Annotated in this window: 52 protein-coding genes, 1 tRNA gene, 1 rRNA gene and 3 pseudogenes (2 of these 57 only partly in view); 36 read left to right on the forward strand and 21 right to left on the reverse strand. The window is 38.2% G+C overall.

Annotation, left to right across the window (positions count from 1 at the left end):
• Positions 1-45: the end of a hypothetical protein gene (locus HG567_RS07845; RefSeq protein ID WP_237392982.1), read on the forward strand. It extends 135 nt beyond the left edge of the window; 45 of the gene's 180 nt are visible here — the last part of the coding sequence; its start codon lies off the left edge, out of view; it ends in the stop codon at positions 43-45.
• A gap of 81 nt (positions 46-126) precedes the next feature.
• Here HG567_RS07845 and HG567_RS06815 read toward each other — a convergent pair whose 3' ends face one another.
• From HG567_RS06815 to sppA, 3 genes are read right to left on the reverse strand one after another with little or no spacing between them, the layout of a single operon-like run.
• A complete protein-coding gene (locus tag HG567_RS06815; protein WP_202163781.1) occupies positions 127-1,227 on the reverse strand; it encodes a restriction endonuclease subunit S in 1,101 nt (366 codons plus the stop codon).
• Positions 1,228-1,268: 41 nt separating this feature from the next.
• Positions 1,269-2,150, reverse strand: coding sequence for a formyltetrahydrofolate deformylase (gene purU / locus HG567_RS06820; protein ID WP_165534952.1), 882 nt, complete (start codon positions 2,148-2,150; stop codon positions 1,269-1,271).
• 2 nt (positions 2,151-2,152) lie between these two features.
• Positions 2,153-3,031 carry a signal peptide peptidase SppA gene (gene sppA, locus HG567_RS06825; RefSeq protein WP_202139603.1) on the reverse strand — a complete coding sequence of 293 codons (879 nt, stop codon included), beginning with the start codon at positions 3,029-3,031 and terminating at the stop codon, positions 2,153-2,155.
• A 70-nt stretch (positions 3,032-3,101) separates the two neighbouring features.
• Here sppA and HG567_RS06830 point away from each other — a divergent pair, with 70 nt between their 5' ends.
• From HG567_RS06830 to HG567_RS06845, 5 genes and pseudogenes are all read left to right on the forward strand, one after another.
• Positions 3,102-3,371: a hypothetical protein gene (locus HG567_RS06830; RefSeq protein ID WP_202139604.1), complete on the forward strand. Its 270-nt coding sequence runs from the start codon at positions 3,102-3,104 to the stop codon at positions 3,369-3,371.
• Between the two features lie 237 nt (positions 3,372-3,608).
• Positions 3,609-4,334, forward strand: a complete 726-nt coding sequence (locus HG567_RS06835) for a toll/interleukin-1 receptor domain-containing protein (protein ID WP_202139605.1) — start codon at positions 3,609-3,611, stop codon at positions 4,332-4,334.
• Positions 4,335-4,342: 8 nt separating this feature from the next.
• Positions 4,343-4,468, forward strand: coding sequence for a hypothetical protein (locus HG567_RS07900; RefSeq protein ID WP_269089642.1), 126 nt, complete (start codon positions 4,343-4,345; stop codon positions 4,466-4,468).
• Positions 4,465-5,529 carry a hypothetical protein gene (locus tag HG567_RS06840; protein WP_237392957.1) on the forward strand — a complete coding sequence of 355 codons (1,065 nt, stop codon included), beginning with the start codon at positions 4,465-4,467 and terminating at the stop codon, positions 5,527-5,529. Before HG567_RS07900 ends, HG567_RS06840 begins: the two co-directional genes overlap by 4 nt.
• Before the next feature lie 11 nt (positions 5,530-5,540).
• Positions 5,541-6,010, forward strand: a pseudogene (locus HG567_RS06845) (hypothetical protein).
• Positions 6,011-6,564: 554 nt separating this feature from the next.
• On the opposite strand, the gene HG567_RS06850 reads toward HG567_RS06845, so the two are convergent.
• Positions 6,565-8,068, reverse strand: a 16S ribosomal RNA gene (locus HG567_RS06850).
• Positions 8,069-8,573: 505 nt separating this feature from the next.
• Positions 8,574-9,353 carry a hypothetical protein gene (locus HG567_RS06860; RefSeq protein ID WP_202139606.1) on the reverse strand — a complete coding sequence of 260 codons (780 nt, stop codon included), beginning with the start codon at positions 9,351-9,353 and terminating at the stop codon, positions 8,574-8,576.
• A 124-nt stretch (positions 9,354-9,477) separates the two neighbouring features.
• Between HG567_RS06860 and HG567_RS06865 the strand changes: the two genes are divergently transcribed.
• The 13 genes from HG567_RS06865 (at position 9,478) to HG567_RS06925 (ending at position 19,573) form a co-directional block, all read left to right on the forward strand.
• A complete protein-coding gene (locus tag HG567_RS06865) occupies positions 9,478-9,966 on the forward strand; it encodes a peptidylprolyl isomerase (protein WP_001993996.1) in 489 nt (162 codons plus the stop codon).
• 17 nt (positions 9,967-9,983) lie between these two features.
• Positions 9,984-10,214 (forward strand): carbon storage regulator, encoded by a 231-nt coding sequence (locus HG567_RS06870; RefSeq protein WP_202139607.1) that lies wholly within the window; start codon positions 9,984-9,986, stop codon positions 10,212-10,214.
• Positions 10,211-11,017 (forward strand): 4-(cytidine 5'-diphospho)-2-C-methyl-D-erythritol kinase, encoded by an 807-nt coding sequence (locus HG567_RS06875; protein WP_202139608.1) that lies wholly within the window; start codon positions 10,211-10,213, stop codon positions 11,015-11,017. The genes HG567_RS06870 and HG567_RS06875 overlap by 4 nt, the downstream gene beginning before the upstream one ends.
• Positions 11,014-11,472, forward strand: a complete 459-nt coding sequence (gene smpB, locus HG567_RS06880; RefSeq protein ID WP_000766497.1) for an SsrA-binding protein — start codon at positions 11,014-11,016, stop codon at positions 11,470-11,472. The genes HG567_RS06875 and smpB overlap by 4 nt, the downstream gene beginning before the upstream one ends.
• Before the next feature lie 5 nt (positions 11,473-11,477).
• Positions 11,478-11,930 (forward strand): TonB-system energizer ExbB, encoded by a 453-nt coding sequence (gene exbB, locus HG567_RS06885; RefSeq protein WP_000661842.1) that lies wholly within the window; start codon positions 11,478-11,480, stop codon positions 11,928-11,930.
• A gap of 10 nt (positions 11,931-11,940) precedes the next feature.
• Positions 11,941-12,342 (forward strand): ExbD/TolR family protein, encoded by a 402-nt coding sequence (locus HG567_RS06890; protein ID WP_000755082.1) that lies wholly within the window; start codon positions 11,941-11,943, stop codon positions 12,340-12,342.
• A gap of 71 nt (positions 12,343-12,413) precedes the next feature.
• Positions 12,414-12,548 carry a 50S ribosomal protein L34 gene (gene rpmH / locus HG567_RS06895; protein ID WP_001847286.1) on the forward strand — a complete coding sequence of 45 codons (135 nt, stop codon included), beginning with the start codon at positions 12,414-12,416 and terminating at the stop codon, positions 12,546-12,548.
• Complete coding sequence (gene rnpA / locus HG567_RS06900) at positions 12,508-12,993, forward strand: ribonuclease P protein component (RefSeq protein ID WP_202139609.1); 486 nt, start codon at positions 12,508-12,510, stop codon at positions 12,991-12,993. Before rpmH ends, rnpA begins: the two co-directional genes overlap by 41 nt.
• Complete coding sequence (yidD, locus tag HG567_RS06905) at positions 12,980-13,333, forward strand: membrane protein insertion efficiency factor YidD (RefSeq protein ID WP_108288491.1); 354 nt, start codon at positions 12,980-12,982, stop codon at positions 13,331-13,333. Before rnpA ends, yidD begins: the two co-directional genes overlap by 14 nt.
• Positions 13,334-13,338: 5 nt before the next feature.
• Complete coding sequence (gene yidC / locus HG567_RS06910; protein WP_202139610.1) at positions 13,339-14,985, forward strand: membrane protein insertase YidC; 1,647 nt, start codon at positions 13,339-13,341, stop codon at positions 14,983-14,985.
• The gene (locus HG567_RS06915; RefSeq protein ID WP_128051409.1) at positions 14,985-15,782 is read left to right on the forward strand and encodes a Jag N-terminal domain-containing protein; all 798 of its coding nucleotides are present in this window, start codon (positions 14,985-14,987) and stop codon (positions 15,780-15,782) included. Before yidC ends, HG567_RS06915 begins: the two co-directional genes overlap by 1 nt.
• Positions 15,775-17,127, forward strand: coding sequence for a tRNA uridine-5-carboxymethylaminomethyl(34) synthesis GTPase MnmE (gene mnmE / locus HG567_RS06920; protein WP_202163782.1), 1,353 nt, complete (start codon positions 15,775-15,777; stop codon positions 17,125-17,127). The genes HG567_RS06915 and mnmE overlap by 8 nt, the downstream gene beginning before the upstream one ends.
• A 205-nt stretch (positions 17,128-17,332) precedes the next feature.
• Positions 17,333-19,573, forward strand: coding sequence for an outer membrane beta-barrel protein (locus HG567_RS06925; protein ID WP_202163783.1), 2,241 nt, complete (start codon positions 17,333-17,335; stop codon positions 19,571-19,573).
• Positions 19,574-19,609: 36 nt separating this feature from the next.
• Here the strand turns inward: HG567_RS06925 and HG567_RS06930 are convergent, their stop codons facing one another.
• On the reverse strand, positions 19,610-19,891 hold the full coding sequence (locus tag HG567_RS06930) for a jhp0828 family protein (RefSeq protein WP_000917062.1): 282 nt from the start codon (positions 19,889-19,891) through the stop codon (positions 19,610-19,612).
• 144 nt (positions 19,892-20,035) lie between these two features.
• Between HG567_RS06930 and HG567_RS06935 the strand changes: the two are divergent.
• Both HG567_RS06935 and HG567_RS07905 read left to right on the forward strand, forming a co-directional pair.
• Positions 20,036-20,299: pseudogene (locus HG567_RS06935) on the forward strand (plasmid mobilization protein); the annotation flags it as partial.
• Positions 20,300-20,415: 116 nt separating this feature from the next.
• Entirely contained in the window at positions 20,416-20,694 is a 279-nt protein-coding gene (locus HG567_RS07905) for a CagY family CD-EC repeat-containing protein (RefSeq protein ID WP_128078538.1), read from the forward strand.
• Positions 20,695-20,945: 251 nt separating this feature from the next.
• On the opposite strand, the gene thyX is transcribed toward HG567_RS07905, so the two are convergent.
• The 4 genes from thyX to HG567_RS06960 are packed head-to-tail and all read right to left on the reverse strand — an operon-like array spanning position 20,946 to position 24,213.
• Positions 20,946-21,572 carry an FAD-dependent thymidylate synthase gene (thyX, locus tag HG567_RS06945; RefSeq protein WP_202139613.1) on the reverse strand — a complete coding sequence of 209 codons (627 nt, stop codon included), beginning with the start codon at positions 21,570-21,572 and terminating at the stop codon, positions 20,946-20,948.
• Positions 21,573-21,592: 20 nt separating this feature from the next.
• Positions 21,593-23,386 (reverse strand): glutamine--fructose-6-phosphate transaminase (isomerizing), encoded by a 1,794-nt coding sequence (glmS, locus tag HG567_RS06950; protein WP_202139614.1) that lies wholly within the window; start codon positions 23,384-23,386, stop codon positions 21,593-21,595.
• Positions 23,387-23,626: a DUF2443 domain-containing protein gene (locus HG567_RS06955; protein WP_000461837.1), complete on the reverse strand. Its 240-nt coding sequence runs from the start codon at positions 23,624-23,626 to the stop codon at positions 23,387-23,389.
• 44 nt (positions 23,627-23,670) lie between these two features.
• Entirely contained in the window at positions 23,671-24,213 is a 543-nt protein-coding gene (locus HG567_RS06960) for a phosphorylase family protein (RefSeq protein ID WP_202163784.1), read from the reverse strand.
• 152 nt (positions 24,214-24,365) lie between these two features.
• Here HG567_RS06960 and dnaA point away from each other — a divergent pair, with 152 nt between their 5' ends.
• Positions 24,366-25,739, forward strand: coding sequence for a chromosomal replication initiator protein DnaA (gene dnaA, locus HG567_RS06965; protein ID WP_202163785.1), 1,374 nt, complete (start codon positions 24,366-24,368; stop codon positions 25,737-25,739).
• A 220-nt stretch (positions 25,740-25,959) separates the two neighbouring features.
• Complete coding sequence (locus tag HG567_RS06970; protein WP_202139617.1) at positions 25,960-27,399, forward strand: competence protein; 1,440 nt, start codon at positions 25,960-25,962, stop codon at positions 27,397-27,399.
• Positions 27,400-27,401: 2 nt separating this feature from the next.
• Here HG567_RS06970 and HG567_RS06975 read toward each other — a convergent pair.
• Positions 27,402-27,477 (reverse strand) — tRNA-Phe (locus HG567_RS06975).
• Between the two features lie 101 nt (positions 27,478-27,578).
• Here HG567_RS06975 and HG567_RS06980 point away from each other — a divergent pair.
• Positions 27,579-28,331 (forward strand): exodeoxyribonuclease III, encoded by a 753-nt coding sequence (locus HG567_RS06980; RefSeq protein ID WP_100961575.1) that lies wholly within the window; start codon positions 27,579-27,581, stop codon positions 28,329-28,331.
• On the opposite strand, the gene HG567_RS06985 is transcribed toward HG567_RS06980, so the two are convergent.
• Complete coding sequence (locus HG567_RS06985) at positions 28,328-28,963, reverse strand: outer membrane protein (RefSeq protein WP_052936600.1); 636 nt, start codon at positions 28,961-28,963, stop codon at positions 28,328-28,330. The two genes, HG567_RS06980 and HG567_RS06985, sit on opposite strands and share 4 nt — an antisense overlap.
• A 3-nt stretch (positions 28,964-28,966) precedes the next feature.
• The gene (locus tag HG567_RS06990) at positions 28,967-29,314 is read right to left on the reverse strand and encodes a hypothetical protein (protein WP_000837038.1); all 348 of its coding nucleotides are present in this window, start codon (positions 29,312-29,314) and stop codon (positions 28,967-28,969) included.
• A gap of 76 nt (positions 29,315-29,390) precedes the next feature.
• Between HG567_RS06990 and recG the strand changes: the two genes are divergently transcribed.
• The 7 genes and pseudogenes from recG (at position 29,391) to HG567_RS07025 (ending at position 42,354) form a co-directional block, all read left to right on the forward strand.
• Positions 29,391-31,262 carry an ATP-dependent DNA helicase RecG gene (gene recG, locus HG567_RS06995; protein WP_202139618.1) on the forward strand — a complete coding sequence of 624 codons (1,872 nt, stop codon included), beginning with the start codon at positions 29,391-29,393 and terminating at the stop codon, positions 31,260-31,262.
• A gap of 57 nt (positions 31,263-31,319) precedes the next feature.
• Positions 31,320-33,368, forward strand: coding sequence for a site-specific DNA-methyltransferase (locus HG567_RS07000; protein ID WP_202163786.1), 2,049 nt, complete (start codon positions 31,320-31,322; stop codon positions 33,366-33,368).
• Positions 33,369-33,370: 2 nt separating this feature from the next.
• Positions 33,371-36,283: a type III restriction-modification system endonuclease gene (locus HG567_RS07005; protein WP_202163787.1), complete on the forward strand. Its 2,913-nt coding sequence runs from the start codon at positions 33,371-33,373 to the stop codon at positions 36,281-36,283.
• A gap of 105 nt (positions 36,284-36,388) precedes the next feature.
• The gene (locus HG567_RS07010) at positions 36,389-40,147 is read left to right on the forward strand and encodes a type IIG restriction enzyme/methyltransferase (protein WP_202163788.1); all 3,759 of its coding nucleotides are present in this window, start codon (positions 36,389-36,391) and stop codon (positions 40,145-40,147) included.
• The gene (locus HG567_RS07015; RefSeq protein ID WP_202139623.1) at positions 40,148-40,678 is read left to right on the forward strand and encodes a hypothetical protein; all 531 of its coding nucleotides are present in this window, start codon (positions 40,148-40,150) and stop codon (positions 40,676-40,678) included.
• A gap of 491 nt (positions 40,679-41,169) precedes the next feature.
• Complete coding sequence (locus HG567_RS07020; RefSeq protein ID WP_202139624.1) at positions 41,170-41,607, forward strand: Panacea domain-containing protein; 438 nt, start codon at positions 41,170-41,172, stop codon at positions 41,605-41,607.
• Positions 41,597-42,354, forward strand: a pseudogene (locus HG567_RS07025) (hypothetical protein). The gene HG567_RS07020 and the pseudogene HG567_RS07025 overlap by 11 nt, the downstream one beginning before the upstream one ends.
• Positions 42,355-42,583: 229 nt before the next feature.
• Here HG567_RS07025 and nusA read toward each other — a convergent pair.
• The 6 genes from nusA to plsY form a co-directional block, all read right to left on the reverse strand.
• Positions 42,584-43,771, reverse strand: coding sequence for a transcription termination factor NusA (gene nusA / locus HG567_RS07030; protein ID WP_202163789.1), 1,188 nt, complete (start codon positions 43,769-43,771; stop codon positions 42,584-42,586).
• Positions 43,772-43,852: 81 nt separating this feature from the next.
• On the reverse strand, positions 43,853-45,013 hold the full coding sequence (locus tag HG567_RS07035; protein WP_202139626.1) for an aminotransferase class V-fold PLP-dependent enzyme: 1,161 nt from the start codon (positions 45,011-45,013) through the stop codon (positions 43,853-43,855).
• A gap of 225 nt (positions 45,014-45,238) precedes the next feature.
• The gene (locus HG567_RS07040; RefSeq protein WP_202163790.1) at positions 45,239-47,878 is read right to left on the reverse strand and encodes a TonB-dependent receptor; all 2,640 of its coding nucleotides are present in this window, start codon (positions 47,876-47,878) and stop codon (positions 45,239-45,241) included.
• 153 nt (positions 47,879-48,031) lie between these two features.
• Positions 48,032-48,358, reverse strand: a complete 327-nt coding sequence (locus tag HG567_RS07045; RefSeq protein WP_202163791.1) for a Plug domain-containing protein — start codon at positions 48,356-48,358, stop codon at positions 48,032-48,034.
• Positions 48,342-48,695, reverse strand: coding sequence for a FolB domain-containing protein (locus tag HG567_RS07050; protein WP_202139629.1), 354 nt, complete (start codon positions 48,693-48,695; stop codon positions 48,342-48,344). Before HG567_RS07050 ends, HG567_RS07045 begins: the two co-directional genes overlap by 17 nt.
• Entirely contained in the window at positions 48,692-49,354 is a 663-nt protein-coding gene (gene plsY, locus HG567_RS07055; protein WP_001875945.1) for a glycerol-3-phosphate 1-O-acyltransferase PlsY, read from the reverse strand. Before plsY ends, HG567_RS07050 begins: the two co-directional genes overlap by 4 nt.
• A gap of 105 nt (positions 49,355-49,459) precedes the next feature.
• Between plsY and ccoG the strand changes: the two genes are divergently transcribed.
• Positions 49,460-50,836: a cytochrome c oxidase accessory protein CcoG gene (gene ccoG, locus HG567_RS07060; RefSeq protein ID WP_202163792.1), complete on the forward strand. Its 1,377-nt coding sequence runs from the start codon at positions 49,460-49,462 to the stop codon at positions 50,834-50,836.
• A gap of 9 nt (positions 50,837-50,845) precedes the next feature.
• Here the strand turns inward: ccoG and HG567_RS07065 are convergent, their stop codons facing one another.
• Entirely contained in the window at positions 50,846-52,045 is a 1,200-nt protein-coding gene (locus HG567_RS07065) for a saccharopine dehydrogenase family protein (protein WP_202139632.1), read from the reverse strand.
• A gap of 85 nt (positions 52,046-52,130) precedes the next feature.
• On the opposite strand from HG567_RS07065, the gene gltS reads away from it, so the two are divergent.
• From gltS to HG567_RS07085, 4 genes are read left to right on the forward strand one after another with little or no spacing between them, the layout of a single operon-like run.
• Complete coding sequence (gltS, locus tag HG567_RS07070; RefSeq protein WP_202163793.1) at positions 52,131-53,357, forward strand: sodium/glutamate symporter; 1,227 nt, start codon at positions 52,131-52,133, stop codon at positions 53,355-53,357.
• The gene (locus HG567_RS07075) at positions 53,354-54,388 is read left to right on the forward strand and encodes a bifunctional diaminohydroxyphosphoribosylaminopyrimidine deaminase/5-amino-6-(5-phosphoribosylamino)uracil reductase (RefSeq protein WP_202139634.1); all 1,035 of its coding nucleotides are present in this window, start codon (positions 53,354-53,356) and stop codon (positions 54,386-54,388) included. The genes gltS and HG567_RS07075 overlap by 4 nt, the downstream gene beginning before the upstream one ends.
• Entirely contained in the window at positions 54,370-55,086 is a 717-nt protein-coding gene (locus HG567_RS07080; RefSeq protein ID WP_202163794.1) for a tRNA1(Val) (adenine(37)-N6)-methyltransferase, read from the forward strand. The genes HG567_RS07075 and HG567_RS07080 overlap by 19 nt, the downstream gene beginning before the upstream one ends.
• Positions 55,087-55,111: 25 nt before the next feature.
• The gene (locus tag HG567_RS07085) at positions 55,112-57,478 is read left to right on the forward strand and encodes a heavy metal translocating P-type ATPase (protein ID WP_202163795.1); all 2,367 of its coding nucleotides are present in this window, start codon (positions 55,112-55,114) and stop codon (positions 57,476-57,478) included.
• Here the strand turns inward: HG567_RS07085 and HG567_RS07090 are convergent.
• A protein-coding gene (locus HG567_RS07090; protein ID WP_000338876.1) for a CopD family copper resistance protein crosses the window boundary here: on the reverse strand, positions 57,475-57,671 show its final stretch. 241 nt of this gene lie beyond the right edge of the window; 197 of the gene's 438 nt are visible here — the last part of the coding sequence; the start codon falls outside the window, past its right edge; the stop codon is at positions 57,475-57,477. The two genes, HG567_RS07085 and HG567_RS07090, sit on opposite strands and share 4 nt — an antisense overlap.

A 57,671-nucleotide genomic window follows, 5' to 3' on the forward strand; every position in this document is an offset into this window, starting at 1 on the left:
ATCTCTTTTAAGGGGCTTAAAGTGATCGTTTCTGTGAAACGCTGATTTTTCTAAGAGCGTTCCCCTGAGTTTAAAAGCTTAGGGGTTTCCTTTATAAGCGGGTTTGTCCTTGACTTTTGGGGCGTTTTATTTTTTTAAAACCCTGATTTTAGCGCTCATTAAATCGTGGTTTAAAGCTTTTTTGATGTTTTCAAATTGGCGTTTTTTGTTTTTAAGGCTAATGATTTCATGATCCAAAGCGCTTAAAATGTTAGCGATAGCGATTTGTTCGTTTAGAGGGGGTAAAAGGATTTCAAAGTTTGAAAATTCATCTATCCAATAGCGTTTATGGTCTGTAACTTGATGTTTTAATAGTGTAAGTTTTTCATAGATATATTTTAAATCCGCTTGATTATTATCCCTTAAGCTAAGAATTTTAATAGCTGATGATTTTACCTTAAAAGGAAAATTTACCATTTTGCTATCAGTTGTGAAATCATCAAAAATAATTACAGGTATATTCGTATAAATTCCATGTTTATCATTTGTATAACCTAAAATAAAAGTTTTGCCTGCTGTTAAAATAGGTGTAAAGCCTTTTTGTAAGTATTGCGTTGTGGCAACTAAATATTTTGTAGGTTGTTCGTAAGATAATATATCCCCAAGCCTTACTCTTTGCCAAGCTTGATTGAAGCCTTTCAAGCGTTTTCTTTGGCTCAATAGTTCAAAGCTTAAAGCTTTTTTAACGCTTTCTTTTTTAAGAATGAGAGCGTCTAAAGAATAAAGATAACGATCCACATCGCTTAAAATATTAGCGATAGCGATTTGTTCGTTTAGAGGGGGTAAAAGGATTTCAAAGTTTGAAAATTCATCTATCCAATAGCGTTTATGGTCTGTAACTTGATGTTTTAATAGTGTAAGTTTTTCATAGATATATTTTAAATCCGCTTGATTATTATCCCTTAAGCTAAGAATTTTAATAGCTGATGATTTTACCTTAAAAGGAAAATTTACCATTTTGCTATCAGTTGTGAAATCATCAAAAATAATTACAGGTATATTCGTATAAATTCCATGTTTATCATTTGTATAACCTAAAATAAAAGTTTTGCCTGCTGTTAAAATAGGTGTAAAGCCTTTTTGTAAGTATTGCGTTGTGGCAACTAAATATTTTGTAGGTTGTTCGTAAGATAATATATCCCCAAGCCTTACTCTTTGCCAATTTGAGGGCGTTGTTAATGCGTCCATGCGTTCTTTTGAATAATCCTAAGTGGCACTAATAAAAGCATTCAAAACACCACCGTTTTGTTTTCATGCACAAACACCCGATCTTCTAAAACGAGTTTTAACGCCCTAGCTAAAACCAGTTTTTCTATATCCTTACCCGCTAGGCGCATTTTTTCCACGCTGTAATTGTGGTTAATGGGCAGAGTGTCTTGTATGATAATCGGCCCAGCATCAAGGCTTTCATTCACAAAATGCGCCGTGGCCCCGATGACTTTCACGCCCCTTTCAAACGCTTGCTGGTAAGGGTTAGCCCCAATGAATGCAGGCAAGAAACTATGATGGATATTGAGAATCTGATTTTCATAGCGCTTCGTAAAATCATGGCTTAAAATGCGCATGTATTTGGCTAAAACGAGCAGATCCGCGCTGACTTTGTGTTTTAATTCTAGGTCTTTAATGATCGCTAAAACTTCTTTTTCATGCAAGTTTTGATCAACACAAGGCGCGTAAAAATAAGGGATGTCAAATTTTTCCACTAAAGGGCGTAAAATCTCGTAATTAGAAATAACGCCTAAAATTTGAGCGTTCAATTCCCCCCCATACACCCTTAAAAGCAAATCCCCTAAGCAATGGCTCTCTTTAGTAGCGAGTAAAATAATGTTTTTTTTATGCGTTAAAATGACTTCAATCAATAGTTCGTTAAAGTTTTCTAAGGCTTTAAAAAGGGCGGTTTTTAAGGATCGTTCTTCTTGCTCTTTAATTTCAACATTCAAGAGCTTGATTTCTTTTTGGATTTTTAGCCGCATGAAAAAGCGCTGTTTTAAGGGATCAACAAATTCATCGTTTTTGACGATGTTATAGCCCTTGTTGGCGATCGTGGCGCTAATGGCGCTCACCAGACCTTTAGAGTCTTTGGCTTGAATTTTTAAAACAAATTCTAACATCTTCATCTCATCAATAATTGATAGCCAAACGCTTGCGTGATGATGCTTGTAACCGATTGCGTGGCTTTTTCAATGAAGCGCTCCATAGGGCTTTTTTCTAGCCAATAAGCTTTTTTAACCTTACTCAATTCCATTAAGCGGTTTTGGGCTTGTTGAATCGTGCTGATTTTATCAATGAGTTTTAATTTTAGAGCCTTTTGAGCGCTAAAGACCTTCCCTTCAGCAAAATCCTTATAATCCTTAGCGTCTAATTTCCTGGCTTTAGCGACATCATCCACAAACATTTGGTATTGCTCATTGACTAAATTTTGCAAAAAATCTTTTTCATTGGGTTTCCATGCTCTGGTGAAAGTGCCTATCTCTTTATATTCGCCCGCATGCACGCCTTGAGTGGCTACGCCGACTTTATTGAGCAAATTTTCCACATTCGCACCCGAAAAAATCACCCCAATGGATCCTATCAAACTCGCTTTAGAGGCATAAACTTCGCTCGCTTGCATGCCCGCATAATAGCTCCCGCTCGCCATAACCCCCCTAGCATACGCTAAAACGGGCATTTTTTGCTTCAAATCAGCGATTTTTTCGCTCAATTCCACGCTCGCTGACACCGCCCCACCAGGAGAGTCAATCAAAAGCAAAACGCCCTTAATGCTAGGGGTTTTTAAGATTTTATCCACTTCTTTGTCAAAATCCTCGGTGCTAAAAATCGCCCCATTTAAATAGAGTTTAGCGAGATTGGGCGGGGCGCTTGGGGTGCTTTCTTTAGCGCTAAAAAAGACTAATACAATGAGTAACAGCACAAACGACTTGAAATACTTCGTGATAAAATCTAAAGGCATAATGATTAAAGCCTTAAAGATTTTTTGAATGAAACTCCACATGCAGCTTTTCCTAAACTTAATATTTGACCATAAGAGTGTATTATACTTCAAATGTTTTAAGGATTAAATCATGGCGTGTAAATTTTGCCCTAAGATCAGAAAAACAGATTGGATTTTTATTTTAATCGCTGCTTTAGGCTTTTATTCAGTTAATAAACTGGGGTATGCACCCCAATTCACCCCCACTTCAAAATCTTCACGCCCTCTTTCACGCCCTCTTCCACACCCTATTGAAAAGCCTGACAATATGACCGAAGAAGAAAGGAAAAAGCGTTTTATAGAGCTGCAAAAAGCATGCTTACTCCATAAAGACAAAAAGGCATGCGAAGAAGTTTTTTAGATTGCATTTGTTGTTTTTGCGCTTTTAGGGTCATGCTACTTGTAAGTTTTTCGCTTTTTTGTTTGCAAAAAGACTTTTTTTAGCGGTGGTTTTTAGCTACTCCAACAACCCCCAACACCCCAAAATTCAAGCACTCTTAAGCTAAGTCTAAGTCTACTATAATCAAAGGATTTTAAAGGGAACTTAAATTGTATTTATATTTGAAAATTTGATAAAAATATTAAAGGAAAATATATCATGAAAGCCTTTGTGGTTGATTTAGATGAAAGAGAAAATCGTGAAATTTTATGGAAGTTTTACCTTGATAAAGGGGGGAAAAATAAGCTTGAATACGCTTATTACGACAATCAAGCTGTTTCTAACATACATGAAGTAGCCAATAAGATTAAAACTCTCATTCAAAAGAGTCTAAAAAATAATGGATACACTTTGCTAAATCGCAATGAAATTAAAGAAGCCTTTTTTAGCCCGTTCAAACCGCAGCTAAAAAACGCTCAAGTATTCCTCTCGCATTCGCATGCGGATAAAAATAAGGCTTTAGAAGTTAAAGACTATTTGGAAAGCCAAACAAAACACAAAGTGTTTATAGATTTGCTTTTTTGGGATTATAAAGACAATGTTTTAAACGAGTTAGCAAAATACGATGATATAAGCAAGATTGAAGACGCTTTCACGCTCATTCTCAGAGAATCTTTACAAGATATGATTGAAAAATGCCCTTATTTCGTGTTTTTACAAAGCGGCAACAGTGCTTCCGATCAAGGGCTATCACGCAATCAAGATCTATTAAAAATCACTTATTCCGCATGGATTTATGAAGAATTAAAAATCGCTCATTCTATTAGTGAGAGTCGCCCAATTCCAATGATGGAAAGCATGCAAGTCTTTCATGATATATCGCCATTTTTAGAAAGTTTTGAGACTATAAGGCTTAGCGAACTATCACGCATAATCAATTCATAGGAACAAGCATGTTTTTTAAAACTTATCAAAAATTATTGGGCGCGAGCTGTTTGGCGTTGTATTTAGCGGGCTGTGGGAGTGATAGTAGCGAACCATTGGTTGAGGTTGAAAAAATAGCTTCAATTCTACCGTGAAAATCATTTCTAAAACCGATAACATAGAAATCCAAGACTTGAAGCTCAATCGTGGGAATTGCGAGCATGATCAAAATTTCTTGGTAAAGTTAATACAAGATACAGCCAATGCATACCTGTTTGCATCAGAAAAAGAAAAAGCGATTAAAAACCACCAAGCAAAAATCGCAAGACTTCAAAAAGATTTAGAAGAACTCACGCAGTATGTGCAACAATTCAACAATCTTGATAAATTGTTAGAAAATATTTATAACGCTATCGTTCAAATGGATTACTTTAAACAAGCTAAAGAATATAATAATCCAGCATATGGTGATGCAAAAGCTTTTGATAAAGCTCCTAGAAAATTCAAGCTTCTTTACCAAACAGTTGGTTCTAGTGTAATGAGTAATGACTCTGTTTTATCTAAATCCTTAATAGGAGGATTAGTACATTTATCAGAAGAAAATGATAACCCAATACATGTTGTTAAGAGGATGCTTGATGACTTTCTGAGTAATAAACTGATCTATAAACTGATCTACGAACAGAATACATGGGGAATACTACATGACAATATAATAGGTGCTATTGAAGACACTAAAAACCCCAAAGACTACCCCTATATCAACCTTAAAGAACTCAAAAAATTAATAGATAGTATTGTTGATGATAATGGCAATTTAGCCGATGGCTTTTTGATTTTGAATGAATATCCTAATAGGGTATCAAAAAAAGGTCTTCAAAGCCTTGCTAAACTAAAATCCATGTGGCCTAGCGTAGGGAAATTTTATTTCGCTTATTTGAAAGAAGCTATCCCAAGGCATGCCAAAGAAATTACTGACAAGCAGATTAGTTCTGAAGAAAAATCTATCAAAGCCATTCAAGCCAAGCTGACTAAAACAACCCAAGACATTAGTAAAATGGAAAAAATCATTAAAGATTTAGAAAGCAAGAAAAACACCTTATCAGTGTATTTAAAATTTGGAGAAACTTTCACAGCGCATTATAAATGTCAAAACCTTATAGAAGTTGAAGTCAAAACCGACAAAGGCGCTTGGACTTTTAACTTTAAGAGATAAATCAGGCAAATATGGACAATCATAACCCCACAGACAGAGAAAAAGAAGGAGCAAAAATCCTTATAGAAGAGCTTAAAATCTTGCAGGGCGTTATCAATAGAATGGTGCAAAATTCTTTGGAGTGCAAGAAATGGACACTCGCGCTCGCTGTGGGTGTCTTATCCCTTAAAATAGAAGCGATTTCTAATTCTTATGGGTTATGCATTTTAGGGGTGCTACTTCTATGTTTTTGGTTTTTAGACGCTTATTATCTCACGCAAGAAAGGTTGTTTAGGGAGAGCAATACCAATGGCTCATAGAAAACAGACTTAAAACCGATGAGAGGCTATTTGAAGTCTTTCCTACTCATCAAACTTGCCAATTAACGCAACTCTTATCCGCCATGTTTTCAATTAGCCCTTCTTCAATTAGCCTTCTCCCCTATTGGGTGTTAGCTCTTTGTTTGGTGGGCTATGGTTTGTTTTTAATTCTGTTTCAATGAAGCACTGGCTATAAAACAACTTGACTCCAATCAAACGACAACTTTTAAAGCGTTTTAAGATTTAGGGTATCGCAAAATAACCCCCACCCCCTTATGAATTTCACTATAAAATAAAACTTAAAACTATAAAAATAAGACTTTAAACACCAATACTTGATAAGAACAGAATTTTCAAATCCAAACGCATTCATAATCAGCTCAGACCTACCAAAAACACCAAAAACAAAACTCAAACACAAGAAAAACAAAGCAAAACAACAAAAACCATAAGCAGTAAAAAAACAAACGATTAAGAAATAAAAATTAAAACGCAATAAGTAAGAAATAACAAACAACAAGTAAACTAAACACATTAAACATTAAATATAAAGACACCAACAACTAAAAATATAAGCATTAAGAAATAACAAACAATAAGCAAACAAGAATTAAACAAAATCAAGAAGTAAAAAAGAAAGAAAAGCTCAATCTTTCAAAACTAAGCAACAAGAAGTTCTTTTGTCAGGTAATACTCTTTGGCTTTTAACAAGCGAATGTTAAAAGCTTTTCTCTAGAAAGGAGGTGATCCAACCGCAGGTTCACCTACGGTTACCTTGTTACGACTTCACCCCAGTCGCTGTGTGTGCCGTGGGCAGTAGCCAATTTAGCATCCTGACTTAAGGCAAACACAACTCCCATGGTGTGACGGGCGGTGAGTACAAGACCCGGGAACGTATTCACCGCAACATGGCTGATTTGCGATTACTAGCGATTCCAGCTTCATGCAGGCGAGTTGCAGCCTACAATCCGAACTGAGAGGCGTTTTGAAGATTGGCTCCACTTCGCAGTATTGCTTCTCTTTGTGCACCCCATTGTAGCACGTGTGTAGCCCTAGGCGTAAGGGCCATGATGACTTGACGTCGTCCCCACCTTCCTCCTCCTTACGGAGGCAGTATCCTTAGAGTTCTCAGCATGACCTGTTAGCAACTAAGAAAGGGGGTTGCGCTCGTTGCGGGACTTAACCCAACATCTCACGACACGAGCTGACGACAGCCGTGCAGCACCTGTTTTCAAGGTCTAGCAAGCCAGACACTCCACTATTTCTAGCAGATTCTCTCAATGTCAAGCCTAGGTAAGGTTCTTCGTGTATCTTCGAATTAAACCACATGCTCCACCGCTTGTGCGGGTCCCCGTCTATTCCTTTGAGTTTTAATCTTGCGACCGTACTCCCCAGGCGGGATGCTTAATGCGTTAGCTGCATTACTGGAGAGACTAAGCCCTCCAACAACTAGCATCCATCGTTTAGGGCGTGGACTACCAGGGTATCTAATCCTGTTTGCTCCCCACGCTTTCGCGCAATCAGCGTCAGTAATGTTCCAGCAGGTCGCCTTCGCAATGAGTATTCCTCTTGATCTCTACGGATTTTACCCCTACACCAAGAATTCCACCTACCTCTCCCACACTCTAGAATAGTAGTTTCAAATGCAGTTCTATGGTTAAGCCATAGGATTTCACACCTGACTGACTATCCCGCCTACGCGCTCTTTACGCCCAGTGATTCCGAGTAACGCTTGCACCCTCCGTATTACCGCGGCTGCTGGCACGGAGTTAGCCGGTGCTTATTCGTTAGATACCGTCATTATCTTCTCTAACAAAAGGAGTTTACAATCCTAAAACCTTCATCCTCCACGCGGCGTTGCTGCTTCAGGGTTTCCCCCATTGAGCAATATTCCCTACTGCTGCCTCCCGTAGGAGTCTGGACCGTGTCTCAGTTCCAGTGTGTCCGTTCACCCTCTCAGGCCGGATACCCGTCATAGCCTTGGTAAGCCATTACCTTACCAACAAGCTGATAGGACATAGGCTGATCTCTTAGCGATAAATCTTTCCCCCGTAGGGAGTATCTGGTATTAATCATCGTTTCCAATGGCTATCCCAAACTAAGAGGCACATGACCTATGCGTTACTCACCCGTGCGCCACTAATCAGCACTCTAGCAAGCTAGAAGCTTCATCGTTCGACTTGCATGTATTAGGCACGCCGCCAGCGTTCACTCTGAGCCAGGATCAAACTCTCCATAAAAGTGTTTGTCCTAAAGCTCTTTTGTTTTTTGATAGGCTATCATTATTTCTAATAATAGCTTTAGCGTATCACAAGAACTCGTTTTATACTTTATTGAATAAAACGGGTTGTGTTCTTAAGTATTACAACAACAAAACAGAAAGAAACTTTTCAAAAAGGTTTAGCCAAACGCTAACCTTAAAATACTCTCATGCCATTCAGTCATCAATCATAATGATATAAATGATATAATCATCATAATCAATGAAATTGATTGGCACTGGTTGGATAAGAATTTCTTATAAAAGAATGAAAGTTATTGAAACCCTCACTCTTTTTATAATAAGTCATCCTTAAATCATTTAGAATATCCCTTTAAAAAAAACTTCTATCAATTTGCTTAGTTTTCAAAGATCGTTTGCTTTTAATCAGCTATCCTTGTAAGTTATCAAGCGGCTTTTTAAAAGCCCTTGCTGAAACAAGGAAATGAAAGTATAGTCATAGAAAGCTTAAGGTTTGCTTAAATCTAGGGAATGTTTGGGAAAATATTTTGATTTTTTAGAGCGTTTAAAAATTTTACGATCTTTTCTTTAGGGATAATCACTAAACTTTCGTGGTTTTCTAAAGTGCTACTAGCCATTCCCATAAACTCCCCCACTTCGCTAAAATAAGGCCTCCCTCCCCACAACACGCTCCCCTTTTTAAAAGAACTATCAAGCGAAAGAAACTTTTTAGATTTCAAAAGTTCAGCCACAGAAATGTCCGTTATCTGTATGGAAAAAGAATTCCCCTCATTTAACGCTGGGTAGTAGAGATCAGAATTGGGTGTTTTTTGATCGGTATAAGGATTTGAATGGAAAGTTTGAGCGTATTTGGCATAAATCCTTGCATGATAATAACTCTCTTCTCTTTTATGGCAATAATCGTCTCTAAAATCGGCAGTTTTTAAAAGCGAAAGCCCTTGATTCCTATCCATCGCTTCAAGGTGCAAGCTGGCTATACAAATCAGCTCTTTAGCGCTACTGTCTTGCATTTTGGCTAAAATCGTTTTAGGGTATAAGCCGTTAGAATAAAGCGTTTCAGAAGAAGCGATATAACGCCCGTTTTTGAGCAAAGTCGCATAGCCTTCTTTATAAGTCCCATCGCTAAAATACACTTTCAATAACGCAACAGAATAAACCCATGCAGGGAGCGTTGGATCAAGGGGCGGTTCGTCTCTAACGATCTGAATGTTATTAGCGTTCATCATGCATGAAAATAAAACGATGCAACAACCAACCGCTAATCTTTTATGCCAAAACGCCATTATCCAACTTACCGCTTAAATTTCAAAAGTATCCTACAACACTATCGGCTAAAATACCATTTGTTTTAATTTGTTGCTATAATTAGATCATTTGAATGACAAAAGCTTATCGCAAAGGTTTATGATGGATCCAATTAAAACTTATGAAATTAAAGAAGAAGAGCTTGCAAAAACCGCTTACGCCACAATCAAAACCAATAAAGGCAATATCGCTCTAGAGCTTTTTTACAAAGACGCGCCCCAAGCGGTGAGTAACTTTGTAGCTCTAGCTAAAGAGGGTTTTTATGATGGGCTTAATTTCCATCGTGTGATCGCCGGCTTTGTGGCTCAAGGAGGTTGCCCTTATGGCACAGGCACAGGCGGGCCAGGACACCGCATTAAATGCGAAGTGGCCCATAACCCCAACAAGCACAAAAGAGGCTCTATTTCTATGGCGCATGCTGGGAGAGACACAGGGGGGAGTCAATTTTTCTTGTGTTTTGTGGATTTGCCCCATTTAGATGGCGAACACACCGTGTTTGGCAAGATCACTAGTGCAGAAGGTCTTAGCGTTTTGGATAAAATCAAGCAAGGCGATATAATAGAAAGCGTTGTGTTTAGCTCTTCTCTATAAGGAACAAGAAACTAGACATGCTCATACTCAGCCGCAAAGTTAATGAAGGGATTGTCATTGATGATAATATCCACATTAAAGTCATTTCCATAGATAGAGGGAGTGTGCGTTTAGGGTTTGAAGCGCCTGGAAGCACCCTTATTTTGCGCGCTGAACTCAAAGAGGCTATTGTGAGCGAAAACCAAAAAGCTTCTGCGTGCGTAGATGAAAGCTTGTTAGAAAACATCAAAAAGGTCATTAAGCCTTGACGTATGTTTTTGAGGTTTATCCTAAAATCAATATTTTTTTAAAAATCCTTCACAAAGAAGGGGCTTACCACAAGCTCATTTCTCGCATGTGTTTGGTCAAAGACAAGCTCAAAGACATTATCAGCGTCAAAAGCGCGCTTTCCTTTTCGCTAAAAGGGGATTTTGACTGCCCTTTAGAAGAAAACTCGCTCTTTAAAGCCCTCCAAGTTTTAAAAAATTTTTTAAAATCAAAAAATTTCTCTCATTCTGTCATCAAATCCCTAGACACCCTAGCGATTGAAGTGGAAAAAAACATCCCCACTCAAGCCGGGTTAGGCGGTGGGAGTGCTGATGCTGGGGGGCTATTGTATCATTTAAATCGGATTTTTGACTGGCATTTGAGTTTAAAAGAGCTTTATAGCATGGGATCTTTAGTGGGTGCGGACACCAATTTTTTCATCTCACAATACAAAAGCGCTAACGCTACTTCTTATGGCGAAGTCATTGAAAATTTTGAAGAAGAGCCTTTAGAAAATCGCCTAGAAATCTATGCGCCAAATCATGTTTTTTGCAGCACCAAAGCCGTTTATCAAGCCTATAAGCCTGAAACTTGTTTTTCTCAAGCTAAAGAATGGCTTAAAAAGCCGAGTTTGGAATGCCTAAAGACTTGCGACAGAAACGAATTAAACGATCTTTTAAAACCGGCTTTACTCACTAACCAAGCCTTAAGAGGTATAGAAAGCGAACTGGGCAAGGAGTGGTTTTTTAGCGGGAGCGGGAGCGCGTTTTTTAGGCTAAAGCCTGCGTTAAAAGGGGGCGAATGAAACTCATTGCCAGCAATAAAAAAGCCTATTTTGACTATGAAATTTTGGAAACTTTGGAAGCGGGATTAGTGCTTTTAGGCTCTGAAGTGAAGGCTTTGAGGCAAACTAGGGTGAATTTAAAAGATAATTTTGTTAAAATAATCAAAGGAGAAGCTTTTTTATTTGGTGTTCATATATCATATTTAGATACAATCCATGCGTATTACAAGCCCAATGAAAGGCGAGAGCGTAAGTTGCTTTTACACAAAAAGCAATTATTGAAATGGCAGATTGAAGCGTCTAAAGAACGCTTGAGTATCGTAGGATTGAAATTGTATTTTAACCAAAGGAATAAAGCTAAAATCCAAATTGCTTTAGTGAAAGGAAAAAAATTGCACGATAAAAGACAAAGTCTTAAAGAAAAAGCGCTCAATAAAGAAATTCTTGCTGATTTAAAACACCACTTTAAAGGATAATAATAATGAAAGAAATGGTAGATTATGGGATTATAGGGTTTTTGATCTTCCTCTCTGTTATCGTTATAGCGATCGCAATAGAAAGGTTGTGGTTTTTTGCCACTCTTCGTGTAGATGACTACACAGACAGGCGCAAATTAGAACTAGCCTTGCACAAACGACTGACTTTAGTAGCCACGATTGGCTCAAACGCTCCTTATATCGGTCTTTTAGGGACGGTTATGGGGATCATGCTCACCTTTATGGATTTAGGCTCAGCTTCTGGCATTGACACTAAGGCGATCATGACTAATTTAGCCCTTGCTTTAAAAGCGACTGGCATGGGGTTATTGGTAGCGATCCCTGCGATTGTGATTTATAACTTGTTAGTGAGAAAAAGCGAGATTTTAGTTACCAAATGGGATATTTTCCACCACCCGGTTGATACGCAATCCCATGAGGTTTATAGCAAAGCCTAAGGATTGAGCGGTGAAAAAAGTAGAATCCATGAATGTGGTGCCTTTCATTGACATCATGCTTGTGTTGCTAGTGATCGTGCTTACAACGGCGTCTTTTGTGCAAACTTCAAAGCTCCCTATTAGCATTCCTCAAGTGGATAAGGATAGCACTGACTCTAAAGATGTGTTGGACAAAAAACAAGTTACGATCGCTATTTCTAATAAGGGTTCTTTTTATTTTGACGATAAAGAAATCAGCTTTGAAAATTTAAAGCATAAGGTTTCCACTTTGGCTAAAGACACCCCTATTGTCTTGCAAGGCGATAAGAAAAGCAATTTGGATAACTTTATCAAAGTCGTGGATTTATTGCAAACAAACAATCTGAAACAGCTTTACATTCTTGTTGAAGATAAAAAGAATCAAAAAAATTAGTTTTAGTCAATTTTTAGCATTCTTTAGCTAAAATCTACACTTATGTTTAATTTTTATCAAGGGAGTTTTAAATGAAACGCACTTACCAACCACATAACACACCAAGAAAGCGAACCCATGGCTTTCTTGTGAGGATGAAAACCAAAAACGGGCGCAAGGTGATTAATGCCAGACGAGCTAAGGGCAGAAAAAAGCTTTCCGTCTAAACCCTATGACTCTTTAAAAAACAAGAGCGAGTTTGATAGGGTTTATCAAAAGGGGTTTAAAAAACATAACCCTTTTTTTTCGCTCTTTGTTTTGGATTTGTCAAAAGAGTCGCCAAAAGAAAAAGAGGGCTTTAAAGATCCGCTCTCTTGTAGGCTTAAAGACAAAAAAACGCTTTATTTATTAGGTTTAAGTGTGTCCAAAAAAGTTGGCAACGCCGTGAAACGAAACCTTATCAAACGCCGTTTGCGTTCGCTTACATTAAAGCATGCCGCTCTTTGTCAAGGGCTTGCTTTGGTGTTTGTGCCTAGAAGCGATTGTTACCATTTGGATTTTTGGGCTTTAGAAAAACATTTTTTAGAAATGCTAACTTCCATTAAAAACTATATGAACAAAACCTTAAAAGACTTGAAAAAAGGAATAATTCATACCTATGCGAAACAATAAAACGCCTTTTTTGAGCGCGATTTTTACGGCATCAATTAGGGGTTACCAACGCTTTTTTTCGGCTTTCACCCCTTCAAGCTGTCGGTTTTACCCCACTTGCTCCAACTACGCTCTGTGGTTGCTCTGTTTTGAAAGCCCTTTGAGCGCTATGGGTAAGATCGCTATAAGGATACTCTCATGCAACCCTTTTTGCTCTGGGGGCATTGCTTACCCTACTACTCGCTTGAAACGCCCTAGTTTGCTCCAATCTCATAAAGATTCTAATCGCAATTTTAAAACCATCACTTTTTGGCTCATTCCCACCAAAAGCCACGCAACTTACTACATCATTAAGGTTTAATCACAATGGATAAAAACAACAATAATAATCTGCGCTTGATTTTAGCGATCGCTCTGTCTTTCTTGTTTATCGCTCTTTATAGCTATTTTTTCCAAAAACCAAACAAAACAACAACCCAAACCACAAAGCAAGAAACAACCAACAACCATACAGCAACAAGTCCTAACGCACCCAACGCCCAACATTTTAGCGTTACTCAAACCATCCCACAAGAGAGTTTGTTAAGCACGATTTCTTTTGAGCATGCCAAAATTGAAATTGATTCTTTAGGGCGCATCAAACAGGTTTATCTCAAGGATAAAAAATACCTAACCCCCAAACAAAAGGGCTTTTTAGAGCATGTGGGCCATCTTTTTAGCTCCAAAGAAAATGTGCAACCCCCCCTAAAAGAACTCCCCCTTTTAGCGGCCGATAAACTCAAGCCTTTAGAAGTGCGTTTTTTAGACCCCACGCTCAATAACAAAGCGTTCAACACCCCTTATAGCGCTTCAAAAACCACCCTTGGGCCTAACGAACAGCTTGTTTTAACCCAAGATTTAGGCGATCTTAGCATCATTAAAACTTTGACTTTCTATGATGATTTGCATTATGATTTAAAAATCGCCTTCAAATCGCCCAATAACCTTATCCCTAGCTATGTGATCACCAATGGTTACAGGCCGGTGGCTGATTTGGACAGCTACACCTTTTCAGGCGTGCTTTTAGAAAATAACGACAAAAAAATTGAAAAAATTGAGGATAAAGACGCTAAAGAAATCAAACGCTTTTCTAACACCCTCTTTTTATCCAGCGTGGATAGGTATTTCACCACCTTGCTTTTCACTAAAGATCCTCAAGGTTTTGAAGCCTTAATCGATTCAGAAATAGGGACTAAAAACCCCTTAGGCTTCATTTCCCTTAAAAATGAAGCGAATTTGCATGGCTATATTGGCCCTAAGGATTACCGCTCTTTGAAAGCGATTTCGCCGATACTTACGGATGTGATAGAGTATGGCTTAATCACATTTTTTGCAAAAGGCGTGTTTGTTTTACTGGATTATTTGTATCAATTTGTGGGCAATTGGGGTTGGGCTATCATTTTTTTAACGATTATCGTGCGCCTAATCCTTTATCCTTTAAGCTATAAGGGCATGGTGAGCATGCAAAAGCTCAAAGAATTAGCCCCTAAAATGAAAGAACTCCAAGAAAAATACAAGGGCGAACCCCAAAAATTGCAAGCCCACATGATGCAGCTTTACAAAAAACATGGGGCCAACCCGCTAGGGGGTTGTTTGCCCTTAATTTTACAAATCCCGGTGTTTTTTGCCATTTATAGAGTGCTTTATAACGCTGTGGAATTGAAAAGCTCAGAGTGGATTCTATGGATCCATGATTTATCCATCATGGATCCGTATTTTATTTTACCGCTTCTTATGGGAGCGTCTATGTATTGGCACCAAAGCGTTACGCCAAACACCATGACCGATCCCATGCAAGCAAAGATCTTTAAACTCTTACCCCTATTATTCACGATCTTTTTAATCACTTTCCCTGCAGGCTTAGTCTTGTATTGGACCACGAACAACATCCTTTCGGTGTTGCAACAACTCATCATCAATAAAGTCTTAGAGAACAAAAAACGCATGCATGCACAAAACAAAAAGGAACATTGATGCAAAATCCTATTGAAATCAAAGCCAAAACCTTAGAAGAAGCCCTTATCCAGGCTTCTATCGCCTTGAATTGCCCCATTATTAATTTGCAATATGAAGTCATTCAAACGCCCTCTAAAGGTTTTTTAAACATCGGTAAAAAAGAAGCCATTATTTTAGCGAGCGTTAAAGAAAGCGTTAAAGAGGTTAAAGAAGAGAGCGTTAAAGAAACCAACACGAAAGAAAACCATCAAAACAATATAGAAGAAAAAAAACAAAACTTAGAAACAGAAACACCGCAAGAAGAAAGAATCACCCCTAAACCCCCTAAAAAAAACCCTAAAGAAGAATCTCATAATGGGGACAAACTCCATGAAATTAAGCAAGAATTGAAAGACTTATTCTCCCACTTACCCTATAAAATCAATAAAGTGGAAGTCAGCCTTTATGAACCGGGGGTGTTATTGATTAATATTGATGGCGAAGATTCCGCCCTTTTGATTGGCGAAAAAGGCTATCGTTACAAAGCCCTTTCTTACTTGCTCTTTAACTGGATCCACCCTACTTATGGCTATAGCATCCGCTTAGAAATTTCTACCTTTTTGCAAAACCAAGAAAAGGTTATGGAAGCGCAACTCCAAAGCGTGATCATGACCGTGCATGAAGTGGGTAAAGGGCAGATGAAAGCCCCTGATGGCGTTTTAACCTATATCGCTTTAAAGAAGTTGCGAAAAGCGTTCCCCAACAAATATGTCTCCATTAAAACCAACTTAAACGATGAAAAATACATCGTCATCAACGACTTTAACAATGAATGACACCATCGCCGCTATCGCCACCCCTTTAGGCAAGGGAGCGATTAGCATCATTAAAATCAGCGGCCATAACGCTCTAAATGTCCTCAAACAACTCACCCAAAAACAAGACTTCACCCCCAGATACGCTTATGTGCGCGATATTTTTTCTGATGGTGTTTTATTAGACAAAGCGTTAGTCATTTATTTCAAAGCCCCTTATAGTTTCACCGGTGAAGATGTGTGCGAAATCCAATGCCATGGAAGCCCCCTTTTAGCGCAACATATCTTACAAGCTTGTTTGAATTTAGGGGCTAGGCTTGCTAAAGCGGGGGAATTTAGCAAAAAAGCCTTTTTAAACCATAAAATGGATTTGAGCGAGATTGAAGCGAGCGTTCAGCTCATCCTTTGTGAAGATGAAAGCGTTTTAAACGCTCTGGCCAGGCAGCTTAAGGGCGAGTTGAAAATTTTTATTGAAGAGGCCAGGAATAATCTTTTAAAGCTTTTGGCGAGCTCAGAAGTTTTGATTGATTATAGCGAAGAAGACATCCCTAGCGATTTTTTAAAGGAAGTGTCTTTTAATTTAGAAAAACAAATCGCCTCTTTTAAAGACTTATTGGATTTTTCTAACATGCAAAAACAAAAAAACAAAGGGCATGCCTTAAGCATTGTTGGCAAACCCAATGCCGGCAAAAGTTCCCTATTAAACGCCATGCTTTTAGAAGAAAGGGCTTTAGTGAGCGATATTAAAGGCACGACAAGAGACACTATAGAAGAAGTCATTGAACTAAAAGGGCATAAGGTGCGCTTGATTGACACGGCTGGCATTAGAGAGAGCGCGGATGAAATAGAGCGTTTAGGGATTGAAAAAAGCCTTAAAAGTTTAGAAAATTGCGACATTATTTTGGGCGTGTTTGATCTTTCTAAACCCCTAGAAAAAGAAGATTTTAGCCTTATAGACACCCTTAATCGCGTCAAAAAGCCTTGCATTGTTGTTTTGAATAAAAACGATTTAGCCCCTAAGTTGGAGCTTGAAATTTTAAAATCTTATCTTAAAATCCCTTATTCTTTACTAGAAACCAACACCCTAAATTCCAAGGCTTGTTTGAAAGATTTGAGCCAAAAAATCAGCGCCTTTTTCCCCAAACTAGACACTCAAAACAAGCTCTTACTCACTTCCCTAGCCCAAAAAACCGCCCTAGAAAACGCCATTTTTGAATTGCAAAACGCTAAAAACCATTTAGAAACTTTGGAGCTTTTTTCTTATCATCTTTTAAGTGCGATAGAAAGCTTGAACTTGCTCACCCGCCCTTATGAAACCAGCCAAATGCTAGACAGCATGTTTAGCGAATTTTGCTTAGGCAAATGAAACCGCTTAAAGAATGGGTTAAAACCCCTTTTTAGCGCCACTTTTTAAGACTTTTTTACACATTAGCGCCGTTTAATACCCATATTATTCACAAAAACAATACTGCCATTTTTCAAAAAGGTGTAAAATAAGCTAGTTTAAAATATATACATACTATAAGCTATTTTTGAGTAAAAATGTCAAAAAAGACCATTAAGGAGATTTCATGTTAAAGCTCGCTAGCAAAACGATTTGTTTGTCCCTAATCGGCTCATTCACCGCTTTAGAAGCCTACCAAAAGCACCAAAAAGACGGCTTTTTTATAGAAGCCGGGTTTGAAACCGGGCTGTTGCAAGGCACACAAACCCAAGAACAAACCATAGCCACCACTCAAGAAAAACCCAAACCAAAACCCAAACCAAAACCCATTACCCCTCAAAGCACCTATGGGAAATACTACATCTCCCAAAGCACCATTTTAAAGAATGCGACTGAGTTGTTTGCAGAGGACAATATCACCAACTTAACCTTTTATTCTTTAAACCCTGTGTATGTAACCGCTTATAACCAAGAAAGCGCTGAAGAAGCTGGCTATGGTGATAGCAGTTTGATTATGATACAAAACTTCCTGCCTTATAATTTAAACAATATTGAGCTGAGCTATACAGACAATCAAGGCAATGTAGTCAGTTTGGGCGTGATAGAGACTATCCCTAAACAATCTCAAATCATTCTGCCCGCAAGCTTGTTTAACGATCCGCAACTTAACGCCGATGGCTTCCAGCAACTCCAAACCACCACCACAAAATTTTCTGATGCCAGCACGCAGAATCTGTTTGATAAGCTCAGTAAGGTTACAACCAATCTTCAAATGACTTATATCAATTACAACCAATTTTCTAGCGGTAACGGCACTGGTTCTAAACCCCCATGCCCTCCATACGAAAATCAAGAAAACTGCACGGCTAAAGTGCCGTCTTTCACCTCTCAAGACGCTAAGAATTTGACCAATTTAATGCTGAACATGATGGCGGTGTTTGATTCTAAATCTTGGGAAGATGCTATTAAAAACGCCCCCTTCCAGTTTAGCGACAACAACCTGTCAAAGCCATGTTATTCTGATTATTCTACATGCGTGAATCCTTACAACGATGGGCTTGTTGATCCTAAATTGATCGCTAAAAATAAAGGAGATGAATACAATATAGAAAACGGGCAAACAGGCTCAGTGATATTAACGCCGCAAGACGTTATCTATAGCTATAGAGTTACGAATAATCTTTATGTGAATCTCTTGCCCCCAAGAGGAGGGGATTTAGGGCTAGGGTCTCAATATGGCGGCCCGAATGGCCCAGGCGATGATGGCACCAATTTTGGCGCTTTAGGGATATTGTCTCCTTTCTTGGATCCTGAAATGCTCTTTGGCAAAGAATTGAATAAAGTCGCCATCATGCAATTAAGAGACATCATCCATGAATACGGGCATACCTTAGGTTATACGCATAACGGGAACATGACTTATCAAAGGGTGCGCATGTGTGTAGAAAACAATGGGCCAGAAGAGCGCTGTCAGGGCGGGAAGATAGAGCAAGTGAATGGACAAGAAGTGCAAGTGTTTGACAACGGGCATGAAGTGCGAGACACCGATGGCTCTTTCTATGATGTGTGTTCTCGTTTTGGCGGCCAAGGCCAGCCCGCTTTCCCTAGCAGTTACCCCAATTCCATTTATACTGATTGCTCTCAAGTCCCCGCCGGGCTTATAGGCGTTACCAGTGCGGTTTGGCAGCAACTCATCGATCAAAACGCCCTACCGGTGGATTACACTAATTTGAGCAGCCAAACTAACTATTTAAACGCTAGTTTGAACACGCAAGATTTTGCGACCACTATGCTTAGCGCGATCAGTCAAAGCCTTTCATCTTCTAAATCTAGCACCACTACCTATCGCACTTCAAAAACCTCACGGCCCTTTGGAGCCCCCCTATTAGGCGTTAATCTTAAAATGGGCTATCAAAAATACTTTAATGATTACTTAGGGTTGTCTTCTTATGGCATTATCAAATACAACTACGCTCAAGCCAATAACGAAAAAATCCAACAATTAAGCTATGGCGTGGGAATGGATGTGTTGTTTGATTTCATCACCAATTACACCAACGAAAAGAACCCTAAAAACAATCTAACCAAGAAAGTTTTCACTTCCTCTCTTGGGGTGTTTGGGGGGTTAAGGGGCTTATACAACAGCTATTATTTGTTGAACCAATACAAAGGGAGCGGTAATTTAAATGTGACCGGTGGGTTGAATTACCGCTACAAGCATTCTAAATATTCTATAGGCATTAGCGTTCCTTTGGTCCAGTTGAAATCTAGGGTCGTTTCTAGCGATGGTGCAACCACCAATTCTATCACTCTCAATGAAGGGGGCAGTCATTTTAAAGTGTTTTTTAACTATGGGTGGATTTTCTAGGGGTTAAAAATATTCTTTTTAACTCTCTATTGGCTCCTAAGAATTAAGAGCGAATTGCCAAATTTCACTAGCATTCTTAGGCTTAAAGTTTTCAGTCGTATTAGGATTATCAATATCTAATAAATCTTTTTTTAACTCATCATTAGGAATATATTTACTAGCTAAATTCTCATCTTTCTTAGCTTGAGAATATTGCTTTTTAATCTCTTTCATTTGTGTTTTAATTTCTAAAACCTTACTTTGATATTTAGCTAATTGTTTTTCTAATTTGCCAAGCTCTTTATAAAAATTAGCCCCCATTTCTACATTTTTTAACATCTTATCTCCTTAACTTAATCAATCATAACAACCCCATTATATCTAAACTTAACCACAATAAAATGGGTAACCACAAATAACGGCGGCTATAAATACCGCTTATTCTTGCAATGGGGTAATCCCCCTTGACCCCCTAAAAATCAAATGAGAGAACAGGTGAATACAAACAAACAAGTTATTAAAAGTCTTAGGCTATCTAAAGAACAATGGCAAACTATCCAAACTCAAATGCAAGAAAAAAATTTAAACTTTTCGCAATTAGTTTTAAACTTTCTTTTAACTCAAAACTCACAAACTCCAACAAAATCTAAAAAACAAAAAGCTATTGTCAATAAAGAGCTAATCATTGAATTAGCTAAGTGGGGAAACAATTTAAATCAAATCGCTAAATGTCTCAACACTAATAAAGAAGCGTTGTAATCATTTGAAAGCGTGCTAGCGATCAGATGACCCATGCTAGCTTTTTCTGCAATGTAAAGATTAGGCATTGTCGTTTGCTTCCAAAATGATCGCAAAAGTGTCTAATGGAATGTGTTTTTTTGCCAAGCTATCTCTTAGAGCCATATGAGAAACTGCTCACGCCTGAAGCTAGAAAACTTTTGGAACAACAGGCTCTAGATTGTTTGAAAAACGCCAAAACTGAAGCCGACAGAAAAGAATGTGTCAAAAACCTCCCCAAAAACTTGAGAAAAGAGATTTTAGATAAAAACAGCTTAGAAGCCTATAAAACGCCCCAAAAGTCAAGGACAAACCCGCTTATAAAGGAAACCCCTAAGCTTAAAAGCTTAAGGGAACGCTCTTGAAAAAATCAGCGTTTCACAGAAACGATCACTTTAAGCCCTAAAAAAGCAAACTCAAAGTATAATGTTTTGAGAAGAGCGTTTGCCACTTTTGCGTTTCATGGCATGCTCCTTACAATGTTGGTCTGCCCCATATCGTAACTATGGGGCGTGATGAAATCCTACAACAAACCCCCTTAAAATCTCATCTAATCAAACACAAGGCGTTTTTAAAACATTAAAGAATGAGCGTTATTAAGCGGTATTGTTTAAAACTAATGCTTCAAACAATCTTCAAACAAATACTGATGCTCGCTAGGTAAAGCGTCAAATAAGGCTTTGGCTAAATCTTGCATTTCTTTTAAGGCTTTATTACTGCTTCTTAAAGTCAATAAATTTTGCAAGCTCCTAGCGTTAATGCTATACGCTAAATGCGTTTTATAGCTCTCCGGCATGGCGTATTTGGCTAAATCGTTTTTAATGTTATGCTCGCTCAATAAAACCCTGAGATTTTCCAAAGCTAAAACGCTCATTGCATCCACTTTTTCATTATCCACAAACACTAAAAACTCTTTGGCTCTTTTTAAATTCGTTTCATTAAGGGGTAAAAAGCTCTCCACTTCTTTCAATTCCCTTAAAGTGTAGCGGCTTGATTTCACGCTCAAGCTCGCTATGCGGTGCCGGCTCAATTCTTGCAACGCTCCCCTACTCAAACCCTTGATTTCAAAATTGTAATAAAGATGCTCTAAAGTGGAAGAATGCCTAAAAATATTCCCCACCCTGTGAATGAGCTCCTTATCTTTAGAGCCTCCATCATCGCTGTATTCAAAGCTCTGCCAGCAAGTGCGGATCGCTTGGCTTGCAATGTCTAAAGGGGTGTAATGCTTACAAATCACTTCCATTATCTTACTCCTAATCGCTTTTATTCCACGGTAACGCTTTTAGCTAAGTTTCTTGGGTGATCCACATCGTGATTTAAACGCATAGCGATTTCTAAGGCTAAAAGTTGCATCGCTAAATTCATGCGGAAAAATTCTTCCATGTAGCTTTGGCTCTCTTCTAACTGGATAAAATCATCAGCGATCTCTAAAATTTCAGAGCTTAACACGCAAATCGTAGAATCCCTAGCGCTCAATTCTTCAATATTGCTTTTGGTTTTATCAAACAACAAATGTTTAGACAATAAAGCAATGGTAAAAAGGTTGGAATCCACTAACGCAATAGGCCCATGCTTCATCTCCGCGCTCGCATACCCCTCAGCATGCAAGTAGCTGATTTCTTTAAGTTTTAACGCTCCTTCTAAAGCGAGCGGGTAAAACACATCGCGCCCGATATAAAAAAAGCCATGCCCATGCAAGTAGCGTTTGGATAAGCGCTTGATCTTTTCATGCAATTTAGGCTCTACTTTCATCGCATTCACGCTATTTAGCATGTTTTTAGCCTGGATTCTTTCTTCTTCTTTAGAGATTGTCCCTAGCTGTTTGCCTATATACACGCTCAAAAGCCATAAGAGCATCACTTGCGAAGAAAACGCCTTAGTGGATGCCACGCTCCGCTCCACCCCCGCTCTAATCAAAAGCGTGTGATCGCTAATGCGGCTCATCATGCTAAAAGGAGCGTTACACAAGCTAATGGTTTTAAGCCCTTGGGCTTTGGCTAATTTTAAAGCTTCTAAAGTGTCAGCGGTTTCGCCGCTTTGAGAAATCGCTATAAAAAGCTCGTTAGGGTTGCTTTTAAAATGAGCGTAGCGGTATTCGCTCGCTAAAATGGCTCTCGCTCTTATTTTGGCTAATCTTTCAAACAAATACACGCTCGCCAAACTCGCATGGTAACTGCTCCCGCAAGAACACAGCGTGATCTCGCTCACATTCTCTAAAAATTTAGGATCGATCTCGCAATACACATTCAAGGCTTCCAAGCGCCCCTCCAAACACTCTAACAAACTGCTATGCTGCTCATAAATCTCTTTTTCTAAATAATTCCTAAAATCCCCTTTAGAATAATCTTTATCCTCAAAAGCGTAATCTTTCATGTTTTCAATATTTTTTAAATCTTTAAAATTTTCTAAAGAAATCTGCCCCACGCTATTTTCTTCTAAAATGACAAATTGATCCACTTTAGGGGCTAACACGCTCAAACTTGATGCAAAAAACACCCCTTCTTTGCCCTTACCCACGATTAAAGGCGACGAAGATTTAGCGTAAAAGAGGCTCTCTTTAGCCCTTTTATGGAGCATTAAAACCGCATAACTCCCTTTTAAAAGGCTGATGCTTTTTTCAAAGGCTTTCAATAAATCGCTCTCGCTTTTAAGCGTTTCTTCTAATAAATGCGCAATGACTTCCGTGTCCGTTTGGCTTAAAAACGCATGCCCCTTTTCTTCTAGTTCCTTTTTCAAAACGGCGTAATTTTCAATGATGCCATTATGCACTAAGGCTAAATTTTCTGTAAAATGCGGGTGGGCATTGGTGCTGCTTGGCTTGCCATGCGTGGCCCATCTGGTGTGAGCGATACTCACGCCAAAATCCAAAAACTCTTTATTTTTAAGCTCTAGTGTAAGGTTTTCTAATTTCCCTTGAGTTTTAAACACTTCCAAACGATCAGCGCTCAATACGGCTAAACCAGCGCTGTCATAACCTCTGTATTCCAATTCCTTTAATCCCTCTAAAAGAACGGATTTTTTCTCGCTATCCCCTATATAACCTACAATCCCGCACATTTAAAACACCAATAACCCTTTTTTGATCTTATTTAAAGCGTTAATAAGCTCCTTTAAGCGCTCCACTTCTTCGCTTAATTGCGTAAAAAACGCTTCATTCACGCCCTTTGGCATGTCCATGCTCCCTCTTTTAATCTCAATAAAATCCCCCAAACTCAAATTCGCTAATTTTAAAAGCATTTCAATTTCATTTTGCGAATCTTCAATATCCGCTAAAATCTTGCGTATTTTTTCAAACATGTGATCGCCTTTAATTTAGAATGCTCCATGATACTCCATGATAGCTAAACTATCAAACTATCAATGATGTTTTCTAAGATCTGTTTGACTTTGGCGTGGTTTTCTTTAAATTCCTGATGCGCGTTAAGCCCCACATGGTTACTCACGCAAAAAATCCCTTTAGCCTTCAAAGAAAACGCCCTAGCCACGCTTAAGACGCTAAAAAACTCCATGTTTTCTAATAAAACGCCCTTTTGAGCCATTTTTTTAGCAAATATTTCGCTGGTGTGGATATAGTTACTGCTATTGATGCACACCCTTTTAAAAAGAGCTTCCTCTTTAGTTTCTATTTGAATGAAATTATCCAAAGGCGTGTAGCTGTTTAAATGGCTAAAACTCTCTTCAACTTGATAGCCGCAAACGCTTTCAAACACGCTTAAAAGCTCCATTTCTGGGCTATAACTCCCCGCGCTCCCTATAAAAATAAGGCTTTCTATACTGGGGTTTTTTAAACACATTCTCGTTAAATTAATCGCGCTCTCTATCAAGCCCACACCAATAGGCACCGCTTTTTTTAAAGTCTCATTCCTTCCCGCGCAAAGCAGCATGAAAATCCTTTTTTTGCATCCATTAGCTTATTATAAAGCAAGCATTATAGACAAACCCTTAAAAGAAACACCTTAATTTTAAGGCTTCATTCACATTTCATTCACATGTTATTCCTTTTTCATTCACAACTTATTCACGCTATAATAACGCCATGGATACCAACAACAATATTGAAAAAGAAATCTTGGCGCTAGTCAAACAAAATCCTAATGTTAGCCTCATAGAGTATGAAAATTACTTTAGCCAACTCAAATACAACCCTAACGCGAGCAAGAGCGATATTGCCTTTTTTTATGCCCCCAACCAAGTCTTATGCACCACGATTACGGCTAAATACGGTGCGTTGCTTAAAGAAATTTTAAGCCAGAATAAAGTCGGCATGCATTTAGCCCATAGCGTGGATGTGCGTATTGAAGTGGCGCCTAAAATCCAGGTTAATGCCCAATCTAATATCAATTACAAAGCGGTGAAAACGAGCGTCAAAGACTCTTACACTTTTGAAAATTTTGTCGTAGGCTCATGCAACAACACCGTTTATGAAATCGCTAAAAAAGTCGCCCAAAGCGATACGCCCCCTTATAACCCGGTGCTTTTTTATGGCGGCACAGGGTTAGGCAAAACGCACATTTTAAACGCTATCGGTAACCATGCCCTAGAAAAGCATAAAAAAGTCGTGTTAGTCACTTCAGAAGATTTTTTAACAGACTTTTTAAAGCATTTAGACAACAAAACCATGGATTCTTTTAAAGCAAAATACCGCCATTGCGACTTTTTCTTGTTAGATGACGCCCAATTTTTGCAAGGAAAACCCAAGCTAGAAGAAGAATTTTTCCACACCTTTAACGAATTGCACGCCAACAGCAAACAGATCGTGTTGATTTCAGACCGATCGCCTAAAAACATCGCCGGCTTAGAAGATCGCTTAAAATCGCGCTTTGAATGGGGGATAACCGCTAAAGTCATGCCCCCTGATTTAGAAACCAAACTTTCCATTGTCAAACAAAAATGCCAACTCAATCAAATCACTTTGCCTGAAGAAGTGATGGAATACATCGCCCAACACATCAGCGACAATATCCGCCAAATGGAAGGCGCGATCATTAAAATCAGCGTGAACGCGAACTTGATGAACGCTCCCATTGATTTGAACCTCGCTAAAACCGTTTTAGAAGATTTGCAAAAAGATCATGCTGAAGGCTCAAGCTTGGAAAATATCTTACTCGCTGTCGCGCAAAGCTTAAATCTCAAATCCAGCGAAATCAAAGTCTCTTCGCGCCAAAAAAACGTCGCTTTAGCGAGAAAATTAGTCGTGTATTTCGCCAGGCTTTATACCCCAAACCCCACGCTTTCGCTCGCTCAATTTTTGGATTTAAAGGATCATTCAAGCATTTCTAAAATGTATTCTAGCGTTAAAAAAATGCTTGAAGAAGAAAAAAGCCCTTTTATCTTAAGCCTTAGAGAAGAAATCAAAAACCGCCTGAACGAATTGAACGACAAAAAAACCGCTTTCAATTCAAGTGAATGAAAAAAGGCTTATGAAAAAGCGTTCCATTCACTTTTTTTCAAATCCCACAACCCCCCTAAAAACGCGCGTCTCTAAAGCTTTTTATTGTTTCATTCCATCCATTCACGCCCCTACTACTGTTACTAATTATTATTAATTAAAGTGTTACCTATCTATAACTTATTGATAACTTTTACTAAACCTTTTTTTAAGCTATAATCCAAAATAAAAAGGAACAAGCATGAAAAAAACCCTTTGTCTGTCTTTCTTTCTGACTTTCTCTAACCCTCTTCAAGCCCTTGTGATCGAGCTTTTAGAAGAAATTAAAACTTCACCGCATAAAGGCACTTTTAAGGCTAAAGTCCTTGATTCTAAAGAACCAAGACAAGTTTTAGGCGTTTATAATATTTCCCCACACAAAAAACTCACGCTCACAATCACTCACATATCCACCGCAATCGTCTATCAACCCCTTGATGAAAAACTTTCTTTAGAAACGACTTTAAACCCTAACCGCCCTACTATCCCTAGAAACACCAAGATTGTTTTTTCTTCAAAAGAATTGAAAGAAGCGCACGCGCACCAAATGCCTTCTTTAAACGCGCCCATGCAAAAACCACAAAATAAACCCAGCTCATCGCAACAATCTCCTCAAAACTTTTCTTACCCAGAGTCCAAACTAGGCTCTAAAAACTCTAAAAACAGCCTTTTACAGCCTTTAATAACTCCTAGCAAAACAAACCCCACTAACGAAACTCAAACGCCAACAAACGACACCAAACCCCCTTTAAAGCATTCTTCAGAAGATCAAGAAAACAACCTCTTTATAACGCCACCCACCGAAAAAACGCTCCCTAACGACACCTCTAACGCTGATATTGATGAAAACAATGAAAGCAACGAAAATAGGGACAATGTGGAAAAACAAGCCGTTAGAGATCCTAATATTAAAGAATTTGCGTGCGGGAAGTGGGTCTATGACGATGAAAACTTGCAAGCCTATCGCCCAAGCATTTTAAAACGCGTTGATGAAGACAAACAGACTGCGACAGATATTACCCCTTGCGATTACAGCACCGCTGAAAATAAAAGCGGTAAAATCATTACCCCCTATACTAAAATCTCCGTTCATAAAACAGAGCCTTTAGAAGAGCCGCAAACTTTTGAAGCTAAAAACAATTTCGCCATTCTTCAAGCCAGAAGCTCTACAGAAAAATGCAAAAGGGCTAGAGCAAGAAAAGACGGCACGACTAGGCAATGCTATCTGATAGAAGAGCCTTTAAAACAAGCATGGGAAAGTGAGTATGAAATCACCACGCAATTAGTGAAAGCCGTATATGAACGCCCCAAACAAGACGATCAAATAGAGCCGACTTTTTATGAAACCAGCGAATTGGCTTATTCTTCCACACGAAAAAGCGAAATAACGCGCAACGAATTGAATTTGAATGAAAAATTCATGGAATTTGTGGAAGTGTATGAGGGGCATTATTTAAACGATATAATCAAAGAAAGCAGTGAATACAAAGAATGGGTTAAAAACCATGTGCGCTTTAAAGAAGGGGTGTGCATGGCTTTAGAAATAGAAGAGCAGCCACGAGCTAAAAGCACGCCTTTAAGTATTGAAAACTCTCGTGTGGTGTGTGTCAAAAAGGGGAATTATTTATTCAACGAAGTTTAAAATGGTGGCTTGAGGCGGAATCGAACCACCGACACGAAGATTTTCAGTCTTCTGCTCTACCGACTGAGCTATCAAGCCAAGCAAAAGACAATTATTACATAAAAAAGGTAAAATAAAGCTTAATTTTTAAAAAAATGACTAAAAAGATATAATTCACTCAAAATCAAACAAGGATTAAAATGAAATTGATTTCATGGAATGTGAACGGGTTAAGGGCTTGCATGACTAAGGGCTTTATGGATTTTTTCAATAGCGTTGATGCGGATGTTTTTTGCATTCAAGAATCTAAAATGCAGCAAGAACAAAACACCTTTGAATTTAAAGGGTATTTTGATTTTTGGAATTGCGCGATTAAAAAGGGCTATTCTGGGGTGGTAACTTTCACTAAAAAAGAGCCTTTAAGCGTGAGCTATGGTATTAATATGGAAGAGCATGACAAAGAAGGGCGCGTAATAACTTGCGAATTTGAGTCGTTTTACTTGGTGAATGTTTATACCCCTAATTCCCAACAAGCCCTATCTAGGCTTAGTTATCGCATGAGTTGGGAAGTGGAATTCAAGAAATTTTTAAAAGCTTTAGAGTTAAAAAAACCGGTCATTGTGTGCGGGGATTTGAATGTGGCCCACAATGAAATTGATTTAGAAAACCCCAAAACCAACCGAAAAAACGCCGGCTTTAGCGATGAAGAGAGAGGGAAATTCAACGAGCTTTTGAACGCTGGTTTTATTGACACTTTCCGTTATTTTTACCCCAACAAAGAAAAGGCTTACACCTGGTGGAGTTATATGCAACAAGCAAGGGATAAAGACATTGGTTGGCGCATTGATTATTTTTTATGCTCTAACCCTTTAAAAACGCGCTTAAAAGACGCTTTAATCTATAAAGATATTTTAGGGAGCGATCATTGCCCGGTGGGGTTGGAATTAGTTTAAAGGTAGAAAGTGTGCGAAATAAAGACAGAAAAAAGCCTTACAAAGGCTGAGTCGTATTCAAAAGCAAAGGGCCATTTGATCCCCACTTCAATACTAGCGTCATGGTGGAATAGCACTGTTTGGAATTTAAACCCCACTAAACCTAGCATCCTGAAATTGGAAGTTTTGAGCGAAAACCCTTGAATGCTGCGCCAGTCGTCAATGATGAAATTCGCGCTGTGTTTGGAAATCGTCCATGTGTTTTCGGCAACTTGCATGCCATAAAAAAGAGAAAAAACATACAAGGGGTTTTTATTGTATTCCACGATCAAATCCCCCCCAAAGCCGTAAGTGAACATGTTCGCTTGAGCGCCCGTTCTTTTATTGAGGATGACATTCCCGTAATCCATAAAAAAGTAATAGCGCGAATAAAACCAGTAATGAGTGGGGTTAATCTCCCAGCCTAAAGAAAAGCTCGCCCCTTCAATCGTGCGTTTGAGATCGTTGTATTTTTTCATGATCATTTTCCCTACCTGATATTGAGAAGCCACATAAAAACGGCTTTTGGCTTGCATAATGGTAGGGTTTAAAAAATAAACGCTTAAAAATAAGGGGGTTACTTTTTTAAATAAATCCTTTGAAAAAAATTTCACACTTTAATACTTCCTGTTGAGTGGGGAGTTGAGATTGTCTTGGTGGTTAGTGGCTCGTTGCAAAACATTGTTCGTTCTTTTTTGCGAAGGATCAGTGTTTTCTTCATTATTGATTTCATCAATTTTATTTTCGTTATTGATCAAATCATTCACTTCTTTGGTGGCTTTTTCATCTTCTTCTTCATGTTCAATCTTTTTTATATCCTTATTCGCTTGATTGATTGGATTGTTTTGAGTGGTTTTAGTGTTGTTTTGGTGCGATTGGGACGATTTTTTAGGCTCGTCCTTGCATGCACTAAACAAGCTTAAAACAAAAGAGATAGCGATAAAATGAGTGATTTTAGATTTCATCAATTAAATTTCCTTAAGTCAATGTATAATTTGATTATTTTATCATAAAAACGATTAAGGATTGACTAAGAACAAATTGCAAGAAATAAATCATTTATTAAAAACATTAAACGTGAAATCGCTTTTGGAAGCCTTGCTTGTTTATACGCCCAAAGGTTATAAAGATTTAAATTTATTAGAGCGTTTTGAAACGGGTTTGAGTGGCGTTTTAGAAGTGGGTATTTTAGAGAAAAGAAACTACGCCAAAGTTTTAAAGATTTTCGCCTATTCCAAACGATTTTACAAAAATTTAGAGCTTGTTTTTTTCAATTACAGCGCGTTCCATCACAGCCAGTTTAAAACCGGCGAGAGTTTGTTCATTTATGGTAAATTAGAGCAAAGCTCTTTTAATCAAGCTTATATCATTAACACGCCTAAAATCCTTACCGAATTTGGCAAAATTTCTTTAATTTTTAAAAAAGTTAAAAACCATAAAAAAATCCAAGAAAATTTACAAAAACTCATTTCATTAGAAAATTTAAAAAAGGAAGGCGTTAAAGAGAATATCGCACATTTATTGTTAGAAATCTTTTTCCCCACGCCGCATTTTGTCAAGGATTTTGAAACGAATAAAAATTTCCCTTCGCAACATTTAAATGCATTAAAATACATTGAAATGCTTTTTTATATGAAAAATTTAGAGCGCAAAAAATTGCAATTCAGTGCTAAAATCGCATGCCCCAATAACAGCGAACGCTTGAAAGCGTTTATCGCTTCTTTACCCTTTAAGCTCACCAACGACCAACAAAACGCCATTAAAGAAATCCAAAGCGATCTCACCAGTTCTATAGCGTGCAAGCGTTTGATTATAGGCGATGTGGGGTGCGGGAAAACGATGGTGATTTTAGCGAGCATGGTATTAGCTTACCCTAATAAAACCCTTTTAATGGCGCCCACTTCCATTCTCGCTAAACAGCTTTATAACGAAGCCTTAAAATTTTTACCCCCTTATTTTGAAGTGGAATTACTGCTTGGTGGGAGTTACAAGAAGCGATCCAATCATTTGTTTGAAACCATCACGCATGTGGTTATCGGCACGCAAGCGTTGTTGTTTGATAAGCGCGATTTGAATGAATTCGCACTAGTGATCACTGATGAACAGCACCGATTTGGCACCAAGCAGCGCTACCAATTAGAAAAAATGGCAAGCAGTAAGGGTAATAAACCCCATTCTTTGCAATTTTCCGCTACCCCCATTCCTCGCACGCTTGCCCTAGCCAAAAGCGCGTTTGTGAAAACGACCATGATTAGAGAAATCCCTTATCCTAAAGAAATTGAAACTTTAGTCTTGCATAAAAGAGATTTTAAAATAGTGATGGAAAAAATCAGCGAAGAAATCGCTAAAAACCATCAAGTCATTGTCGTTTATCCGCTGGTGAATGAGAGCGAAAAAATCCCGTATTTATCGCTCAGTGAGGGGGCGAGTTTTTGGCAAAAACGCTTTAAAAAGGTTTATACCACTTCAGGGCAAGATAAAAATAAAGAAGAAGTGATTGAAGAATTTAGAGAGTCCGGGAGCATTCTTTTAGCGACTACGCTCATTGAGGTGGGCATTTCTTTACCACGATTGAGCGTGATGGTGATTTTAGCGCCAGAAAGGTTAGGCTTAGCGACTTTACACCAGTTAAGGGGGCGTGTGTCTCGTAACGGATTGAAAGGCTATTGTTTTTTATGCACGATCCAAGAAGAAAACGAACGATTAGAAAAGTTTGCTGATGAATTGGACGGCTTTAAAATCGCTGAATTGGATTTAGAATACAGAAAAAGCGGGGATTTACTTCAGGGTGGGGAGCAGAGCGGGAATAGTTTTGAATACATTGACTTAGCCAAAGATGAAAACATTATCGCTGAAGTGAAACAAGATTTTTTAAAAAACGCTAGCGTTTCACATGGAACATTTGAAAATTGAAAATTGAAAATTAAGGCAGAATTGGGTAATTTAAACCATTTAAAATAAAGGATAGCAATGCAAAATAAAGAAATGGATCAAGAAAAAAGCGTTAAGGAAAAAAATTTAGAGGTTTTTAATCGTTATTTTCCCGGTTGCTTGAGTATAGAAAATGACAACCAACTCACGCTGGATACAAAAAAATTAAAAGCGTTACTAGGGGATTTTAGCGAGATAAAAGAAGAGGGCTATGGGTTGGATTTTGTGGGTAAGAAAATCGCCTTAAATCAAGCTTTTAAGAAAAATCATAAGATTTTAAAGCCCTTAAACGAATCCAATAGCAAGCACATTCTCATCAAGGGCGATAATTTAGACGCTCTCAAAATCTTAAAACAAAGCTATAGTGAAAAAATCAAAATGATTTACATTGATCCGCCTTACAACACGAAAACCGAGAATTTTATCTATGGCGATGATTTCTCGCAATCCAATGAAGAGGTTTTAAAAACATTGGATTATTCTAAAGAAAAGCTGGATTATATCAAGAATCTTTTTGGGTCAAAATGCCATAGCGGGTGGCTTAGTTTCATGTATCCCAGATTGTTGCTCGCTAAAGATTTGCTCAAACAAGACGGCGTGATTTTCATCAGCATTGACGATAATGAGTGTGCGAATTTAAAAATCTTGTGCGATGAAATTTTTGGGGAGGGGAATTTTTTATCATCTTTGACTTGGCTTAAAGGTAACGCTCAAAATGATGCACAATATTTTCAAAACAATTACGAAAATATTCTTGTTTATGCAAAGCATGTTGAAGCGCTCAGTCTTAATCGCATGGCTTCAAAAAAAGAAGTCAAAGTATTTTGTGAAAATGATAAATATTATTATGAGAGAGCTGGACTTACAACAGGCGGAGCTGGAGGGACTTTAAACGCACGAGCAAATTTAGGTTATAGTATTTACTATAATCCTAAAACGCTAGATTTTTTAGGTGTAGATGATTATGATAAAAAATTAGCAAAAAGTAGCAATGATGAAAACCTAGTTTATAACGATAGACAAGACTTATTAAAACAAGGCTATAAAATCATAAGACCACCAAAAAAGGGTGTTGGACTTGGGCGTTGGACTTGGGCGTTGGATACTTTTAATAGTAATAAAAATATTATTTCTATTAAAAAAAATAGTAGAAATGAATATGTAATTTGTAAAAAAGAATTTTTAGATAAAAACCAAGTCAAACAAAATGAAAACGGCAAATTTTACGCTATTTTAGACAAGTCATCGCCCGCAAGAAATGTGATAGAAAATATCGGCGGTGGTAATGGGACAAAAGAAGTTAATGATCTTTTTAATCAAAAGATTTTCAATAACCCAAAACCTCTAAAACTCATCAACCGACTGATTGAATTATCCACAAACGAGGGCGACATCATTTTAGACTTTTTCGCTGGGAGCGGGACAACCGCGCATGCCGTGTTAGAGAGTAATAAGAGCGATTATCAAAAATTAAGTGAGGGGGGGGGGTTATTTAATGGCTTGAACGCCGCATTTAAAGAAAGGCGCTTCATTCTCGTCCAATTAGATGAAAAAATTGATCCCAAGAAAAACAAAAGCGCTTATGATTTTTGTTTAAACACCCTAAAATCCACCTCGCCGAGCATTTTTGACATCACCGAAGAAAGGATTAAAAGAGCGGGGGCTAAAATCAAAGAAGCTTGCCCCAATTTAGACGTGGGGTTTAGAGCGTTTGAAATCATTGATGATGAAACGCATGCTAATGATAAAAATCTCAGTCAAGCCCATCAAAAGGATTTGTTCGCTTATTCTAACCTTGATAGAATGGAAACCCAAACGATTTTAATTAAGCTTTTAGGCTGCGAGGGTTTGGAGCTCACCACCCCTATAATTTGCTTGATTGAAAACGCCTTGTATTTGGCTCAAAATACGGCTTTCATTGTGGGGGATATAGAAATGAGTGAGGTTTTAGAAAACTTGAAAGATAAAGGGGTGGAAAAAATCAGCATGTATATGCCCGCTATCAGTAACGACAGGCTGTGTTTGGAATTGGGCAGTAATTTGTTTGATTTGAAATTAGAGAGCGGCGATTTAAAGATTAGGGGGTAGAGATGAAAATCAAATTCAAACGATTAGACTATCAGGAGCAATGCCGGGACCAAATTTTAGGGGTGTTTAAGGGGATTGATTTGAGAGAGCCAGAAAATGACGCTCAAAGGATTTCTAACCCTATTTTTGAAATAGAAGCGCTCAAAAATGTTTTATTAGAAAATATTGAGGATTTACGATCGAAACAAAAAATAACCCAAGGGAGCGTGGGGATTGAGAAGTCGTTAAACTGCGATATTTTAATGGAAACAGGCACCGGGAAGACCTTTTGCTTTTTGGAATGCGTTTATGCCTTGCATAAAAACTACCATTTGTCAAAATTTATCGTTTTAGTGCCAAGCAACGCCATTAAATTAGGGGTTTTAAAGAGCGTTGAAATCACCAGAGAATTTTTTAAAAGCGAGTATTCTACGCATTTAGAAAGCTATGAAGATGCAGAAAGATTCATTCTAGCGAGCAACCACAAATGCTGTGTGTTGGTGATGACTGATGCTGCCTTTAATAAAAAAGATAACATTATCAATCAATCATGCTTAGAAAACACGAATCTATTCAATGGCGCAACAAGTTACATGCAAGCTTTAGCGAGTATGCGCCCTATCGTTATCATAGACGAACCACACAAATTTTTAGGCGATAAAACAAAGGAAAAATTAAAAGAATTCAACGCTTTAATCACGCTCAGGTTTGGGGCGACTTTTAAAGATGATTATCATAATTTGATTTACGCGCTAGACAGCAAAAAAGCGTTTGATTGCGCCCTAGTGAAAAGCATTAGCGTGGCGTCTGTGGGGGAGAGTGATGAGTGTTTTTTAGAGCTTAAAGGGATTGAAAAAAGAAATGAATATGAAGCTATGATTAACTACACGAATTTAGACAATAAAATTCAAAGCGTCAAAGTCAAAACGCATGATAATTTAGGGGTGGTAACTCAAATCAGCGCTTTAGAAGATTACATTGTAGAAAAAATCACTAAAACTGAGATTCGTTTTCTCAATGGTTTTAATTTGTTACTGGATCAAAAAGAGCCTTTTTCTCATCTTTTAGAGAGCGAGCAAGAAGTGATGCTGAAAGAAGCAATAAAAAGCCATTTTGAAAGAGAAGAAGGGCTTTTTAAAAAGGGGATTAAAGCCTTGTGCATGGTGTTTATTAGCGGGGTGAATAGCTATTTAAGCGAAAATGAACAGCCGGCCAAATTGGCCCTTTTATTTGAAAAACTCTACCAACAAGAGCTTGAAGAAGTCTTAAAAAAGCCTTCTTTAGATGAAAATTATAGAGCGTATTTAGAGCGCACCAAAGACGCTATTAAAAAAGTGCATGGAGGGTATTTCGCTAAAAGCAAGAAAGAGAGCGATGAAGCCCAAGTGATCGCGCTCATTTTAAAAGAAAAAGAAAAATTGCTGAGTTTTGATTCCGATCTCAGGTTTATTTTTTCGCAATGGGCGTTGCAAGAGGGGTGGGATAACCCTAATGTGATGACGATTTGCAAATTAGCCCCTAGCCATTCCAATATCACTAAATTGCAACAAATCGGTAGGGGGTTAAGGCTCGCTGTGAATGATAAGGGCGAACGTATCACTAAAGAGCATGCTGATTTTGATTTTGTCAATGAATTAGTCGTGATCGTGCCGCAAGTGGAGGGGGATTTTGTGGGAGCGATCCAGCAAGAGATAAGCGAACACAGCTTGATCAAACAAGAATTTAGCGCAGAAGAGTTAGAAAAAAGCGGCATGGTTAGAAAAGGGTATTATGGGGTTTTGTTTGAAACATTAGAGGGTTTGGGTTTTGGAGAAAAAACAGATGATGAAAACTTTAAACTCACTCTCAATCAAAACGAATTTTTAAAAAAAGAGCCGGAACTAGAAAAATTAAAAGATGAAACATACTTGGATTTTGAAAAATTAAAAGATTTTTTAAAAGATCGCTTAGTTGGCAATCTTAGAGTTAGGAACAAAAACGAGCGAAAAACTGAAAAAATCAAAATCAATAAAGAAAATTTTAAAAAATTTGAAACCTTATGGGAGAGCTTGAACCATCAAGCCCGGATCGCTTATGCCATTGATAGCGAGAGCTTGATTGATGAGATTGTAACAAAGATCAACGCTTCTTTTAATGTCAAGTCAAAAATCGTTTCGGTTACGACGCATAAAAAAGTAGAAACGATGGGAAATAACGCCAAAACAGAGATGTTTGAGCGAGAAAGCGCATGCGTGTGGAGCTTGCATGAATTTATCAGCGCCTTGTCTAATAAGGTGAAATTGAGTTTTAAAAGCGTGGCTAAAGTGTTGGAAAAAATTGATGAAAACAAATTTGATCTAATTAAGAAAAACGAACAAGAGGGCTTAAGGCGGTTAGAAGAGCTGTTTTTGGAAATCATTTATCAAAATATTGAAGATAAAATTTCCTATCAAATGCGCGAAACGACGATTAAAAACAGAAAAAACGATGCGTTTTATGATGAAAAGGGAGAAATTAGAGAGTTTTTAGACGGGAGTTTGGGGGCGGATAAATATGAGATTAAAAATTCAAGCGCACAAGAAAAATGCCTGTATGAAAATTTCATGCAAGTGGATAGCGAGATTGAAAAGGACACGATTGAAGAATCTAACGACACTAAAATCATTGTTTTTGGCAAGCTCCCTAGGGTTAAAATCCCGATAGGGTTAAATCAAACTTATAGCCCTGATTTTGGGTATGTGGTTGAAAATAACGATAAAAAAGTGTTGTTAGTGGTAGAAACTAAGGGGGTTGAACATGAAAACGAATTGCGCGAAGAAGAAAGGCGGAAAATTTCAACCGCTAAGAAATTTTTTGAAGCTTTAAAAAAGCAAGGCGTGAATATTGAATACAAAACCAAAATGAGAAAAGATCAATTAAGCGCATTGATTAATGAAATTTTAAATCGTAAAGATTAGAGTTACTTTAATGTTTCACATGGAACAATTTTAAAGAAAAGTGTTTTATTTAAAATTCATGGAGCTTTTGTTATAATCGTTTTTATCCAATTTCAAAGGCGTTTTATGATTCGTTTCGCTCACATCTCGCTCAAAGATTTTATTAAAAAACACAATCCCCAAACACCCACAAAAGAAACTATAGAAAATTTTGAAAAAGAAATAAACAGCTTATTAGAAAACGCGCCAAGACAAGATGATGAAGAATTTCAAAAAAATGAAATCAATAAGTTTTTAAAAAATACCTATGGCTATGACTGCAACACCCGTAAAAAAGTGGATAGCGCGATCCGTGTGGATGGGGAAGTCCAAGTGCTTATTGAAGTCAAAGCCCTAAATAAAAAGACAGAATTCCCTAAAAACAGAGAAAACCCGCTCAGTAAAGCCTTTTGTCAAATGGTTTTGTATTTTTTAGAAGAGATAGAAAAAGAAAAAAACAATTCCCTAAAACACACCATTATTTGCAACGCGCATGAATTTTTCCTCTTTGATTGTAAGGATTTACTCTTTTTAAAAGAAGATAAATGCATCAAAAAATTCTATGATAATTACGCTAAAAAAGAAGGCACAGACTCTTCAAAACCAAAATTTTACAAAGATTTAGAACAATATTTGCAAGAAGATTTTCAAGGCGAACTCCGTTACACTCACTTTAATTTGAGCAGTTACGATCTTAAAGAACTTCCTTTGATTTATCAAGTTTTAAGCCAAGAAGTCCTTTTAAAACAAGGGAAAACCCTTGACGCTAACACGCTTAACAAAGATTTTTATGAAGAATTGCTTTACATTTTAGGGTTAGAAGAGCAAAATGATAAAGGGAAAATTTTAATCAAGCCCAGCCGCACCCAAAACTCCCTAAGCGATGCTTTAAAAAAGAAATACAAAAATTTAGATGATGAAGAAGTCATGGCGTTACTCATCGCTTGGAATAACAGAATCTTGTTTTTACGGCTTTTAGAAAGCCTTTTAAGTTCTTTCAAGCATTTTGAAAAATCTTTCTTAACCATAGAAAACTTTAAAGATTTCAACGCCCTAAACACCCTCTTTTTTGAAGTCCTAGCCAAGAAAAACAGCGAGCGTTCTTTAAATAAAGAAGACAAGATTTTAGAAAAAATCCCTTATTTGAATTCCAGTTTGTTTGATCAAACGCCTTTGGAATTAAAGGGGTATGAAATCAAATTACTTGATAACAAATCTTTAGAGATTTACCCTAAATCCGTTCTTAAAAAAGACAAAGACTACCAAAATGAAAAAGCTTTGCCCTTGCTAAAATACCTTTTTGAATTTTTGCGCGTTTATGATTTCACCACCACCCCTAAAGACATTAAAGATAATCAAAATAAGAGCGAAAGCTGTTTGATTAACCCTAGCGTTTTGGGGCTTGTTTTTGAAAAACTCAACGGCTATAAAGAGGGGAGCTTTTATACCCCAAGCTTTATTACAAGCTACATGTGCAAAGAGAGTATCGAATCAATCGTGTTGGATAAATTCAATCAAACCTATAACATAGAGTGTGAAAAGTTAACAGAATTAAAAAATTATTTTAAAAATAGCTATAAAGAGGATAAACGCAAAGAATACCTAAACACGCTTTTAACTTTACGCGTTTGCGATCCGGCGGTGGGGAGCGGACATTTCTTGGTTTCAGCGCTCAATGAAATGGTGTTAATTGCTTACAAGCTAGGGCTTATTGCTTCCTTGTATCGCCACGAGCTTAGATTAGAAAACGATGAAATCATTATTCACACGCCAAAAAATGAAGTTTTTAAATACACCAAACCGCATAGCGAAAACGACCCCCACCACCAAATCCAAAAAGAACTTTTTGAGCTTAAAAAATCCATCATTGAGAACTGCCTTTTTGGCGTGGATATTAACCCCAATTCTTGCGAAATCACCAAGCTCAGGCTATGGATAGAGCTTTTAAAATACAGCTATTACATTTTTGAAGAGGGTAAGAACACTAACGTGCTTGAAACCCTCCCCAACATTGATATTAACATCAAGTGCGCTAACAGCTTGATCTCACGCTTTAATTTGAATGATGATCTCAAAAAGATCCCCAATATCAAGCAAAAAATCCAAGAATACAAAGATCTAGTCGCTCAATACAAAGATCCAAACCCTCTCTATCCCTTAAATAAGCAAGATTTAATCAACAAAATCCAAGACTTAAAAAACACTTTTTCCCTCACGCTCAAAGATCCTAAAACCAAAGCAGAGCTTGAAAAGGCTATTGAAAAACACATCAAAAAATACAATTTCTTTGCCCTAGATGATAAGAGTTTGCTAGATGGGTTAAATTACTTTATCCCAAACCTTTTTGGCACGCCCAAACTAAGCCCAAAAGAAGAGGAAGAGGCTTTTGCTTCTTATGGGCGTATTAGAGCTTTGAGAAAAAAGCTTGATGATGCCTTAAGTGGTGGAGAGTATCACAATGCGTTTGAATGGCGCTTTGAATTCCCTGAAGTTTTAGATGATGAGGGGAATTTTTTAGGCTTTGATTGCATCATTGGCAATCCGCCTTATATCCGCCAAGAACACATCAAAGACTTAAAGCCTTTATTACAAAAGCAATACCAAGATTTCTATAACAGCACCGCTGACATTTACACCTACTTTTTTGCCCTAGCTTACCACCTTTTAAAAGAAAAGGGGTTTAACGCTTTCATCACTTCCAACAAATACGCGCGGAGCCAATACGGCGCTAAATTAAGAGAATTGCTGCTCAAAAAAACCACCATTGTTAGCTACATGGAACTAAACGCCTTAAAAGTCTTTGAGAGCGCCACCGTGGATACCAGTATTATGAGTTTCATCAAACAATCGCCCCCTAAAGAAAGCCTCTTTAATTATTACGAACCCACCCCAAACGATAAAAACGATTTGAAAAGCGCTCGCCCTTTGCCCATGAGGCAAAACGCGCTTTCAACAGAAAGCTTTATTTTTGCCAACGCCACGCTTTTAGATTTAAGGGACAAAATAGAGAGTGTTGGCACCCCGCTTAAAGACTGGGATATTCAAATCTATCGTGGCATTTTAACCGGCGCTAACGAAGCCTTTATCATTACCACTGAAAAAAGAGAAGAGATTTTGAACGCTTGCAAGACGCAAGAAGAAAGAAAGCGCACAGACGCGCTCATCAAGCCTATTTTAAGAGGGAAAGACATTAAAAGGTATTCTTATGAGTGGGCGTCATTGTGGGTTATTAACACCCATAACGGCTACACTTCTAATCTCAAATTTAAAATCCCACCCATTGATATAGAAAAATACCCCGCAATCAAAGCGCATTTAAACTCTCATTGGGACACTATTGCAACACGATCCGATCAAGGAGACACCCCCTATCACTTAAGGAATTGCGCGTATTTAGAGGATTTTGAAAAAGAGAAAATTGTGTATGGCGAGATTGTGCAAGAGCCACGATTTTATTTAGATAATGGAGAATACGAATTAGGGTATTTTTATGCAGAAGCCACGAGCTTTATTCTCACAGGAGAGCATTTGCGCTATCTTTTAGGAATGTTGCATTCTGAATTGATTACTTTTGCTTTCAAAACTTTCTATGCTGGCGGAGGACTAGGCGAGAGTGGCTATCGCTATAAAAAGGCTTTTATAGAACGGCTCCCCATTCCTAAAATCACGCCACAAAACCAAGAATTAGCCGATAAAATCACCGATGGCGCGAAGCAAATCCTAGAGTTAAAAGAAAAAGACCCTAAAGCCAACACCCAAAAATTAGAAAAAGAAATTGACGTCTTAGTCTATCAGCTCTATAACCTCACCGATGAAGAAATTAAAACCATTGAAGCCGGGCAGTGAATGGAAAAGTTATTTGAAAAGATATTGCATGAAATGAGATCAGGAATTGCTTTTGCGCTTGCTTCTGGTTGTTCGCTTTTTATTTCTATTGTAAATCCAATAGGGGTTTTTCAATTGATTTTTGAGTTTGTTTTCCAATACACTCAAAACAAAATCTTTTCTTTTTCTTTTTCTTTTTCCTCTATTTTCCTTTTCTTTTACGCTATTTTTAATAAAGCATTTCTTTGGTGTGAAGCTAAAAAATACGAACAAGATCTAATAGATCAAAAAGACAAAGAAATTGCCCTTAAAATTTGCAAATGCCATGATAACCACTATAAGATACAAAAAGAACTTTATAAATGTTATTCTAAAAAACAAAATAAAATCCCTAGGACAGATGAATTTGATTATTGGATAGGTTGTCTTGGTTTGGGAGATTTTTTTGAACCAACAAAAGACGATTATATTGTCAAACCGTATGTTTTAAGAGCTATAAAAAAATACCATGAAATTGCTTTTCAATCTATATATTGGCAACAGAACAAATAAAAAGCACTTGTTCTTTGTCTAAGAAACACCCCCTTTAAAAAAGGGGGACTCTTGAAAAACTATCGTTTGATTTTTAATTCCAAACAAAACCCTAAAAAACTGATTTTTAGGTATAATGTTTGAGTATTTACTATGATTTTTTCTCATAGAAGTCTCCTAGACAAACTTTACCCCCTAATCTCTAGCGAAAAACTAGGGGGTGAGCGTTATTTTATCCTAATCTCACAAAAACGATTTTTATAAAAGCTACAAACCACTAATTTAAAATCACATTAAAAACTTTCTTCCAAATTTTTGAAATTCCATTAAATATTTGTTCAATACCGCAAATTTTTAACTTAAAGCCTGTTTTTAGAGCTTAAGTTATTGGCCTTACTTTTTTCTTGAAAAATATCTTTATAAAATAAAGAGATTAAAATCATTGAAAAAGGAATGGTTAGAAAGTTAACAATATTTAGTTAAAATTAGCAAAAACTAACTAGGAGGTATTAATGGTCAATACTTTGGAGCTAGCAAAATATATTCTTAAGCGTTCAAACAAAGAATTGAGCAACTTAGAATTGCAAAAAACTTTGTATTTCACAGAGCTTGACTATATTAAAAAGTTTGACAAACACCTAGTTTCTGATGATTTTGAAGCTTGGAAATACGGGCCTGTTGCAAGGGAAGTGTATTATGAATACCGCAATTATGGTGCCAATTCTATTGACAAACCCAAAGAAGAAACGCTCTCACAAAATCTTAGAGAAGATGAACTTGAAACCATCAATCGCTCCATAAAAAAATGCAACGAAAAATCCTATTGGGATTTAGTGAAAGAAAGTCATAAAGAAGATGGTGCTTGGCATAAAAGCTTCAAAGAAGATAGAAAAGAAATCATTAGCAAAGATTTGATCAAACAAGAAGCAAAACAAGCAAATGGAAACTAAAGAAGAAGATAAAGATAAAAAGCTAGAAGAAATTATTGTATTGCTGTGCGAAGAAGGGGATTTGTCTAGTCAAAAAGATCAAATCATCAAAGATCTCAAAGAAATCTATGAAGGAGAATACAAGCATAAATACTCAAAAAACACAACTATTATTTTAAATTCCACAAGGGATAAAGAGCAAGCCTTTATGATGCTCACACAAAATATAAAGACACTCAAAGAGATTCAAAATAATAGAGAAGTTGAAAGCATTAAACCAAAACTAGAAAAGCTTTATGATCGCATGAATTTAGAGTGTATCAGACTGCAAGATTTTGATGAGAAAATGAGTAGAGTTAAAGATGTTTCTATAAAGTTAGATGATCTAAATAAAAACTATAAAAAATTAAGCGAAGAATTGAATAAGCAACAAACACAATACATAACAATTTTAGGTATTTTTGCCTCTATTGTTTTAACATTTGTTGGGGGATTGGCGTTTTCTACTTCTGTTTTATCAAATATTGACAAAGCGAACGCCTATCGTTTGGTTTTTGTTATGGCTTTTATAGCTTTATTTTTTGGGAATATTTTGTATCTGCTTTTTTCTTTTTATCAAAAATATCCTTATCAAAAGAGGAAAAAGATAAACAAGAAAATTTCAAAAAACCTATTTTTTGGTTTAATCTAATGGTTACGATTCTATTTATGATTGGTTTTTTTGGAGAATTGCATATAATACAAAGATTAGTTTCTAAATATCTTTAATTCAACCCAACCCATTTTTGCGTCCATTCCAATAAGACTTGATGCAAATTTCCCTTAATTGAGTGTTTTTTGCTATTTTGAAAATTTCAATACTCATTCATTGAAAAACCTGAACTATTCCTTTTAAGTTTAGCCTTAAGAAATTCAATCACGCACTTATTTAACACCACAAGCCTTTTAATTTAAATTCCTTTTGATTAAAGACTCAATAAGTTTCACAGAAACAATTTTAATTCTTAAACAAAGACTCTAAAGCTTCTACCCCTACTTTTTGCGTTTCTTTTTCGCTTTCATTTTCTGCGTTTTCTTTGACGCTAGGAATGGTTTCAAACTCTATATGATAGCCTGTAAGCATGGACGCTAAGCACACATTCACCCCGCCTTTACCGATAGCTTTAGATTTTTCAATGTCTAACAAGTGCACTTTAGCCTTTTGCAAATGGTTATTGACAATAAAACGCTCTTGAATGGATTCTTTTTCTTCAGTGCTCAATTCTTCTATAGGGATTTTTTTAATTTCAACGCTTAAAATTTTGGCTGGAGCGAGCGCGAGAGTGATGTAAATTTCAGGCACATTAGAATACTCTATGCAATCAATATTTTCTTTATTCAATTCGTTACTGATCGCATTAATGCGCACGCCCTTAACCCCCACAGCCGCGCCTATGGGGTCAATCCTAGCGTTATGGGAAAAAAAGCTCACTTTCGCTCTGTTGCCTGGGATTCGCGCGCAATGGATGATTTCAATTTCTTTATCTTTAATTTCAGGGACTTCTAATTCCAACAAAGCTTCAAGCATTTTAGGGGTGGTGCGGCTCAGCTCTAATAATAAACCCTTTTTTGTGCGTTTGACTTGCGTTAAAACCGCTTTAATGCTATCGCCTACTTTAAAACTCTCGCCCTTGATGCGATGGCGCATGGAAAGAACGCCTTGAAATTGCTGCTCAATCTCAATAAAAGTGTTTTGATTGTTATCCACTAAAATCACTTGCCCCATTAAAACGCTGTTAAGACGCTTTTGAAACGCTTCAAAGTGGCTGTCTTCTAACGCTTTTTCTAACTGGTATTGCAAATCTTTAAAAAGGCGGTTGATCGCTCCTTGCTTCATGCTCTCCAAACTCAAGCTGTAAGACAATTCGTCTTTAATCTTAACGCTTGGATCCATTTCTTTGGCTTTAGACAAGCTGATGTATTTAGAAGGGTCGTTAATCAATCTTTCATCACCATCTTCTAAAACTTCTACCAACTGGATAAGCTGGAGCTGCTTGTTTTCTTCAACCACCAAGTAGCGCGCTAGTGGGTCTAACTCATTTTGCGCCATTTTTAACAAACAGCCTTGAATCACTTTTGAAATCATCTCTTTAGGCAAATTTTTTTCATACGCAATGCATTCTATAAGATCGCTGATTTTTTCCATTCTCAAGTTCCTTTAAATTTATTTTCTATCGTTTTGTGGGGGATATGGCGCGTTTAAAAGAAATTTTATTATAGCGAATTTTTAAGCTTTGTTAAGAATTTCTGTTAAGATTAGAGCGATTTTTTCAAAATCTTTTTCATTCAGGCTAAAGACTTCCAAGCACACAAATTCGCATGAAATTCTTGCGATAATGCCTTTTTGAAAAAGCTTTAAATAAAGTTTTTCACCATTTAAAGCGCGGGTGTTTTTGGGCTGGATTTTCACGCAAAAGGATTCTAATTCTCTATCGGGCAAATTCCCTATTTTAGAAAAGCTAGAGGCTATGCTCACATTCAATTCTAAAGGCTTTAAAAGGGCGTAGAGTTTGAGAGCTTTTTGCAATAATGCGTCTTTAGTTTGGTTCAATAACGCATGAATTGTAATGTCTTCTTGATGATTTGCCCATGCTTTTAGGCTGTGAAAAAGCAAGGTGAGAGTGATTTTACCCACCCTCAAGGCTCTATAAAGGGGGTGGTTTTTTAACGCTTCAACCCATTCTTTTTGCCCCATAATAATGCCCGCTTGCGCGCTGTTAAAGAGTTTATCCGCGCTAAAGCTTACAAGCGATGGTTTGAGAGCTAAAATTTCTTCTAAAGCCGCTCTGTTTAACAAATCCACATCCCCTAAATTGTAATAATCAATGAGATCATGCTCTTTAGCCAGAGTTTGTAAATCTTTAAAGGGCGTGTCTTTTTTAAAATGGGGGTTGTGGGTTTTTAATAGCATTTTGCTGTTTTCATTCAAGGCTAAGCGGTAATCCCTTAAATAAGCGCGATTGATGTTCCCCACTAAATGCAGCCTAGCCCCACTACTTAATAAAATGTCTTTAAGGTTAAAATCCCCCCCCACTAATTCACCATAAGAAACAACGATTTCTTTTTCTTGCGCTAAAGCGTTAGCAATGAGAAATATTGCGCTGGTGTTGTTATTGACAATCAAAATTTCTTCGGTGTCAAAACACGCTTTGAAAAGCTTTTTTAAAGGGGTTAAGCGGTTCTTTTTTTTAGCGGTGTTTAGATCGCATCCTAAATCAATGGGATGGGTTAAAACTTCTTTTAAATAAGGTTCAATTGTTTCATAAAATTGCGTGCTAAAAAACGATCGCCCATGGTTTTCATCAAAAACGCTCGCGCTCGCATTGATGATTTTTTGATAAGGGCTTTTCAAAAGATCCGGGGTTATTGGGAGCGTTTCTTTAGCCATAGTGAAGCGCGTTTGATTCCTTTTTTGAGTTAAAATAAAGCGTTATCTTAAACTAAACTTGCTAAATTTTTGATAAAACTACTTTTTTAAAATCCTTAAGAGCGTCTTAATGAGTTTATTGAGTGAGCGGAACTTTTTCCATAGAGTTTGGCGGTTTCTATAGGGCTTTTTCATGCTTGTTTCCATGTTTAAAATTCAAAAAGAAATCCTAAGATTTCTTTAATTTTAGAACTGATAGGATACCTCAAAACGCGCGTTAAATCCAGGGGCAGGGAGTGCCATGCGCTTGCCTTTGGGGATCATATCGCTCGCTGGAGCGTCCGCACTCGCTTGAAACACAGAAGTTTGATCCACATATTGCTTGTTTAAGATATTGTTAAACACGGCTGAAATCCTTAAACCCTGCCATTTTTTAGAAGTAGGGGTCCAGTTGATAAAGACATTATGCACGCCATACCCGGGTTTATGGATTTTTATCAAGCCGTATTGCGGGTAATAGATAGAATAGCCTTCATAATACATGTTAGTTACAAAGCGTGAGAGCCAGGTTAAAGTAAGTCCCCACCTGCGAACATCATAATCGGCTTTTAAGATAAACACATTCCCAGTCGTTGCAGCTAGAGCGTAAGTGTCCGCTAATAAATGCCCCCTAGCCGTTGGCCAAGAGCGAGCCACTGAGAAAGTCCCTAAGAAATTCTTATACCTCACATTTCCTGAAACTTCATAACCATAGATATTAATGGTTTCGGGTAAATTCCCTGACATGTTTTTTGCGGTCGCATTACCCCCACCATTTTTAGAAGTGTCTTGCCCGTAGCTGTTGATGAAGTTATTGATGACTTGATAGAACGCTGCCCCGCGCACATTGAAATACTTGCTGTTGAAATCCACATTGAATTCCACATTTTGACCGATCGCAGGGCGCAAATTCCTTTGATAAATCACCGTAGGATCGCGCATCAAAACGCCATCGCCAGGCAAAGCCCCCTTAGTTACATACGCATAGCTCACTTTCAAGCCAATGCTTTCAATGGGGTTATAAAGCACGGTTGCAGAAGGCGAAAAACCAGAAGTTACATGCGTGCGGCCGTTTTTGTCTAGCAAAGTGTAAATATCATAACGAGTTCCCGCACCCACGATCACATTGCTTAAAATATTGTAGTTCGCTTGCATAAACCCTCCGATGATATTGCCGATCGCATGCGAATTTTGGGGCATGTTACGATAGAGCGGGTTAGGGGTGTTGAGATTTTGAGGGTATTGAGAGCTTTGATCGGTGTAGTAATGGCGGTAAGGCAAGCCCGGCCCGTTAGGGTCGTTAGGATCAATGTTGTTTTTATAAAAGCCGTTTTTGCCTTTATCCAATCCAGAGAAAACGCTCAGGTTTTGATAAATCATGCCGTATTCAAACACATTCCCGTAATCTTCGCTAATGGGGTGGGTTACTTTAAAATTAACGCCTGAGTTGATTAAGAAAATCCTTCTGGCTAAAGTCCCCTCAGCGTCCGCATTCCCTAAAGTCCAATCGTTCGCGCTAGGGTTTTGAGCGTTAGGGGGGGTCATGTCATAATCAGGGTTTTTAGGGACAAGCCCATGATAAACATTCGCGCTTGTAGAAAGCATGGTAGCGCTAAGCTGCCCATACCCTGCTTGCGCCCCTCCACTAGAATCGCTATCCCCTTGCCAATTAATAGAGTTAGGCGCACCATAGCCTATTTGATAGCCTCCATTAGAAGGCCTGATAGCCCCTTGCGTGCATTGGCTGATATTGTCCGGGTTATTACACCACTCCTTAACTTCAGGGATATAATCTGGGTTAGCCGGCTCGTTAGAATTGTAAGCGAAAGGATTCACCACAGGGTTATAATTCCCTCCCCTTACCCCTAAAAAGGCAGTGGATTCAACGCGCGGCTGGTTAAAATTAGGGCCGCCTTCATGCTTGTATTTCAGACTCAAATTGTGGTTGAAGTTGATCGTATGGGCTAATTCTTTCCCAAAGTCAATCACAAAGGGGGCTGGCTGGCTTCCTGGGTCATTGGCTTTGGAGAGGGCTGAAGTGGTGTTAGGGCGTAAAAGCCTTGTAGAATTGTCTCGTGTGAGATTGTAGCTCACGCTAATGCTATCGGTTTCGTTGATATAGCCATTAATTTTGGCTAAAACGCTATTGACTTCGCTCGGAGTCCCTACGCTCATTTCGCTATTGCTTGGATCTTGTAAATCGTAGTTAGGGTGGAAGAGATCCCTAAAAGCGTTGTTCCCGTCTCTATAGTAAAAAATATTTTGATGGTTGTAATAAGCGAGAATGTCCCAATTTTTACCACGATAGGCTGCTGTAGCGTTCATGCGATACCCGAAGTTGGTGTAAAAGGCCGCTTCCGCTTTAGCCCCATAAGTTTGATTCTTTCTTAAGAAGTCGTTAGCGTCAATCGTGGTGAAAGACAATTTACCCGCCACCGCGCCAGGGCCTGCTGAAGCGTTCGCCGCCCCCTTAATCACTTCCACTTCTTTAATCATATTAGGATCGATCACGGTGTTAGCGTCATGGTGGAAAATGTTACCATTTTGAGCGACGCCATCTATTGTTACCCTTAAAAGGCGCGTTTCAATCCCCCTAACATAGATTTTTTGCGCCATTAAGCCCCCACTAGCCACATTCACATCCGCTCTGGTCCTAAAAATATCACGGACTTGGTTGCTTTGGCGTTGTTGGAGCTCTTTTCTGTCAATATACATTTTATTGTTGTATTCAAAAGTCCTTTCACCCTTAGTGGTTACCTTACCCAAAGTGTGGGTTTTTTCTTGAGCTTGCAAACTGCTAGCGACAATACAAGAGACAAACACGATACGAAATTTATTTCTAAGCATTTCTTTTAGCCTTTTTATTTACTTTTTTCTAAAAAATTTAGTCAAGTTTTAAACCTAAAGTTATTATTACATTATTCTATTTAATAATACCTTAAATTTGTTTTAGGATTAAGAAAATACCAAGAAAAATGTGATTAAAAAAGTTTTAGCATTTTACTGAGCGACTGAATCGATCACTATTCGTGAAGAAGCGCTGCTCATGCCCCTTAAAAAAGTTTGAGAAGACACATTGATTTCGGCGTTTTGGCGGAAAATATCGCTTGGCTGGTTGCTTTGGCGCTCTTCTAAGTCATGGCGTTTGATAATGATGGTATTCCCCCATTGGAAGGGCCTATAAGTGCGCTTTTTTTTAATGACAAAATGAGGTTCTAAATTTAAAAATTGCGCGTAACTTGGGAAATATAACGGCTCTAATAAAGGGTTTATGGGGTTTGCTTTTAAAATAATAACGAGAAAAAAGAAGCTAAAGATCGTTTTCATAGCAAATTTTCACGCTCGCTCCCACTTGAGAATTTGGAGAAATTTCTAACTTGCTGATTTTTAAATGAAGCTCAGAGATTTCACTATAGCGCGTTTTTAAAGCATGGCTCAAATCTTTCAGGGCGTCTTCAATGAGAAGATATTGGTTTTCTTGCATCATTTTTTGAATAAGCTCTTGGATTTTTATGTAATCTAAATAAGCCTTATTGGGTAACTCTGTGTAGAAAAGATCCAAATTCACGCTTATTTTTTGGGGTTTTAAGCGTTCAAACTCTAAAATCCCCAAAATCGTTTCAAACACCAAGTTATGGACATGAACGCCTTGTTTAATTTTCATAAGACTTTCTTTTCCTTGCCGGCTAATAAATTAAAAATATTGCCCGCATGCTTGATAAGGGTAAAAATAAAAATAAGCACCATAGGCGTTTGCGTGCCGACTTCTTTAAGGATATTGACGCTGTCTGGGATATGCATATAAGGCACAAAAAAGATAAGAACAGTCGCTGTGCCTACCCCTAGAATGCTAGCGAGTGAAGAGATTTTAAGCACCTTACCCACAAAAAACCACACCGTCAAGCCGATGAGGCTTTCAATAGGGATGAGCAACACCACAGAGCCCATGATCGTAGAAACGCCCTTGCCTCCATTGAAATTCAAAAAAGGCGAATAACAATGCCCTAAAATGCTAGCGATAGCGACCATCCATTGCAAACTGTAATCCAACCCAAACAATTTGCTCAAAAACACCGCAAACATGCCTTTGAAGAGATCCAAGATTAAGACTAATAAGGCCATTTGTTTAGCGTTACTCACGCCCTTACTTTGTAAAGCGCGCAAGACATTCGTCGCACCAATGCCCCCCGATCCGATTTTAGTAATATCCATGCCATAAAAGATTTTCATTAACGCATAGCCAAAAGGAATCCCCCCAATCAGATAGCCCAAAAGGGTGAAAATCACATTGATATTGGTTAGGAAATTTAAAACGCCTTCCATAAATACCCTTTCAAATAAAATAGCGATCATTATAACATGTTGCTTTTTAAGTGAAAGCGTTAAGTTGTTAGGGTATAGTGGATTAAAATTTTTAGGATATTGAGAATGCTTGAAACTTCTAGCCATTTTTTAAAATCGTTCCGCTTGAAGCGTTATATAGGGTTTTTATTGATTTCTTTAGCGTTATTAATCACGCCATTTGTTCGCATTGATGGGGCGCATTTGTTTTTGATCTCCTTTGAGCATAAGCAACTGCATTTTTTAGGCAAGATCTTTAGCGCTGAAGAATTGCAAATTTTGCCTTTCATGGTTATTTTGCTTTTTATAGGGATTTTTTTCATCACCACTAGCCTTGGGCGTGTGTGGTGCGGTTGGGCTTGCCCGCAAACCTTTTTAAGGGTGCTTTATAGAGATGTGATTGAAACCAAGATTTTCAAACTCCATAAAAAGATCAGTAACAAGCAAGAAAGCCCTAAAAACACCCCAAGCTATAAGGCGCGTAAAGCATTGAGCGTTTTATTGTTCGCTCCTGTTGTGGCGGGGCTAATGATGTTATTTTTCTTTTATTTCATCGCCCCTGAAGACTTTTTTATGTATCTTAAAAACCCTAGCGATCACCCTATTGCTATGGGTTTTTGGCTTTTTAGCACGGCTGTGGTGCTGTTTGATATAGTGGTGGTTGCGGAGCGTTTTTGCATTTATTTATGCCCTTATGCTAGGGTGCAATCGGTGTTGTATGACAATGACACCTTAAACCCCATTTATGATGAAAAACGCGGCGGAGCGCTTTATAATAATCAGGGCCATCTCTTCCCCTTACCCCCCAAAAAGCGCAACCCAGAAAACGAATGCGTGAATTGTTTGCATTGCGTGCAGGTTTGCCCCACGCATATTGATATCAGGAAAGGCTTGCAATTAGAATGCATCAATTGCTTAGAATGCGTGGACGCATGCACAATTACCATGGCTAAGTTCAAGCGCCCTTCACTCATCCAATGGTCTTCAACTAACGCCATTAACACGTGCCAAAAAGTGCACCTGGTGCGTTTAAAAACGATCGCTTATTTGGGGGTTATCGCTGTTGTGATAGCTCTTTTAGCCATCACTTCGTTTAAAAAAGAACGCATGCTTTTAGACATTAACCGCAACAGCGATCTGTATGAATTGCGCTCTAGCGGGTATGTGGATAACGATTACGTGTTTTTATTCCATAACACGGACAATAAAGACCATGAGTTTTATTTCAAAATTTTAGGGCAAAAAGACATTCAAATCAAAAAGCCTTTAAACCCTATCGCCATTAAAGCCGGACAAAAGATTAAAGCGGTAGTGATTTTAAGAAAACCCCTAAAAAGTAACGCCACAGAATACAAACGCACTAGAGACGCTTTAATCCCTATTACCATACAAGCTTATAGTGCAGACGATAAGAATATTACGATAGAAAGGGAATCGGTGTTTATCGCACCCAGTGAAGATTGAAGCCTAAAACTAGCGCTCAATCACTTCATAAGGCAAGCCTTGTTTGATCAATTCTTCCATGAAAGGATCGGTGTTTAATTCTTCTATGTTAAACACCCCGGCCCTAAAATTATCCGCGCTCCAAGTGTCATTGCAAATCATTTTAGCCGCACACATCGCTGGCACGCCGGTGGTGTAGCTTATGGCTTGCGAACCCACTTCTTCATAGCACTTTTTATGATCGCACACGTTGTAAATGTAGAGCGTTTTGTCTTGGCTGTTTTTAATGCCGGTCATATAGCACCCAATGTTGGTTTTACCGGTGGTGTCTTTGGCTAGAGTCGCTGGATCCGGAAGCAAGGTTTTTAAAAATTGTATCGGCACGATTTTTACGCCTTGATGCTCTATTTCTTTAATACCTAGCATGCCGACATTTTCTAAGCATTTCATGTGGGTTAAATAATTTTGAGAGAAAGTCATAAAAAACCTAGCCCTTCTTAAGCCCTTAATGTTTTTGACTAACGATTCCAATTCTTCATGGTATAAAAGATACGAATCCATTTCGCCAATCTGCGGGTAAGCCCACACTTGCTTGATTTCTAAAGGCTTTGTTTCAATCCATTTGCCGTTTTCATAATAACGCCCTTTAGAGCTGACTTCCCTTAAATTGATTTCAGGGTTAAAATTCGTGGCAAAAGGGCGTTTGTGATCCCCAGCGTTACAATCTAAAATATCTAAAGTGTGGATAGTGTCAAAATGGTGTTTTTGAGCGTGAGCGACATAAGCGTTAGTAACGCCCGGATCAAACCCAGCCCCTAAAACCCCTAAAATCCCCACTTCTTTATAAGCCCTATCAAACGCCCATTGCTCTTTGTATTCAAATTTCGCTAAATCCGGGTGTTCGTAATTGGCGGTATCAATGTAATGCGTTTTAGTCTCTAAACATGCTTGCATGATCGTTAAATCCTGATAGGGTAAAGCCACATTAACAACGACTTTAGGCTTGTGTTTTTGAATTAAAGCGACTAAGGCTTGCGTATCATCTGCATCCACTTGTTCAACGCCAATTTCCCCCAAACCCTTTTTGAGCATGCTTTCTTTAATCGCATAGCATTTGTCTAAACTCCTGCTCGCTAAAATGATATTTTTAAACACATCTCTGTTCATGCCCATTTTGTGTGCTACCACACTGCCTACGCCACCAGCTCCAATTTGTAATACTGTATGCAAGGAACACCTACTTTCTAACTGATCTCGTTCTTTTAGGGGGGTATTATATTATAATAAGATAAATTTGATTAATAAGGATGCAAGCTTGCAAGAAATTAAGTTGGATATTTATGCCACTTTAGTGTGCATGGTTTTAGTGCTGCTTTTGGGGCGTTATGTGATTTCTAAAGTCAAGTTTTTACGCGATTATGATATTCCAGAGCCTGTTGTGGGCGGGGTTTTAGTCGCTTTTACTATCATGTTAGCGCGTCAATTTTACAATTTTGGCTTGCAGTTTGATTCTTCTTTAAAAGATCCTTTAATGCTGACTTTTTTTATCACCATTGGTTTGAGCGCGGATTTCAAATCTTTACAAAAAGGCGGCAAAATGCTTGCGGTCTTTTTGCTGGCTGTGGCGGGGTTTGTGGTGTGTCAAAATGCAGTGGGGATTTCTATCGCTAGCCTTTTAGGGGTCAATCCTTTAATGGGGCTTTTAGGGGGATCTATCGCTTTAGTGGGAGGGCATGGCACTAGCGCGGCATGGGCTAATTTTTTCACCCAAGCACCTTATAATTTTAGCTCCAGTTTAGAAGTGGGCATGGCATGCGCGACTTTTGGCTTGGTGAGTGGGGGGATTATTGGAGGGCCTGTCGCTAAATATTTGATTTCTAAATACAAACTAGAGCCTAAAGACACTAAAGAAAAAGACACTTTAGAGGGCGTGGTGTCTAAAGGCTTTGAAACCCCTAAAGAGCAGCGCCTAATCACCGCATCCAGTTTTGTAGAAACTTTAGCTCTAATTGCGATCGCTTTATTGGTGGGGACTTTTTTATCGCACTTGATGCCTAAAAGTTTCACCTTGCCGACTTTTGTGTGGTGCTTGTTTGTGGGGGTTATTTTAAGAAACGCCTTGTCGTTTTTTAAGATCCATAGCGTGTTTGACAGAGAGGTTTCAGTCATAGGGAATGTGAGTTTGAGCTTGTTTTTAGCCTACGCTTTAATGAGCGTGAATTTATTGGAATTGTTAAAACTCGCTGTGCCATTAGCGGTTATTTTGAGCGTTCAAGTGGTGTTTATGATCCTTTATGTGGTGCTGGTAACCTTTAGGGTATGCGGGAAGGATTATGATGCGGCGGTGTTGTGCGCGGGGCATTGCGGTTTTGGGCTTGGAGCGACTCCAACGGCTATGGTGAATATGCAAACCATCACCAACCACTACGGGCCATCGCATGTAGCGTTTATTGTCGTGCCTTTGGTGGGAGCGTTTTTTGTTGATATTATTAACGCTTTAGCGATTAAAGGCTTTTTGCTCTTGCCTTTTTTCCCGTCATGAGACTTTATGAAAGTTTATTAGAAATGTGCTTGAATAAGGCATGGGAGTATCAAACCCTAGCCTTAGAAAATCCGAGCGTGGCTTGCATGGTGTTAGATAAAAACCATGAGATCTTGAGTTTAGAAACCCACAAAAAAGCCAAAACCCCGCATGCAGAAGTCTTAGCCGCCAAATCAGCGTTAAAGATTTTACGCCCCCATTTAAAAAACGATTTAGAAAAATTAGAAGACCCTAAAACTTTAAGCGATTTTTTAAAAACGCGCCACGATAACGCTTTTACAGACTGCGTTTTTTTAATCACCCTAGAGCCATGCAATTCTTATGGCAAAACCCCAGCGTGCAGCGAATTGTTAGAAATTTTAAAGCCTAAAAGAGTGGTCATTGCCACAGAAGAAAACAAAGCGAAAAAAGGGGGTTTAGCAAGGCTACAAAAGGCTCGTATTGAAACAATAATTTGCCATAATTTAGAAAACAAGGCTAAAGACTTGCTCTTGCCTTTTAGGGTAATGGAACAAAAGGGGCGTTTTAATTTGTTCAAACTCGCTTTAAGAATGAATGGGGATTATTATCATGGCAAGATCACCGGGCAAAAAAGCGTTATTTTCACGCACAACCAGCGAGCGGTATGCAACACTCTTATTATTTCTGGGAAAACCATAAGAACGGACAACCCCTTATTAGACACCCGCTTTTGCGATAATTTTTATCAAGGTAAAAACCCCAATATCGCTATTTTATCCAAGCGCTCAATTAGCCCCCATTCAAAAGTTTTTTTTGCACCCAATCGTTTGGTTAGTATTTTCAACAACCCTAAAGATTTACCCCTAGAGAAAGGGTTTAATTTCATTGAAGGGGGGTGGGGATTGTTTGAGAGCTTGAGGGACAAAATTGATGTATTGCTTTTGCATTCGCATGCGTCTATGATTGGCGAAGCGTTTAATACGCTCGCTTTAAAAACCCCTTTTAAAGGGCGGTTGTTGCATGCGCAAATCTTAGAAAATGAAGCCCTTTTATGGATAGAAAACTCTTAAGATTATACCAGCCCTTAAACGCTTATTCTTACAATAGCGATTCGCTTTTTTTATACGATTTTTCACGCCCTTTTATCAAAAATAGCGGCGCGATTTTAGACATAGGCTCAGGGTGTGGGGTTCTAGGCTTGCTCTGCGCTAGAGATAACCCGCTAGCGAGCGTTCATTTAGTGGAAAAGGATAGCAAAATGGCGTTTTGTTCCCAAAAAAACGCCCTTAAATTCCCTAACGCTCAAGTGTTTGAGGGTGATTTTTTAGATTTCAACCCCCCGATTTTGTATGATGTGATTGTGTGCAACCCTCCTTTTTATGCTTTAGGCTCTATTAAATCTCAAATTAAAGGGCATGCGAGGCACCAGAGCGAATTAGACTTCGCTTCTTTAGTGGCTAAAGTGAAAAAATGCCTGAAACCTAAAGGGTATTTTATTTTTTGCTATGAAGCCTTGTCGCTTTGCTTGGTGGTAGAGGGTTTAAAAAGCGTCAAACTCACGCTAGAGACTTTAAGGTTTGTCCAAAGTTTTAAAGACAAAAACGCCCATTTGATGCTTGGAGCGGCTAGGAGTAATTCCAAAAGTGCTCTAAAAGTTCTGCCCCCTTTAATCACGCACCATTCCAAAAACCAAAGCGACAACACCAAAGAAGTTTTAAGCATCTATCAAATTTGTAACACTTATTCTATCAAAGCGCTTCTAAACTAGCGCCCTTAAATTAAGGATTAAAAAAATGAAATGTTCGCATTGCCAGTTGGAGTTTAAAGAAAGTGAGCTTTTTAAAGAGATGATCAATCATAAAGAATTGTATTTTTGCTGCACGGGGTGCGCTAGGGTGTATGCGTTGTTGTTGGATTTGAATTTAGAGAGTTTTTATGACAAGTTAAACGATTCCACTCTAGCCCCCGTAACGCCCCAGAATTCAATGAGCGCTTTGGAATTAGAACAAGCCCTTGAAGAAAACAATAAAAGCGATTTTATCCTTAATCTTTTACTAGAAAAAACGCATTGTAACGCTTGCTTGTGGCTCAATCAAAAGGTTTTAGAGCGCTTGAAGGGGGTTAAAAAAGTGAGCGTGAATTTCACCACCCACCACTTGCAAATCGTGTTTGACAAGTCCTTAAACCCTAAAGAGATTATTCAAAAAATTGAAAGTTTGGGTTATGGGGCTAAAATTTATAACGCAAAAAATTACACCCTAAAAGCCCAAAAAGAGCAACGCTCCTATTTGCTCACTTTAAGCGTGGGGTTTTTTGCTACCATGAATTTGATGTTTATTGCCATTGCTAAATACGCAAGCTATGGTAGCGCGAGTTATGGCGGTGCGGGTTATGGTAGTGGCATGGATAAGCTCATGCAAAGGAATTTGGATCTCGTATCGCTCTTTTTAAGTTTGTTGGTGTTAGTGGTGGTGGGGCGTTTTTTCATTAAGGGGGCGTTTTATGGGCTAAAAAATGGCGTTTTGGGCATGGATTTGAGCGTGTCTTTTGGAGCGTTATCGGCGTTTGTTTATTCCATTTATGCCATGTTAGTGTCTCAAGAGACTTATTTTGAAGCGAGCAGCACGATTCTAACGCTTGTTTTTGGCTCTAAGTTTTTGGAATTAAAAGCCAGGCTGTTTGCGAATGAAAAATGTTTGGCCTTAGAATCGCATGAAATCCATAGCGTGATCGTTGTAGAAAATGGCAAACAAATAGAAAAACACCCTAAAGATGTGGCGATAGGCTCTGTTGTTTGGGTGCCAAGCGGGGCTAAAATCGCACTAGATGGCGTGCTTTTAAATAACGCGAGCGTGGATGCGTCTTTGATCAGTGGGGAGTTTAAGCCTTTGGAATTGGGGGTTAATGATCCAATTTTAGGGGGTTATGTGAATGTGGGCGTGCCTTTTAGCTATCAAGTGAGTGCAAATTTTCAAAACTCACGCCTTTCTAGTTTGTTAGAAACTTTAAAAAAGAGTTTTTTAGAAAAGCCCTTAATTGAGAGCAGCGCGAATCAAATTGCGGATATTTTTTCTAAAGCGGTGTTGTTTTTAGCCTTTATAAGCTTTTTGTTGTGGCAATTTGGTTTGGGGGGTAATTTTGAAAAAGCCTTAATGGTGTGTATTAGCGTGTTAGTCATCAGTTGCCCTTGCGCATTCGCCTTGGCTACGCCCATTGCGTTAGTGATAGGGGTGTTTAAAAACCCTTTGATCGTGTTTAAAGAAGCGTTGTTTTTAGAAACTCTGGCTAAAGTGAAAAAAATCTTTATAGACAAAACCGGCACCCTCACGCAAAAAGAAGTCCTTTTAAAAGAAAAAATCATTTATGAAGAATTTGATGGAAGGCTTTTAAAGAGCCTTTTAAAAACCAGGGAGCATTTAGCCCATAGCGCGATTCTTAAATCATTAGATGGCGATGAGGTTAATTTAGAAAAGATAGAGTTTTTCGCTCATGGCTTAAAAGCGAGCTATCAAAACGAAACTTTGCTAGTGGGGAGTTTGAAATTTTTAAACGCTATGGGGGTTGATTTAAAGGTCAAAGAGGGCGCTAATATCATGGTAGGTTTTGCGAAAAACAAGACCTTATGCGCGTTATTCATTTTAGAAGAGCGTTTGAAAGCTAACGCTAAAGAAGTCATTCAGGCTTTACAAAATCAAGGCTTAGAATTAGAAATTTTAAGCGGGGATAATGAAAGCTCGGTTAAGGAGTGCGCGAAAAAATTAGGGATTTCTAAGTATCATGCCCATTTGACCCCTGAAGATAAGGCTCAAACCATCAGTTCTTATAAGGGCGTGTGTGCGATGATAGGCGATGGCAATAATGACGCGCTGGCCTTAAAACAAGCGAGCGTTTCTTTGGGGTTTGAAAAAAGCGCTTTGAGTAAAAGCGCATGCGATATTTTGCTTTTAGAAGAGGATTTGAGTTTGCTAGAAAAAGCGTTTCATAACGCTCAAAAAGTCTATCAAGTGGTGTTGCAAAACATTGTTTTGAGCTTGATTTATAACGCTGTTTTAATCCCAGTCGCTATGCTAGGATACATTAACCCTTTAATAGCGAGTTTGAGCATGAGCGCTAGCTCTCTCTTAGTGGTCTTAAATTCTTTGAGGTTGAAACGCTCTTAAACAAACCACATCGTTTTGGCTAAAATGGCGATTAAAAAGCCAAAAGTTAGAGCGATAGGGTGGATATATTTACCAATAGGGTTTTTCTTGCCCAAAAACTTACACGATAAAGAAAAAAGCACCAAAAGAAAAATGCTTAACGCTAAGATCACTTTAAGCATGAGTATCTTTTGAAAAGGGGTTTCACACCAGC

This window comes from Helicobacter pylori, assembly GCF_016755635.1.
GTDB classification, from domain to species: domain Bacteria; phylum Campylobacterota; class Campylobacteria; order Campylobacterales; family Helicobacteraceae; genus Helicobacter; species Helicobacter pylori_CQ.

Excerpts from the sequence above, each read along its gene's own strand:
- HG567_RS07075 (WP_202139634.1), top strand. The coding sequence starts at position 53,354 with ATGAGACTTTATGAAAGTTTATTAGAAATGTGCTTGAATAAGGCATGG.
- HG567_RS07005 (WP_202163787.1), top strand. The coding sequence starts at position 33,371 with ATGAAAATCAAATTCAAACGATTAGACTATCAGGAGCAATGCCGGGAC.
- HG567_RS07010 (WP_202163788.1), top strand. The coding sequence starts at position 36,389 with ATGATTCGTTTCGCTCACATCTCGCTCAAAGATTTTATTAAAAAACAC.
- HG567_RS07000 (WP_202163786.1), top strand. The coding sequence starts at position 31,320 with ATGCAAAATAAAGAAATGGATCAAGAAAAAAGCGTTAAGGAAAAAAAT.
- glmS (WP_202139614.1), bottom strand. The coding sequence starts at position 23,386 with ATGTGCGGGATTGTAGGTTATATAGGGGATAGCGAGAAAAAATCCGTT.
- HG567_RS07045 (WP_202163791.1), bottom strand. The coding sequence starts at position 48,358 with ATGAAAACGATCTTTAGCTTCTTTTTTCTCGTTATTATTTTAAAAGCA.
- yidC (WP_202139610.1), top strand. The coding sequence starts at position 13,339 with ATGGATAAAAACAACAATAATAATCTGCGCTTGATTTTAGCGATCGCT.
- purU (WP_165534952.1), bottom strand. The coding sequence starts at position 2,150 with ATGTTAGAATTTGTTTTAAAAATTCAAGCCAAAGACTCTAAAGGTCTG.
- HG567_RS06870 (WP_202139607.1), top strand. The coding sequence starts at position 9,984 with ATGCTCATACTCAGCCGCAAAGTTAATGAAGGGATTGTCATTGATGAT.
- HG567_RS06915 (WP_128051409.1), top strand. The coding sequence starts at position 14,985 with ATGCAAAATCCTATTGAAATCAAAGCCAAAACCTTAGAAGAAGCCCTT.
- thyX (WP_202139613.1), bottom strand. The coding sequence starts at position 21,572 with ATGGAAGTGATTTGTAAGCATTACACCCCTTTAGACATTGCAAGCCAA.
- rnpA (WP_202139609.1), top strand. The coding sequence starts at position 12,508 with ATGCCAGACGAGCTAAGGGCAGAAAAAAGCTTTCCGTCTAAACCCTAT.
- HG567_RS06955 (WP_000461837.1), bottom strand. The coding sequence starts at position 23,626 with ATGTTTGAAAAAATACGCAAGATTTTAGCGGATATTGAAGATTCGCAA.
- HG567_RS07085 (WP_202163795.1), top strand. The coding sequence starts at position 55,112 with ATGAAATGTTCGCATTGCCAGTTGGAGTTTAAAGAAAGTGAGCTTTTT.
- ccoG (WP_202163792.1), top strand. The coding sequence starts at position 49,460 with ATGCTTGAAACTTCTAGCCATTTTTTAAAATCGTTCCGCTTGAAGCGT.
- HG567_RS06980 (WP_100961575.1), top strand. The coding sequence starts at position 27,579 with ATGAAATTGATTTCATGGAATGTGAACGGGTTAAGGGCTTGCATGACT.
- yidD (WP_108288491.1), top strand. The coding sequence starts at position 12,980 with ATGCGAAACAATAAAACGCCTTTTTTGAGCGCGATTTTTACGGCATCA.
- smpB (WP_000766497.1), top strand. The coding sequence starts at position 11,014 with ATGAAACTCATTGCCAGCAATAAAAAAGCCTATTTTGACTATGAAATT.
- HG567_RS07035 (WP_202139626.1), bottom strand. The coding sequence starts at position 45,013 with ATGGCTAAAGAAACGCTCCCAATAACCCCGGATCTTTTGAAAAGCCCT.
- rpmH (WP_001847286.1), top strand. The coding sequence starts at position 12,414 with ATGAAACGCACTTACCAACCACATAACACACCAAGAAAGCGAACCCAT.
- HG567_RS07050 (WP_202139629.1), bottom strand. The coding sequence starts at position 48,695 with ATGAAAATTAAACAAGGCGTTCATGTCCATAACTTGGTGTTTGAAACG.
- HG567_RS06970 (WP_202139617.1), top strand. The coding sequence starts at position 25,960 with ATGAAAAAAACCCTTTGTCTGTCTTTCTTTCTGACTTTCTCTAACCCT.
- HG567_RS06925 (WP_202163783.1), top strand. The coding sequence starts at position 17,333 with ATGTTAAAGCTCGCTAGCAAAACGATTTGTTTGTCCCTAATCGGCTCA.
- HG567_RS07040 (WP_202163790.1), bottom strand. The coding sequence starts at position 47,878 with ATGCTTAGAAATAAATTTCGTATCGTGTTTGTCTCTTGTATTGTCGCT.
- nusA (WP_202163789.1), bottom strand. The coding sequence starts at position 43,771 with ATGGAAAAAATCAGCGATCTTATAGAATGCATTGCGTATGAAAAAAAT.
- HG567_RS06930 (WP_000917062.1), bottom strand. The coding sequence starts at position 19,891 with ATGTTAAAAAATGTAGAAATGGGGGCTAATTTTTATAAAGAGCTTGGC.
- HG567_RS06830 (WP_202139604.1), top strand. The coding sequence starts at position 3,102 with ATGGCGTGTAAATTTTGCCCTAAGATCAGAAAAACAGATTGGATTTTT.
- HG567_RS07905 (WP_128078538.1), top strand. The coding sequence starts at position 20,416 with ATGGAATGTGTTTTTTTGCCAAGCTATCTCTTAGAGCCATATGAGAAA.
- HG567_RS06990 (WP_000837038.1), bottom strand. The coding sequence starts at position 29,314 with ATGAAATCTAAAATCACTCATTTTATCGCTATCTCTTTTGTTTTAAGC.
- HG567_RS06960 (WP_202163784.1), bottom strand. The coding sequence starts at position 24,213 with ATGCTGCTTTGCGCGGGAAGGAATGAGACTTTAAAAAAAGCGGTGCCT.
- HG567_RS06815 (WP_202163781.1), bottom strand. The coding sequence starts at position 1,227 with ATGGACGCATTAACAACGCCCTCAAATTGGCAAAGAGTAAGGCTTGGG.
- plsY (WP_001875945.1), bottom strand. The coding sequence starts at position 49,354 with ATGGAAGGCGTTTTAAATTTCCTAACCAATATCAATGTGATTTTCACC.
- HG567_RS06865 (WP_001993996.1), top strand. The coding sequence starts at position 9,478 with ATGGATCCAATTAAAACTTATGAAATTAAAGAAGAAGAGCTTGCAAAA.
- HG567_RS07900 (WP_269089642.1), top strand. The coding sequence starts at position 4,343 with ATGTTTTTTAAAACTTATCAAAAATTATTGGGCGCGAGCTGTTTGGCG.
- HG567_RS07080 (WP_202163794.1), top strand. The coding sequence starts at position 54,370 with ATGGATAGAAAACTCTTAAGATTATACCAGCCCTTAAACGCTTATTCT.
- exbB (WP_000661842.1), top strand. The coding sequence starts at position 11,478 with ATGAAAGAAATGGTAGATTATGGGATTATAGGGTTTTTGATCTTCCTC.
- HG567_RS06835 (WP_202139605.1), top strand. The coding sequence starts at position 3,609 with ATGAAAGCCTTTGTGGTTGATTTAGATGAAAGAGAAAATCGTGAAATT.
- HG567_RS06860 (WP_202139606.1), bottom strand. The coding sequence starts at position 9,353 with ATGGCGTTTTGGCATAAAAGATTAGCGGTTGGTTGTTGCATCGTTTTA.
- mnmE (WP_202163782.1), top strand. The coding sequence starts at position 15,775 with ATGAATGACACCATCGCCGCTATCGCCACCCCTTTAGGCAAGGGAGCG.
- sppA (WP_202139603.1), bottom strand. The coding sequence starts at position 3,031 with ATGTGGAGTTTCATTCAAAAAATCTTTAAGGCTTTAATCATTATGCCT.
- dnaA (WP_202163785.1), top strand. The coding sequence starts at position 24,366 with ATGGATACCAACAACAATATTGAAAAAGAAATCTTGGCGCTAGTCAAA.
- HG567_RS07020 (WP_202139624.1), top strand. The coding sequence starts at position 41,170 with ATGGTCAATACTTTGGAGCTAGCAAAATATATTCTTAAGCGTTCAAAC.
- HG567_RS07015 (WP_202139623.1), top strand. The coding sequence starts at position 40,148 with ATGGAAAAGTTATTTGAAAAGATATTGCATGAAATGAGATCAGGAATT.